Origin of the sequence: Streptomyces sp. NPDC059443 (assembly GCF_042750105.1) — a bacterium.
In the GTDB taxonomy this organism is placed as follows: domain Bacteria; phylum Actinomycetota; class Actinomycetes; order Streptomycetales; family Streptomycetaceae; genus Streptomyces.
Genome location: NZ_JBHYVM010000006.1, coordinates 52529 through 110199 on the forward strand (window position 1 = coordinate 52529; position 57671 = coordinate 110199).

Annotated in this window: 46 protein-coding genes (1 of these 46 cut by a window edge); 15 read left to right on the forward strand and 31 right to left on the reverse strand. The window is 71.4% G+C overall.

All coding sequences use genetic code 11. From position 1 onward, the window contains the following. Window positions 1-131: 131 nt before the first annotated feature. A complete protein-coding gene (gene fdxA / locus ACFXDJ_RS07730; protein WP_030868357.1) occupies window positions 132-461 on the reverse strand; it encodes a ferredoxin in 330 nt (109 codons plus the stop codon). Window positions 462-578: 117 nt separating this feature from the next. Between fdxA and ACFXDJ_RS07735 the strand changes: the two genes are divergently transcribed. Next, window positions 579-1574 carry a GNAT family N-acetyltransferase gene (locus tag ACFXDJ_RS07735; protein WP_384656771.1) on the forward strand — a complete coding sequence of 332 codons (996 nt, stop codon included), beginning with the start codon at window positions 579-581 and terminating at the stop codon, window positions 1572-1574. Next, the gene (locus ACFXDJ_RS07740; RefSeq protein ID WP_384656769.1) at window positions 1571-2365 is read left to right on the forward strand and encodes a tetratricopeptide repeat protein; all 795 of its coding nucleotides are present in this window, start codon (window positions 1571-1573) and stop codon (window positions 2363-2365) included. The genes ACFXDJ_RS07735 and ACFXDJ_RS07740 overlap by 4 nt, the downstream gene beginning before the upstream one ends. Window positions 2366-2405: 40 nt before the next feature. Here the strand turns inward: ACFXDJ_RS07740 and ACFXDJ_RS07745 are convergent, their stop codons facing one another. The 21 genes from ACFXDJ_RS07745 to ACFXDJ_RS07845 all read right to left on the reverse strand — a co-directional run bounded on the left by ACFXDJ_RS07745 (window position 2406) and on the right by ACFXDJ_RS07845 (window position 28101). Then, window positions 2406-3023, reverse strand: a complete 618-nt coding sequence (locus tag ACFXDJ_RS07745) for a response regulator transcription factor (RefSeq protein WP_330298401.1) — start codon at window positions 3021-3023, stop codon at window positions 2406-2408. Then, window positions 3020-4231 carry a sensor histidine kinase gene (locus ACFXDJ_RS07750; protein ID WP_384656766.1) on the reverse strand — a complete coding sequence of 404 codons (1212 nt, stop codon included), beginning with the start codon at window positions 4229-4231 and terminating at the stop codon, window positions 3020-3022. The genes ACFXDJ_RS07745 and ACFXDJ_RS07750 overlap by 4 nt, the downstream gene beginning before the upstream one ends. Continuing rightward, window positions 4228-4968, reverse strand: coding sequence for an ABC transporter permease (locus ACFXDJ_RS07755; protein ID WP_384656763.1), 741 nt, complete (start codon window positions 4966-4968; stop codon window positions 4228-4230). Before ACFXDJ_RS07755 ends, ACFXDJ_RS07750 begins: the two co-directional genes overlap by 4 nt. Beyond that, complete coding sequence (locus tag ACFXDJ_RS07760) at window positions 4968-5930, reverse strand: ABC transporter ATP-binding protein (RefSeq protein ID WP_384656760.1); 963 nt, start codon at window positions 5928-5930, stop codon at window positions 4968-4970. Before ACFXDJ_RS07760 ends, ACFXDJ_RS07755 begins: the two co-directional genes overlap by 1 nt. Before the next feature lie 174 nt (window positions 5931-6104). After that, entirely contained in the window at window positions 6105-8042 is a 1938-nt protein-coding gene (locus ACFXDJ_RS07765; protein ID WP_384656757.1) for a hypothetical protein, read from the reverse strand. A gap of 411 nt (window positions 8043-8453) precedes the next feature. Continuing rightward, window positions 8454-8837, reverse strand: coding sequence for a DUF6113 family protein (locus ACFXDJ_RS07770; RefSeq protein ID WP_384656754.1), 384 nt, complete (start codon window positions 8835-8837; stop codon window positions 8454-8456). Then, window positions 8834-9742, reverse strand: a complete 909-nt coding sequence (gene mshB / locus ACFXDJ_RS07775; RefSeq protein WP_384656751.1) for an N-acetyl-1-D-myo-inositol-2-amino-2-deoxy-alpha-D-glucopyranoside deacetylase — start codon at window positions 9740-9742, stop codon at window positions 8834-8836. Before mshB ends, ACFXDJ_RS07770 begins: the two co-directional genes overlap by 4 nt. A gap of 93 nt (window positions 9743-9835) precedes the next feature. Beyond that, the gene (locus tag ACFXDJ_RS07780) at window positions 9836-10030 is read right to left on the reverse strand and encodes a hypothetical protein (RefSeq protein ID WP_330298396.1); all 195 of its coding nucleotides are present in this window, start codon (window positions 10028-10030) and stop codon (window positions 9836-9838) included. 356 nt (window positions 10031-10386) lie between these two features. Beyond that, on the reverse strand, window positions 10387-11448 hold the full coding sequence (locus ACFXDJ_RS07785; protein ID WP_384656748.1) for an ABC transporter ATP-binding protein: 1062 nt from the start codon (window positions 11446-11448) through the stop codon (window positions 10387-10389). Then, a complete protein-coding gene (locus ACFXDJ_RS07790) occupies window positions 11441-12415 on the reverse strand; it encodes an ABC transporter ATP-binding protein (RefSeq protein ID WP_384656745.1) in 975 nt (324 codons plus the stop codon). Before ACFXDJ_RS07790 ends, ACFXDJ_RS07785 begins: the two co-directional genes overlap by 8 nt. 12 nt (window positions 12416-12427) lie before the next feature. Further along, a complete protein-coding gene (locus ACFXDJ_RS07795; protein ID WP_384656743.1) occupies window positions 12428-13429 on the reverse strand; it encodes an ABC transporter permease in 1002 nt (333 codons plus the stop codon). Then, window positions 13422-14345, reverse strand: a complete 924-nt coding sequence (locus ACFXDJ_RS07800; protein ID WP_384656740.1) for an ABC transporter permease — start codon at window positions 14343-14345, stop codon at window positions 13422-13424. Before ACFXDJ_RS07800 ends, ACFXDJ_RS07795 begins: the two co-directional genes overlap by 8 nt. 30 nt (window positions 14346-14375) lie before the next feature. Beyond that, window positions 14376-16010: an ABC transporter substrate-binding protein gene (locus ACFXDJ_RS07805; protein WP_384656737.1), complete on the reverse strand. Its 1635-nt coding sequence runs from the start codon at window positions 16008-16010 to the stop codon at window positions 14376-14378. A 152-nt stretch (window positions 16011-16162) separates the two neighbouring features. After that, on the reverse strand, window positions 16163-17086 hold the full coding sequence (locus tag ACFXDJ_RS07810) for a GNAT family N-acetyltransferase (protein WP_384656734.1): 924 nt from the start codon (window positions 17084-17086) through the stop codon (window positions 16163-16165). A 133-nt stretch (window positions 17087-17219) separates the two neighbouring features. Next, window positions 17220-18272, reverse strand: a complete 1053-nt coding sequence (locus ACFXDJ_RS07815; protein ID WP_384662296.1) for an ABC transporter ATP-binding protein — start codon at window positions 18270-18272, stop codon at window positions 17220-17222. After that, window positions 18265-19323, reverse strand: coding sequence for an ABC transporter ATP-binding protein (locus tag ACFXDJ_RS07820; RefSeq protein WP_384662299.1), 1059 nt, complete (start codon window positions 19321-19323; stop codon window positions 18265-18267). The genes ACFXDJ_RS07815 and ACFXDJ_RS07820 overlap by 8 nt, the downstream gene beginning before the upstream one ends. Before the next feature lie 11 nt (window positions 19324-19334). Then, window positions 19335-20267: an ABC transporter permease gene (locus ACFXDJ_RS07825; protein ID WP_384662301.1), complete on the reverse strand. Its 933-nt coding sequence runs from the start codon at window positions 20265-20267 to the stop codon at window positions 19335-19337. Continuing rightward, window positions 20260-21186 carry an ABC transporter permease gene (locus tag ACFXDJ_RS07830; protein ID WP_384662303.1) on the reverse strand — a complete coding sequence of 309 codons (927 nt, stop codon included), beginning with the start codon at window positions 21184-21186 and terminating at the stop codon, window positions 20260-20262. Before ACFXDJ_RS07830 ends, ACFXDJ_RS07825 begins: the two co-directional genes overlap by 8 nt. A 131-nt stretch (window positions 21187-21317) precedes the next feature. After that, window positions 21318-22949 carry an ABC transporter substrate-binding protein gene (locus tag ACFXDJ_RS07835; RefSeq protein WP_384662306.1) on the reverse strand — a complete coding sequence of 544 codons (1632 nt, stop codon included), beginning with the start codon at window positions 22947-22949 and terminating at the stop codon, window positions 21318-21320. 442 nt (window positions 22950-23391) lie between these two features. Continuing rightward, window positions 23392-25296: a translational GTPase TypA gene (gene typA, locus ACFXDJ_RS07840; protein WP_384662309.1), complete on the reverse strand. Its 1905-nt coding sequence runs from the start codon at window positions 25294-25296 to the stop codon at window positions 23392-23394. Window positions 25297-25614: 318 nt separating this feature from the next. Further along, window positions 25615-28101 carry an ABC transporter family substrate-binding protein gene (locus ACFXDJ_RS07845; RefSeq protein ID WP_384662097.1) on the reverse strand — a complete coding sequence of 829 codons (2487 nt, stop codon included), beginning with the start codon at window positions 28099-28101 and terminating at the stop codon, window positions 25615-25617. A gap of 363 nt (window positions 28102-28464) precedes the next feature. Here ACFXDJ_RS07845 and ACFXDJ_RS07850 point away from each other — a divergent pair, with 363 nt between their 5' ends. From ACFXDJ_RS07850 to ACFXDJ_RS07880, 7 genes are all read left to right on the forward strand, one after another. Then, window positions 28465-28704 carry a hypothetical protein gene (locus ACFXDJ_RS07850; RefSeq protein ID WP_384662094.1) on the forward strand — a complete coding sequence of 80 codons (240 nt, stop codon included), beginning with the start codon at window positions 28465-28467 and terminating at the stop codon, window positions 28702-28704. A 97-nt stretch (window positions 28705-28801) separates the two neighbouring features. After that, entirely contained in the window at window positions 28802-29626 is an 825-nt protein-coding gene (locus ACFXDJ_RS07855; RefSeq protein ID WP_384662091.1) for a hypothetical protein, read from the forward strand. A gap of 1 nt (window position 29627) precedes the next feature. After that, window positions 29628-31532 carry a fumarate reductase/succinate dehydrogenase flavoprotein subunit gene (locus ACFXDJ_RS07860; protein WP_384662089.1) on the forward strand — a complete coding sequence of 635 codons (1905 nt, stop codon included), beginning with the start codon at window positions 29628-29630 and terminating at the stop codon, window positions 31530-31532. Next, window positions 31529-32302 carry a succinate dehydrogenase/fumarate reductase iron-sulfur subunit gene (locus ACFXDJ_RS07865; RefSeq protein WP_384662086.1) on the forward strand — a complete coding sequence of 258 codons (774 nt, stop codon included), beginning with the start codon at window positions 31529-31531 and terminating at the stop codon, window positions 32300-32302. Before ACFXDJ_RS07860 ends, ACFXDJ_RS07865 begins: the two co-directional genes overlap by 4 nt. Before the next feature lie 85 nt (window positions 32303-32387). Further along, window positions 32388-35627: a protein kinase gene (locus tag ACFXDJ_RS07870; RefSeq protein WP_384848376.1), complete on the forward strand. Its 3240-nt coding sequence runs from the start codon at window positions 32388-32390 to the stop codon at window positions 35625-35627. Between the two features lie 52 nt (window positions 35628-35679). Next, complete coding sequence (locus ACFXDJ_RS07875) at window positions 35680-37821, forward strand: TPM domain-containing protein (protein WP_384848380.1); 2142 nt, start codon at window positions 35680-35682, stop codon at window positions 37819-37821. An 86-nt stretch (window positions 37822-37907) separates the two neighbouring features. Continuing rightward, window positions 37908-38627, forward strand: coding sequence for a PspA/IM30 family protein (locus ACFXDJ_RS07880; protein ID WP_384654417.1), 720 nt, complete (start codon window positions 37908-37910; stop codon window positions 38625-38627). A gap of 139 nt (window positions 38628-38766) precedes the next feature. Here ACFXDJ_RS07880 and ACFXDJ_RS07885 read toward each other — a convergent pair whose 3' ends face one another. Then, window positions 38767-41601: a stealth conserved region 3 domain-containing protein gene (locus tag ACFXDJ_RS07885; RefSeq protein WP_384654414.1), complete on the reverse strand. Its 2835-nt coding sequence runs from the start codon at window positions 41599-41601 to the stop codon at window positions 38767-38769. Continuing rightward, on the reverse strand, window positions 41601-42515 hold the full coding sequence (locus tag ACFXDJ_RS07890; protein ID WP_384654411.1) for a hypothetical protein: 915 nt from the start codon (window positions 42513-42515) through the stop codon (window positions 41601-41603). Before ACFXDJ_RS07890 ends, ACFXDJ_RS07885 begins: the two co-directional genes overlap by 1 nt. A 638-nt stretch (window positions 42516-43153) precedes the next feature. On the opposite strand from ACFXDJ_RS07890, the gene ACFXDJ_RS07895 reads away from it, so the two are divergent. From ACFXDJ_RS07895 to ACFXDJ_RS07905, 3 genes are read left to right on the forward strand one after another with little or no spacing between them, the layout of a single operon-like run. Continuing rightward, window positions 43154-44842, forward strand: a complete 1689-nt coding sequence (locus ACFXDJ_RS07895) for a stealth family protein (RefSeq protein ID WP_384654428.1) — start codon at window positions 43154-43156, stop codon at window positions 44840-44842. A 17-nt stretch (window positions 44843-44859) separates the two neighbouring features. Further along, window positions 44860-46917, forward strand: coding sequence for a PIG-L family deacetylase (locus ACFXDJ_RS07900; RefSeq protein ID WP_384654408.1), 2058 nt, complete (start codon window positions 44860-44862; stop codon window positions 46915-46917). Then, window positions 46914-48062: an acyltransferase family protein gene (locus tag ACFXDJ_RS07905; protein ID WP_384654405.1), complete on the forward strand. Its 1149-nt coding sequence runs from the start codon at window positions 46914-46916 to the stop codon at window positions 48060-48062. Before ACFXDJ_RS07900 ends, ACFXDJ_RS07905 begins: the two co-directional genes overlap by 4 nt. 72 nt (window positions 48063-48134) lie before the next feature. On the opposite strand, the gene ACFXDJ_RS07910 is transcribed toward ACFXDJ_RS07905, so the two are convergent. The 4 genes from ACFXDJ_RS07910 to ACFXDJ_RS07925 form a co-directional block, all read right to left on the reverse strand. After that, window positions 48135-50735 (reverse strand): SpoIIE family protein phosphatase, encoded by a 2601-nt coding sequence (locus ACFXDJ_RS07910; RefSeq protein WP_384848501.1) that lies wholly within the window; start codon window positions 50733-50735, stop codon window positions 48135-48137. Window positions 50736-50920: 185 nt separating this feature from the next. Further along, window positions 50921-51349, reverse strand: coding sequence for an ATP-binding protein (locus tag ACFXDJ_RS07915; RefSeq protein ID WP_384654402.1), 429 nt, complete (start codon window positions 51347-51349; stop codon window positions 50921-50923). Between the two features lie 150 nt (window positions 51350-51499). Further along, a complete protein-coding gene (locus ACFXDJ_RS07920) occupies window positions 51500-51916 on the reverse strand; it encodes a (deoxy)nucleoside triphosphate pyrophosphohydrolase (RefSeq protein ID WP_384654399.1) in 417 nt (138 codons plus the stop codon). Between the two features lie 41 nt (window positions 51917-51957). After that, window positions 51958-52161, reverse strand: a complete 204-nt coding sequence (locus ACFXDJ_RS07925) for an SPOR domain-containing protein (RefSeq protein ID WP_384654396.1) — start codon at window positions 52159-52161, stop codon at window positions 51958-51960. A gap of 131 nt (window positions 52162-52292) precedes the next feature. Here ACFXDJ_RS07925 and ACFXDJ_RS07930 point away from each other — a divergent pair, with 131 nt between their 5' ends. Beyond that, window positions 52293-52571: a hypothetical protein gene (locus ACFXDJ_RS07930; protein WP_384654394.1), complete on the forward strand. Its 279-nt coding sequence runs from the start codon at window positions 52293-52295 to the stop codon at window positions 52569-52571. 68 nt (window positions 52572-52639) lie between these two features. On the opposite strand, the gene ACFXDJ_RS07935 is transcribed toward ACFXDJ_RS07930, so the two are convergent. Together ACFXDJ_RS07935 and ACFXDJ_RS07940 are read right to left on the reverse strand one after the other, a co-directional pair. Continuing rightward, on the reverse strand, window positions 52640-53392 hold the full coding sequence (locus ACFXDJ_RS07935; RefSeq protein WP_384654392.1) for a GntR family transcriptional regulator: 753 nt from the start codon (window positions 53390-53392) through the stop codon (window positions 52640-52642). Between the two features lie 149 nt (window positions 53393-53541). Beyond that, a complete protein-coding gene (locus tag ACFXDJ_RS07940; protein WP_384654389.1) occupies window positions 53542-54681 on the reverse strand; it encodes a DUF4190 domain-containing protein in 1140 nt (379 codons plus the stop codon). A gap of 207 nt (window positions 54682-54888) precedes the next feature. Here ACFXDJ_RS07940 and ACFXDJ_RS07945 point away from each other — a divergent pair, with 207 nt between their 5' ends. Together ACFXDJ_RS07945 and ACFXDJ_RS07950 are read left to right on the forward strand one after the other, a co-directional pair. Next, on the forward strand, window positions 54889-56004 hold the full coding sequence (locus ACFXDJ_RS07945; RefSeq protein ID WP_384654386.1) for a threonine synthase: 1116 nt from the start codon (window positions 54889-54891) through the stop codon (window positions 56002-56004). Between the two features lie 96 nt (window positions 56005-56100). Further along, window positions 56101-56994 carry an EamA family transporter gene (locus tag ACFXDJ_RS07950; RefSeq protein ID WP_384654383.1) on the forward strand — a complete coding sequence of 298 codons (894 nt, stop codon included), beginning with the start codon at window positions 56101-56103 and terminating at the stop codon, window positions 56992-56994. A gap of 61 nt (window positions 56995-57055) precedes the next feature. Here ACFXDJ_RS07950 and ACFXDJ_RS07955 read toward each other — a convergent pair whose 3' ends face one another. Then, window positions 57056-57671: the 3' portion of a trypsin-like serine peptidase gene (locus ACFXDJ_RS07955; RefSeq protein WP_384654380.1), read on the reverse strand. The gene runs 212 nt beyond the window's last position; only the last 616 of its 828 coding nucleotides appear in the window; the start codon falls outside the window, past its right edge — the gene reads right to left on this strand; its stop codon occupies window positions 57056-57058.

Genomic DNA, 57671 nt, shown 5'->3' on the forward strand with positions numbered 1-57671 from the left:
GGGGTGACCGGGGGGTTCAACCCCCCCCACGGGACCATCCGTGGCCGGGGGTTCCCCCGGGGTAAACCCCCGCGGCCCGGCCGGGGCCCCCCCCCGCCGGGGACCGAGGGCGGTTCAGCGGCGGGCGACCGTCAGTGACTCGGGTTGATGTCCGCCGGAAGCGCTGCGATGAAGGGGTGGTCGCGCTCGATCAGGCCGAGCTTGGAAGCACCACCGGGCGAACCGAGCTCGTCGAAGAACTCGACGTTCGCCTTGTAGTAGTCCTTCCACTCCTCCGGAGTGTCGTCCTCGTAGAAGATGGCCTCGACCGGGCACACCGGTTCACACGCACCACAGTCGACGCACTCGTCCGGGTGGATGTACAAGGACCGCTGGCCCTCGTAGATGCAGTCGACGGGGCACTCTTCGATGCACGCCTTGTCCTTGACGTCGACACAAGGCTCCGCGATGACGTAGGTCACGCTCTCGTTCCTCCTCATAAGGGCTGTCCATATCGCGCGGGAGCGCGGCGTCGTCGATGCCCACCTCTAGTATCTCCGTTCCCGGGCACGATCCGAACAGGAGGGGCGTACAGAGCTGTGGAAATCACTGCCGGTGGACGGCTGGAGATCCGGATCACCCCCGCTGACGTGGGTAAACGAGTCTCTGTACGACGGGTGGAGGGCGGGTCCGGCGAAGCCCCCGCGTTCACGGACACCGTAGGGGTTCTCACATCCTGGAACGCGGGTGTGCTGACGATCACACGAAAGACCGGCGAGTCCGTCCGAATCGCGGAATCCACGCTGGTCGCGGGCAAGGTCGTACCGGCCGCGCCGGCCCGGCGCAGGGGTCCCGCGGCCTCCTTCGAGGAGCTCGCGCGGGCCTGCGCACGGTCCTGGCCGCCCCTGGAATCCGAGCCGCTGGGCGAGTGGACGCTGCGGGCGGCCGGCGGATTCACCCGGCGGGCCAACTCCGTGCTGCCGCTCGGCGACCCCGGGATGCCGCTGGACGATGCACTCGCGCGAGTGACCTCCTGGTACGCGGAAAGAGGACTTCCGGCCTACGTCCAGGCCGCCACGGGGGCCGCGGGCACCCAGGAGCTGCTGTGCGCGGAGCTGGAGGCCCGGGGCTGGGTCCGCGAGGTGTCGGCGGAGGTCTGGACCGGCGGGCTCGCGGCGCTGGCCGATGTGGACGACGCGGTGGCCTCCGCCGCCGCGGAGGTACGCCTGACCCGTGCCCCGGACGAGGACTGGCTCGGCCGCTACGGGCGGGTGAACGACCCGGAGAGCGCCCGCCGGGTGCTGACGGCGGGGCCGTCGGTGTGGTTCGCGGCGATCCCCGGCCGGGCGATCGGACGGCTCGTGGTGGACGGCCGGTGGGCCGGGTTCGCGGCGGTCGAGGTGGACCCGGAGTACCGGCGGCGGGGTCTGGCGACGGCCGTGATGGCGGCGCTGGCCCGGCGCGCGCTGGAGGAGGGCGCGTCGGCGGCCTGGCTCCAGGTGGAGACCGCCAACACGGGGGCACGGGCCCTGTACGCCGGGATGGGCTTCGGGGCCCACCACAGCTACCACCACTACCGCCGGGCGGCGGTGTGAGCACGGAGAGCCGGCGCGAGCAGTTCGCGGCGGAGGCGCGGGCGGAGCGGCCGGACCTGTCCGTGCTGTGCCTGCTGCTGGCGACGGAGGGTGATCCGGAGCTCGACGACCGGGTCATGGACTGGGCGCAGATCGAGCTGGACCGGCTGGCCGGGATGCTGCCGTACGGACTGCGGACCCCGCGCGCGTGGGCCTCGGCGGTGACAGAACTGCTGGGCGGGCAGCTGGGGTTCCACGGCACCCCGGCCGACTACGACCGGCTGCCGTCCTCGTTCCTGCACGAGGTGCTGAGGCGGCGGCGGGGCCTGCCGATCCTGCTGTCCGTGGTCTGGCTGGAGGTGGCCCGGCGGGCCGGGGCTCCGGTGTACGGGCTGGCCCTGCCGGGGCACTTCGTGGTCGGCTTCGGCGATCCGGAGGAGGGCGTGATCGTCGATCCCTTCGCGGGCGGCGCCTCGCTCGGCGCGGGTCCGGCGGAGCTGGCGCAGGGGCCGCGGGTCGCGGCCCGGACCCTGGACATCGTGCTGCGGATCCTGAACAACATCCGCGCGTGGGCCTCCGCCCGGCCCGAGCACTCGGGGGTGGCGCTGTGGGCGCTGGACCTGGCGCTGCTGCTGCCCTCGCATCCCGCGGCCTTGCGGTACGACCGGGCGAAGGTGCTGGTGGAGCGGGGGGAGTTCGCGCAGGGGGCTTCCGAGCTGGAGTCCTACGCGCTGGTCGTCGACGTGATCGACCCGCCGGCGGCGGGGCGGATCCGCGCCGAGGCGATGTCGGCCAGGGCCCTGCTGAACTAGGCCGTCTCTTTCGGATCTTGCCTGGCCCGGCCGCGGCCCCTTACAACCAGCCCTTCTCGCGGGCCACGCGCACCGCTTCCGCGCGGTTGCGGGCCGCCAGTTTCTGGATGGCCGTCGAGAGGTAGTTGCGGACCGTGCCCTGGGAGAGGTGGAGGCGGGCGGCCAGTTCCGCGTTGGTCGCGCCCGACTCCGCCTCGCGCAGGACCTCCCGTTCGCGGTCCGTGAGCGGATTGGCGCCCTCCGCCAGGGCCGCCGCCGCCAGGGTGGGGTCGATGACACGCTCCCCCGCCAGGACCTTGCGCACCGCCGCCGCGAGTTGCGCGGCCGGCGCGTCCTTGACCAGGAACGCGGAGGCGCCCGCCTCCATCGCCCCCCGGAGGTAGCCGGGGCGGCCGAAGGTGGTCAGGATGACGATCCGCAGGGAGGGCAGGGCCACCCGCAGGGCCGCCGCCGCCTCGATGCCCGTCATGCCCGGCATCTCGATGTCCAGCAGGGCCACGTTCACGTCGTGGGAGCGGGCCGCCGCCACCACCTCGTCCCCGCGCGCGACTTGGGCCAGCACCTCGATGTCCGGCTCCAGGCCGAGGAGGGCCGCCAGCGCCTCGCGGACCATGGACTGGTCCTCCGCCAGGAGGATGCGGATCGGGCGTGGGCTCATGAGCCCGATCCTAGGGGGATGGGGATGCGGGCCTGGAGCCGGAAGCCGGCCCGACTCCGGCCGTGGGGCCCGGCGGGGCCCGTGCTCAGGGTGCCGCCCACCGCCTCCAGGCGTTCCGTCAGGCCCGTCAGGCCGTTGCCCGCCACGGACGGGCCGCCCGCGCCGTCGTCGGTGACCGTCAGCTCCGCCATCCGCCCGGCCAGGGTCTGGGTGGTGGCCAGGGAGACCGTGCAGCGCTTCGCGCCACTGTGCCGGACCACATTGGTGATCGCCTCGCGCAGCGCCCAGGCGAGCGCCGACTCGATCTCCTCGGGGAACTCCTCCGCGCAGTCGGACGGGAGGTCCGCCAGGATCCCGGCCGCGGTCAGAGCGGTCCGCGCACCGGCCAGTTCGCCCGGCAGCGTCGCCCGCCGGTAGCCGCTCACGGCCTCCCGTACGTCGACCAGCGCCTGCCGGCTCACCTGCTCGATGTCCGCCACCTGCCGGGCGGCCGCCTCGGGCTGGTCCGGCAGCATCCGCCCGGCCAGTTCGCTCTTCAGCGTGATCAGCGACAGCGAGTGCCCCAGCAGGTCGTGCAGGTCCCGCGCCATCCGCAGCCGTTCCTCGTTGGCCGCGAGCTGCGCCACCGTGGCCCGCGCCTCGCGCAGCTCTATGGTCGTGCGGATCATCGCGCGGACACCGATCATCGCGAAGCCGCCCATCAGGGACGGGATCAGCAGACCGGCCAGGTACTCGTCGCCGTCCGGGACGGCGTTGGCCGTCACCGCGAGCAGCGCGGTGGCGCAGGGAACCGTCCAGCGGGAGATGTTCCCGGGCAGCGCGGCCCCGGAGGAGATGGCCACGTAGACGAAGAGCACGAGCCATTCGCGGCCGAGGGTCAGCGACAGCAGGGTGGCCTGGGCGGCCAGGACCGACACGGAGAGCAGGACCCGGCGGGTCGGCATCGGCCGGGCGGTGCGCAGGACCAGGATCAGGTACCAGGTGACGAAGGCCGCGAGGCCCAGGCCGCCGAGCAGCCGGGCCCCGGTGCTGTGTCCGCCGCGGACGAGGTCGACGACGGGGGCGCTGAGGTAGAAGAGCCACAGGCCGGTCCACGTCAGCTTCACGGCCTTGTGGCGGCGGGTCTCCGGCCGCATTCCGATCCGGGGGCCGCCGGGCCCCTGGATGCCCACGTCGTCGGTCGCGTACCGCGCGTCGGTCACAGTCATGCCTTCAGGGAGTCCTTGCGGTACAGCCAGGCGGCGGCACCAGTGAACAGTACGAAGTACACGGCGAGGATGGCCACGTCCTTGGCGTGCGGCGCGCCGCCCAGCTCGATGGCCTGGCCGAGGCCGGCGTAGGCGTGGGTGGGGAGCCACTCGCAGATGTTGCGCAGCCACTGCGGGAAGTTCGCGGTGGGCATCCACAGGCCGCCGAGGATGGAGAGGCCGAAGTAGAAGAGCATCGTGACGGGGCGGACGGTGTCACCGCTCGCGAGGTAGCCGATGGCCACGCCGAGCGCGGCGAAGACGAGGCTGCCGGCCCAGATCGAACCGGTCAGGGCGAGCCACTGCCAGAGCTCGAAGCGGACCCCCTTGACGCCCGCCGCGACGCCGAAGACCACGAGGATCGCGGGGAGCGAGAGCACTCCGGCGCTGGCGGTCTTGGCGAGGACGTACCCGCGGCCGGGCAGGGAGGTGAGGCGCAGCTGGCGGACCCAGCCGGACTCGCGCTCCTTGGCGATGCGCTCGCTGTTGCCCACGAGGACGGCGGTGAGGGCGCCGAAGGAGGCCATCGCCACCATGTAGAACGCGGGCATGGTCAGGTTCGTGCCCATGACCTTCGTCGTGCCGCTCAGGGTGCCGCCGAGCATCAGGAAGAGGGCGGCCGGGTAGAGCACGGTGAAGAAGATGTACTTCTTGTTGCGCAGGGCGCGGGTGATTTCGAGCTTCACGAGCTGGTTCATTACTTGGCCTCCTCGGCCTCGGTGAGGGCGATGAAGGCCTGCTCCAGGCCGAGGCCCGCGACCTCAAGATTGCGGGGGTAGGCCCCCAGGGCGTACACGGCGTGGACGGTCGCGTCGGCGTCCGTGGACTGGAGGCGGACGGTGTCTCCGTGCCGCTCGTAGCCGGTGAGGCAGGGGAGTTCGCGCAGGGCGAGCTCGTCCACCGAGCCCGGGGCGAGGTCGAAGGCGATCCGGCGGGCGCCGGCCTTGGCCTTGATCTCGGCGGCGGTGCCGTCGGCGAGGAGCCGGCCCTTCTGGAGGACCAGGACCCGGTCGGCGATCGCGTCCGCCTCTTCCAGGTAGTGCGTGGCGAAGAGGACGGTGCGGCCCTGGGCGGCCTGCTCGCGCATGGTGGCCCAGAAGGCCTGGCGGGCGGTGACGTCCATGCCGGTGGTCGGCTCGTCGAGCACGATCAGGTCGTTGTGGCCGGCGGTGGCGAGGGCGAAGCGCACCCGCTGCTCCTGGCCGCCGGAGAGCTTGTTGACCATCCGGCCGGCGATGTCGGAGACACCGGCGAGGGAGAGCACCTCCTCGACCGGGTACGGCCGGGGGTGCAGGGCGCAGGTCAGCGTGACCAGTTCGCGTACGGTCACGTCCTCCATGAGGCCGCCGGTCTGGAGCATCGCGCCGACCCGGCCGGCCGCGATGGCCTCGCGGGGGGTGGTGCCGAAGAGCCGGACGGATCCGGAGTCCGCGGGGCGCAGGCCGAGCAGCAGGTCGAGGGTGGAGGACTTGCCGGCTCCGTTGGGGCCAAGGAGGGCGACGGTCTCACCGGGGTGGAGGTCGAGGCTGAGCCCGTCGACCGCCCGGACCTGGCCGTAGCTCTTCGTCACGTTCTGGAAGCTCACCACGGCGCCGTCGGCACTTTTCGCTGCGGCGGACCCCGTGGCGGCGCTGGTCTGCGTCGCGGTCGTCGTCTTCATGGATCGATCTTCGCCCGGACGGGGGTCCCGCCAGCAGTGTCCCGCGTCGTGGGAGCCGCATGACAGATGTCATGCGGCGGGTGTGACGGGGATGCGGCAGAGCCCCTTCCCGGCGACCGGGAAGGGGCTCTGAGCTGCTGTTTCGCCGCGACTTCGTCGTGCTTTCGCCGCGGATCAGCTCGCGTTGGTGTCGATGACCGCGGTCCGCTCGGCGGTCGTCTTGCCGCGCAGGGCCTTGCCGAGGGCCCCGGCGACGTCCTGCGGGGTGACGGCCGTCTTCTCGCCGGTGCCGCGCGTGATCAGGATGCCGTCGAAGGTGTTCCCGTAGGTCGCCTTGAGGGCTTCCAGGTCGTACTTCTCGACCAGGTGGCCGTCCACCGCCTGCATGCTGAGGATCTTGGGCAGGGACTTGGCGCCGAAGGGGAGGGACTTGGTGCCCACCTTGACGATGGCGGGGGCGGACATCGCGGGTTCGGCGAAGTCCTTCATGGCCCGGTCCAGTTCGTCCTTGCCGATGACCGGGTCCTTGGTGGCGACCGGGAGTTCGACGGGGGTCGACTTGCCGGTGGCGACCATGTCGCGGAAGGCCTTGGTGACCAGGTCGGCGGAGGCGCCCACGTCGACGGCGGTGCCGGGCTTGCCGGGTACGGCGACGGCCTTGCCGGTGTCGAAGGTGATGGTGCCCTCGGTGACCGAACCCGAGGTGCCGGCCAGCTCCTGGAGGGCGACCTGGAGCTTCTCGTCGTCCACGGGCATGACGGGATCGGTCTCGCGCGCGCTGCCGAAGAGGGAGCCGATGACCGTGACGGGGTTGTAGTCGCTGCCGGCCGCGTTGCGGACGGTGGTCTGGCTGTCGAGGCTCAGGCCGGCCTTCTCGGGCTTCAGCTCGACCGGCTTGCCGCCGACGGTGAGCTGGATGGGGCCGGCGGCGCGGTTGCCGAAGGAGGTCTGGAGCTTGGCGACGGCCTCGTCGCGGGTGCCGCTGATGTCGACGCCGAGGACGGTGGTGCCCTTGGGCACGTCGGAGTGGTTGAGGAGCAGACCCGCGCCGTAGGCCACGCCGAACAGCGAGAAGGCGGCGACCACGAGGAGGAGCAGCTTGCTGCGGCCCTTCTTCGCGGGCCGGGCGGGGGCCTTGGCCTTGTCCTTCGCGGGCGCCGGGGCGGGCGCACCGAGCTCCGGGTCGAGGCCGGGAGCGGGGTAGGCGGCCGTGGCCGGCCCGGGGCCGCGGTCGACGCCCGGGGCGGGACCGGGACCGGGGGCGGGGTACGCGGCTCCGGCGCCGAGTTCGGGACCGGGCCAGCGGGGCTCCTGCGGCTCGCCCACGGGTACGGTGCCCAGCGCGGGCCCGCCGGTCGGACCGGCCGGTGCTCCCGGGCCGGGGCCGTACGGCGGGATCCCCTGGGTGGTTCCGACTCCGGGACCGCCGACGGGGCGGTTCCCCGCGGGCACGCCGAAGCCGGGTCCGGCCGGGTGGGGCGCTCCCGGGACGGGGGCTCCGGGGCCGGGGCCGGTCCCGTACGCGGCGCCGGGGGCGGCCGGCAGCGCGGGGGCTCCGGGACGCTGACCGGAGCCGGGGCCCTGACCGGGACCCTGACCGAAGCCCTGGCCCGGACCGCCCTGGCCGGGATACTGACCGGCGCTCTGGCCGGGGCCCGCGGGACCGCCCGTACGGGGACCGGCCGGAGGCTGGGCGAAGCCCTGCGCGGGCGTGTCGTAGCGCGGAGCGGAGCTCCCCCCGGCCGGTGCTCCCGGGCCGGGGCCCTGGCCCTGACCCGGGGTCTGACCCGGGCCCCGACCCGGGGGCAGTGCCCGCGTGGGAAGCGGACCCGCCACCGGACCCGCCACCGGGCCCGGACCCGCGGCGGCCTTGCGCGGCGCGAACCAGTTGCTGGTCGGCTCCTCGGCGGCCGGAGCCTCCTCGGGCGCGGACGCCGGGGCTGCGGCCGGTGCGGGCTCCGGCTCGGCGGCCGTCTCGGGCATGGGAGTGCGTACGACCACGGGCGGAATCGGCCGCGATCCGGGGATGTTGATCCGGATCCGGGTCGTCAGGGTGGTCTCCGTCTTCGGCCCGTCGGAATCGGACGCGGACGGCTTGGCAGGCGTAGTCACAGAACTCTCCTCCGGGGCGGTCGTCGCACCAGGACCGTTCGGCTCGGTCGTGGACGGATACTGGCCGGTTCCATACGGCGGCGTGCCCGAGGGGTAAGCGGCTCCACCGCGCCCGTTGGGCCCGGAGGACGAACTGTCGGTTTGACGACTCAAGGCAGGTTCTCCCGGTTGGCTCCGCCGCCCGTCATACCGTGCGCGGGCAGCTCGGCGGCCCGTCCACCATACTGGCCGCCGCCCGCGCCCACCCGACCACCGGGAACGAAGGGTTCCCCTTGACCCCCTTCACGCCCCCTCGAAAGACCCGTCGAGCCCCCCGGAGATGGCGTCCGGTTCTCCGCCGGATGCCCGCCGACCCTCCGTCAGGCGGCTGCCGCCCAGCTCGTCAAGGTGCCGGGAGACTCCGACGGCCCGTCACTTGGCGGGCCTGGCGGCCGAAACCGCTCGGTCCACCGGTCCGCCGATCGTGGCGCACATCACAGCGAGGACAACTCCGCCCAAAAGGTAGGCGTACATGCTGATTCCGGACGAACCGAGGAGGAAGTCCCCTTCCGGCCTGGGGGCGCTGAGCAGCACGTAGGCGAGGAACCAGCCGCCCGTGGCCGCGCCCACCCCGATGCCGGTCCCGAGGGCGATCCGGGCGCCGAGGAACAGTCCGAAGAGGGCGAGCAGGGCCAGCAGCAGCCCGCCCGGGAACCACAGGTCCACCACGAGCCAGCCGGCCGCGCCGGCCAGGGCTCCGGCCACCAACAGGCCCAGCAGGGCGGCGATCCGCCCGGGGGTCAGTGCACGGTTCATGCCCGCACCCCCGCGAAGAGGTCGTGCTCGCGCTCGCCCGCCGGGGCGCCCGGACGGCCCGCGGCCAGCTCGTAGTACTCGCGGGCGAACAGCGGCTGCGCGAGGTCGTTCGAAAGTGCGAAGAAGGGCCCGTCCACGGCGATCTGCGTGGCGTGGGCCCGCATCGCGGCGGCCTTCGCGGCCACCAACGCCTCGTCGGCGCCGGTCTCGGCGCCGATCTCGGCGGTGATCCGCTCGTCCGCCACCACGCCCGGTACGTCGTCCGGTTCGGCCAGCCCGGGGAAGGGCGCCTCGTCTCCGGCCGCGCGCAGCCGGGCGAAGCCCTCCTCGACGACCGAGCGCGGTACGCGGTTCCAGTAGAACTTCTCGACCTCGTGCGGCGCGCCCAGATCCCGGCGGTACGCGGGCTCCGCGGCCAGTTCGGCGGCGCGCGTGGCGACGCGGTGGGCCTGGATGTGGTCGGGGTGGCCGTAGCCGCCGTCCGGGTCGTAGGTGACGAGGACCTGGGGACGGAGCTCGCGGATCACCTCCACGAGGTACCCGGCGGCCTCGTCCAGGTCGGCGGACCAGAAGGCGCCGGGCCGGCGGTTCTGCTCGGCGCCCATCATCCCGGAGTCCCGGTAACGGCCGGGGCCGCCGAGGAAGCGGTGGTCGGTGACGCCCAGTTCCCGCATGGCGGCGGCGAGCTCGCCGATGCGGTGGGTGCCGAGGGTGTCGTCGCGGTCGGCCGCCAGATGGGCGAGACCGGGCGGGATGACCTCGCCCTCCTCGCCGAGCGTGCAGGTGACCAACGCGACGTGGGCGCCCTCGGCCGCGTACTTGGCCATGGTGACGCCGTTGTTGATCGACTCGTCGTCCGGGTGCGCGTGCACGAGGAGGAGCCGACGGGCGGGAAGACCGTTCATGGGGGTCAGCCTACGAGGACCGGGCGGCCCCGGCCCCACAAGGCGGCGCCCCGCGGGGCCTTCGGCCCGAGGAGGCCCACGGCTTGAGGAGGCCTACAGCTTGAGGCCGCTGATCATGCTCGCCACGTTCGAGGTGAGCTGGGAGAGCGTCGGCGCCACCGTCGAGCTCGCCAAGTAGAAGCCGAGCAGCACGCAGACCGCGGCGTGACCCGCCTTCAGGCCCGAGCGCCGGACCAGCAGGAAGACGATGACTGCCAGCAGCACCACGGCCGAGATCGATAGTGCCACGGCGTTTCACCTCCACGTCGAGCGGACATCGGTACGCGTTTTCGCAACTCGCTGCTCGGCAGAGTCATACCCACCGTGCGCTACGGATCATAACTATCCGTACCAGAGCATCGATCGATTCCGGCAGCACGAGGGGCGCACGCCGCGCATGCCCGGGGTCACGAAAACGCCGGACGGGGAGGCGGTACGCCTCCCCGTCCGGCTGTCGGCACCCGCACGGCCGCACCGGATCCAGGCTGCCCGGCTCATATCTCGGGGCAGAAACGGTCAAGTTGCCTGCATGTAAACGGGGTTGGAGACCGTTCGGCGCAGTGGCCGGAAATGAGCGGTACCGCAGGCCAGAGCTCCCGCGCGGATCAGCCCTTCGTCAGCGGCCCCGCCTTCGGGGGCTCCTCCCCCGGCGGCGGGACGGTCTGCTTCTCGGATGCGAAGTGACAGGCCGAGGGATGGGCCGCCGGGCCGCCCGGGAGGAAGGACGGGATCTCCAGGAGCGGGACCTCGCTCGCGCAGCGCTCCTCGGCCTTCCAGCAGCGGGTGCGGAAGCGGCAGCCCGAGGGCGGGTTGGCCGGGGAGGGGACGTCGCCGGAGAGGATGATCCGGTCGCGGTGGGCGCGGGCCAGGGGGTCCGGGACCGGCACGGCGGAGAGCAGGGCCTGGGTGTACGGGTGGGTGGGGTGGTCGTAGATCTGGGTGTCGGTGCCGATCTCGACGATCCGGCCCAGGTACATGACGCCGACCCGGTCGGAGATGTGGCGCACGATCGAGAGGTCGTGCGCGATGAAGACGTAGGAGAGGCTGAACTCGCTCTGGAGCCGTTCCAGGAGGTTGATGACCTGGGCCTGGACGGACACGTCGAGCGCGGAGACCGGCTCGTCCGCGACGATGATCTCCGGCTGGAGGGCGAGGCCGCGGGCGATGCCGATGCGCTGGCGCTGGCCGCCGGAGAACTGGTGCGGATAGCGGTTGATGTACTCCGGGTTGAGGCCGACCACGTCCAGGAGCTCCTGGACCTTGCGGCGCCGGTCGCCCTTGGGAGCCACCTCGGGGTGGATCTCGTAGGGCTCCCCGATGATGTCGCCGACCGTCATCCGGGGGTTGAGCGAGGTGTACGGGTCCTGGAACACCATCTGGATGTTGCGGCGCACGGCCTTGAGGGCCTTGCCGGACAGCCTGGCGATGTCCTCGCCCTTGTAGGTGATCGCGCCCGCCGTGGGGCGTTCCAGGTTGACCAGCATCTTGGCCACGGTCGACTTCCCGCAGCCCGACTCCCCGACGATGCCCAGGGTTTCGCCGGCCCGCAGGTCGAAGGAGACCCCGTCGACGGCCTTGACCGCGCCGACCTGCTTGCGGAAGACGATGCCCCGGGTCAGCGGGTAGTGCTTGACCAGGTCCGTCACTTCGAGGATCGACTCAGGCACCGAGGCACTCCTTCCAGAAGAAGCACGCGCTGGAGCGGTCCGGCCCGACCTCGGCCAGCGGCGGTACGTCGGTGCGGCAGACCGCCTGCGCCATGGGACAGCGCGGGTTGAAGGCGCAGCCGGGCGGGATGGCGAGCAGGTTGGGCGGCAGTCCCTTGATGGCGTAGAGCTCCTGGCCCTTCTGGTCCAGGCGCGGGATGGAGTCGAGCAGGCCGCGGGTGTACGGGTGCGCGGGCGCGGCGTAGATCTCGTGGACGGGGGCCGCCTCCACGATCCGGCCGGCGTACATGACGGCGATCTTGTCCGCGACGTCGGCGACCACGCCGAGGTCGTGGGTGATCAGGATCAGGCCCATGTTGAGCTCGCGCTGGAGCTCCGCGAGGAGGTCCATGACCTGGGCCTGGACGGTGACGTCCAGGGCGGTGGTCGGCTCGTCCGCGATGATCAGCGAGGGTTCGAGGGCCATCGCCATGGCGATCATGATGCGCTGGCGCATGCCCCCGGAGAACTGGTGCGGGTAGTCCCCCACCCGTTCCCTCGCCGCCGGGATCTTCACCCGGTCCATCAGCTCGACGGCCTTGGCCCTGGCGTCCTTGCGGGACATCCCGCGGTGGACCTCGTACATCTCGCCGAGCTGGGCGCCCACGCTCAGCACCGGGTTCAGGGAGGACAGCGCGTCCTGGAAGATCATGGCCATCTCGGCGCCGCGGACCTTCCTGCGCTCCTCCTCCTTCATCTTCAGCAGGTCTCTGCCCTTGAAGAGGATCTCGCCGCCCGCGATGCGGCCCGGCGGCGTGTCGAGGATGCCCATCACGGCCTGCGCGGTGACCGACTTGCCCGAGCCGGACTCGCCGAGCACGGCGAGCGTCTCGCCCTCGTCCACCGAGTAGTTGACGCCGTTGACGGCCTTGGCGACCCCGTCGCGGGTCTTGAACTCCACGTGCAGGTCGCGCACTTCGAGCAGCATGTACGGGGCTCCTCAGCGCAGCTTGGGGTCGAGGGCGTCGCGCACCGCGTCGCCGAGCATGATGAAGGCGAGCACGGTGATGCTGAGCGCGCCGGCCGGGTAGAGCAGCATGTGCGGGGCGTTGCGGATCTGCGAGGCGGCGTTGGAGATGTCGATGCCCCAGGAGACGGTCGGCGGGCGCAGGCCCACTCCGAGGAAGGACAGGGTGGCTTCCAGGGCGATGTACGTGCCGAGCGCGATGGTGGCGACGACGATGACGGGCGCGATCGCGTTGGGCGCGACGTGCCGCAGCAGCATCCGGCCGTTGCCGGCGCCGAGCGCCCGCGCCGCCTGGACGTAGTCGTTCTGTTTGGCGGTGATGACCGAGCCGCGCGCGATGCGGGCCAGCTGCGGCCAGCCCAGCAGCACGATGAAGCCGACGACCGGCCAGACGGTGGTGCTGGTGACCACGGACAGGAAGACCAGGCCGCCGAGGACGACGGGGATGCCGAAGAAGATGTCGGCGACCCGGGAGAGCAGCGCGTCGCCCCAGCCGCCGAAGAACCCGGCGAGCCCGCCGAGCGCCGAGCCGAGGAGGGCCGCGCCGAGGGTGGCGCAGACGCCCACGGTGATGGAGGCGCGGGCCCCGTAGACGGTACGGGTGTACACGTCGCAGCCCTGGGTGTCGTAGCCGAAGGGGTGGCCCGGGGAGGAGCCCTGCTGCGATTTGGACAGGTCGCACTGGAGCGGGTCGCCGCTCGCGATGAGCTGCGGCCAGATCGCGATGACGACGAGGAAGAGGATCAGCAGGGTGGAGACGATGAAGACGGGGTTGCGGCGCAGCTGGTGCCAGGCGTCGGACCAGAGCGACCGGGCCTTCTCCTGTGGTCCCACGGGGCCCGTGCCCAGGGCCTTCTCCAGGCTTTCGGCCTCCTCCAGTGCGAGATCCATGGCCCCTCCTTGGCCGGTGGGGGCGATGGCCTCGTGGGCGCCGGGCTGGAGCGGATCGTAGGCGGGGCGCTCGGGCTCAGGCATAACGGATCCTCGGGTCCAGGACCGCGTAGAGCAGGTCGACGAGCAGGTTCGCCAGCAGGAAGACGATGACGAGGATCGTCACGAAGCCGACCACCGTCGGGGAGTTGTTGCGCAGGATGCCCTGGTAGAGCTGGTAGCCGACGCCGTGGATGTTGAAGATCCGCTCGGTGACGATGGCCCCGCCCATCAGGGCGCCGATGTCGGTGCCGATGAAGGTGACGACGGGGATCAGCGAATTGCGCAGCAGGTGGCGGGTGATGACCCGGCGCCTGGGCAGGCCCTTGGCCACGGCGGTGCGGACGTAGTCGGCCTTGACGTTCTCCGCGATGGAGGTGCGGGTCAGCCGGGTGACGTAGGCGAGGGAGACCAGCGCGAGGACGACGCCGGGCAGGATCAGTTCGCTGAAGGGCGCGTCCGGGGAGACGGTGGGCCGTACCCAGCCCCATTTGACGCCGAAGACGAACTGGAGGAGGTAGCCGGTCACGAAGGTCGGTACGGAGATCACCACGAGGGTGAGCACCAGCAGGCTGGTGTCGATGGACTTGCCGCGGTGCAGGCCGCTGACCACGCCGAGGGTGATGCCCACGACGATCTCGATGGCGATCGCGACGATGGTCAGGCGCAGGGTCACCGGGAAGGACGTGGACATGAGCTCGGTGACCTTCTGCCCGTTGAAGGCCGTGCCGAAGTCGCCCTGGAAGATCTGGCCCATGTAGTGGAGGTACTGCTCCCACAGCGGGCGGTCGAGGTAGAGGTCCTTGCGGATGCGGGCGGCGGTGGCGGGGTCGGGGGCCTTGTCGCCGAAGAGGGCGGCGACCGGGTCACCGAGCGCGTACACCATGAAGAAGATCAGGAACGTGCTGCCGATGAACACGGGGATCATCTGGAGCAGTCGCCGGATCACGTAACGTCCCATGGACTGCTCCAGGATCGATCCGACGGAGGGTCAGCTGACCTTGATCTGGTCGTAGACGGGGACGCTGAACTGGTTGAGCGCCACTTCCGAGATCCGCTGCGAGTGGCCGGCGCTGCCGTTCTGGTACCAGAGCGGGATCGACGGCATCTGGGCGGCGAGGATCTTCTCGGCGTCCCGGAACTTCGCGACCGCCTTGGCCGCGTCGCTCTCCCTGTTGGCCTCGTCGACGAGCTTGTCGAACTCCGGGTTGCTGAACTTGCCGTAGTTCGAGGAGGCGCCGGTGTAGTACAGCGGCTCCAGGAAGTTCTGGATCAGCGGGTAGTCGGCCTGCCAGCCGGAGCGGAAGGGGCCGGTCAGCTTGTAGGAGCTCTGCTGGTTGCGGAAGTCGGCGAAGGTGCCGACCGGGTTGACCGTGCAGACGGGGCCCTCGCCCAGCGCGTTGTTGATGCTGTTGCAGACGGCGTCCATCCACTCGCGGTGCGAGCCGGTGTCCACGTTGGAGGTGAGGGTGATCTTGCCGCCGGGCAGGCCGCCGCCCTCCTGGATGAGCTTCTTGGCTTCCTTGGGATCGAAGGAGCAGGCCTCGCCGCAGGCGGTGGAGCTGAATCCGCCCCTGTCCCCGAGTGCCGGGGAGGTCCAGTCCTTGGCGGGGGTGCGCGTCTCCTTGAAGATCTGCTTGGTGATCTCGTCGCGGTTGATCGCCCGCGAGACGCCGGTGCGGACCTTCTCCATGCCCTCCTTGCTCCACTGCGGGTCGTACAGCGGGAAGGTGAGGGTCTGGATGATGAGGGCCGGCTGGTTGATGTAGCGGTCGCCGAGGTCGTTCTTGACGTTCTTCAGCTGCTGCGCCGGGATGTCGTCGACCAGGTCGAGGTTGCCGGAGATCAGGTCGGTGTAGGCGGTGTTGTTGTCGGTGTAGACCTTCAGGTCCACACCGCCGTTGACCGCCTTGTCCGCACCGGTGTACCCCTCCCACTTGCGCAGCTTCATGCCGGTGCCCTTGGTGTACGAGTCCACCGTGTACGGGCCGTTGCCGACGGGCTTCTTCAGCCAGCCCTCGTGGTCGGTGAAGAAGGCCTTGGGCAGCGGGGAGAAGGCCTGGTAGCCGAGGGTCTCGGGCCAGGTGGAGAACTTCTCCTTGAGGGCGACCGTGAAGGTCTTGGGATCCTTGACGACCAGGCCCGACATGGTCTTGGCCTTGGGTTCGCCGGTCGCCGGGTGCACGTCCGCGTAGCCGACGATGTCGGAGAAGAAGGGCGAGTTGTTCTGCTTCTTGGAGACGTCCGCGCCGTAGTTCCAGGCGTCCACGAAGGACTGGGCGGTGACGGGCTCGTCGTTGCTGAACTTCCAGCCGTCCTTCAGCGTGATCGTGAAGTTCTGGCTGTCGGTCGTCTCGATCTTCTCCGCGAGGAAGTTCTTGGCCTCGCCGGTCTTCGGGTCGTACCGCTTCAGACCCCGGAAGAGCATGTCGAGGACCTTGCCGCCCTGCACCTCGTTGGTGTTGGCGGGCTCCAGCGGGTTCTGCGGGTCACCCCACGAGGAGCTGATGATCCCCGCCGCGCCTCCGCCTCCGCCGCTGTCGCTTCCGCCGCCGCCGCAAGCCGTCGCCGCGAGGGCGACGGCCACCGCACATGCGGCCCACTTGGCGTGGGTGGCTCCGCGCATGGAGTGCCTCCTACTGGATCCCAAGACTCACTTAGGGCCCAATGTCACCCTATGTGGGGTCCCGCACACTCCTGGTTGGACCGATTGCACCCTCGCGTCCCCCGGCTGTCACCCCTGCGAGTGCAAAGCCGGTGGCCTGCTGACCTTTCCGGTCACAGCGCCAGCTCCCAGGTGTCCACGGCGTAGTGCAGCGCCATGCCGTGCGCCTCGTACAGGGCGAGTGCCCCGGTTTCGTTGCCCGTGTCCACGCCGAGGCCCACGGTGCTCCGGCCGCGCGCCGCGTAGGCGGCGAAGCCGTGGCGGAGCAGGTGGCCGCCGATGCCCCGGCCGCGCACGTGGGCCCGTACGCCGATGTGGCTGAGCCAGCCCATGCTGGTGCGGTCGTCGCGGGACAGCAGGACGCCTACGTCGCCTTCCGTGGGCAGCGCGGCGATCCACACCAGTGACCAGTCCAGGCCCCGGCCGTCGATGTGGTCCAGCCAGGGCTCGTACTCCCGCCGGACGTGCCCGAAGTGCTCGGCGAAGGTCTCCTCGATCAGGGCGTGGGCGCGGCGGCGCTCGCTCGCGTCCCCGTCGCAGGGGCGAAGGGTGAGCCCGGCGGGAGGGACCGGGGGCCCGTCGTGGGGGTCCAGTGCGCGGGTCATCACCTGGTAGCGGCGCACGGTCCGGTAGCCGCGACCGGGCAGCAGGTCCGCGTCGAGGGTGGCGTTCACGTTGAGCTGGAGCCGCAGGTGGGCGCCGGGTGCGCCGGCGGCGAGCTCGCGGGCCCGGCCCTCCATCCGTTCCAGCAGCCGGACGGCGGCCTCGCGGTGCCCGGGCAGGACGTAGTGGTCGGAGTCGACGCGGCCGGGGCCCGAGTCCGCCCACACCAGGGCGTAGGCGACGAGCCGCCCGCCCTCGAAGGCGAGCCAGGAGTCCTTGGCCAGGTCGACGTCGGGGTGGTGCAGATCGGCCTCGACGGCGGCGAGGTCGGTTTCCGGGCGGCCGATCTCGATCACGTCGACGGCGTTGAGGAGCCCGCAGATCCCCTCGGCGTCCCCTGGCCCGGCGGGCCGTACGTTCAGCATGTCGGTCATCAGACCACTGTCAGCCCGTGCGCGGCACGGTCGCAACCGCCTTTCCGCGCGTGCCGGGTGGGCGAACGCCAGGGCGCCCGGTGCCGGAATGGAATCCGGTACCGGGCGCCCTGGTGGAAACGCCCGCGCGAGGTCAGACGGCCAGAACGGCCTTCTCCTCGGCGAAGTGGCAGGCCGACTCGTGCGCGGCCAGCGACTTGGAGCCCTGGAAGCGCTCCGGGATCGCCAGGATCGGCTCCTCCGTGGAGCACTTGTCCTCGGCCTTCCAGCAGCGGGTGCGGAAGCGGCAGCCCGACGGCGGGTTGGCCGGCGAGGGAACGTCACCGGTGAGCAGGATCCGCTCGCGGCCCTCGCGGGCCTCCGGGTCCGGCACCGGCACGGCGGAGAGCAGCGCCTGGGTGTACGGGTGGGTCGGGTGGTCGTAGATCTGCGCGTCGGTGCCGATCTCGGCCATCTTGCCGAGGTACATGACGCCGACCCGGTCCGAGATGTGCCGGACGATCGACAGGTCGTGCGCGATGAAGAGGTAGGAGAGGTTGAACTCCTCCTGGAGCTTCTCCATCAGGTTGATGACCTGGGCCTGCACCGACACGTCGAGCGCGGAGACCGGCTCGTCGCAGATGATGATCTCCGGGTTGAGCGCGAGGCCGCGGGCGATGCCGATGCGCTGGCGCTGGCCGCCGGAGAACTGGTGCGGGTACCGGTTGATGTACTCCGGGTTGAGGCCGACCACGTCCAGGAGCTCCTGGACCTTGCGCCGGCGGTCGCCCTTGGGAGCCACCTCGGGGTGGATCTCGTAGGGCTCCCCGATGATGTCGCCGACCGTCATGCGCGGGTTCAGCGAGGTGTACGGGTCCTGGAACACCATCTGGATGTTGCGGCGGACGGCCTTGAGGGCCTTGCCGGACAGCTTGGTGATGTCCTGGCCCTTGTAGAAGACCTCGCCCGCGGTGGCGCGCTCCAGGGTCATCAGCAGCTTGGCGACGGTGGACTTGCCACAGCCGGACTCGCCGACGATGCCGAGGGTCTCGCCCTTGTACAGGTCGAAGGAGATCCCGTCGACCGCCCTGACCGCGCCGACCTGCTTCTTGAACAGGATGCCCTGGGTCAGCGGGAAGTGCTTGACCAGGTTGCGGACCTGGAGGATCGGCTCGCGCTCGGGGGCGTTCTTGGTGAGCTCAGCCATGGATCTGCTCCTTCCAGAAGTGGCACGCGCTGTGACGGCCGACCAGCTCGGTGCCGTCCTGCTCGCTGACGGGCTGGAGCGCGGGGATCTCGGACCGGCAGATGTCCTGCGCGACGGTGCAGCGCGGGTTGAACGAGCAGCCGGTGGGCAGGGCCAGCAGGTTCGGCGGCAGGCCCTTGATCGCGAAGAGCTCCTGGCCCTTCTGGTCCAGGCGCGGGATCGAGTCCAGCAGGCCGCGGGTGTACGGGTGTGCCGGGCGCTTGTAGATCTCGTGGACCGGGGCGGTCTCGACGATCCGGCCGGCGTACATGACCGCGATCTTGTCCGCGACGTCGGCGACGACGCCGAGGTCGTGGGTGATCAGGATCAGGCCCATGTTGAGCTCGCGCTGGAGCTCCGCGAGGAGGTCCATGACCTGGGCCTGGACGGTGACGTCCAGGGCCGTGGTCGGCTCGTCCGCGATGATCAGGTCCGGCTCCAGCGCGATCGCCATGGCGATCATGATGCGCTGGCGCATACCGCCGGAGAACTGGTGCGGGTAGTCGTCCACGCGCGCCTTGGCGGCGGGGATCTTCACCCGGTCCATCAGCTCGATGGCCTTGAGCTTGGACTCCTTGCGGGACAGGCCCTCGTGGACGCGGAACATCTCGCCCAGCTGGTAGCCCACGTTGAGCACGGGGTTCAGCGAGGAGAGCGCGTCCTGGAAGATCATCGCGATCTTCCGGCCGCGGATCCTCCGGCGCTCCTCGTTGCCCATCTTGAGCATGTCCTGGCCGCGGAACAGGATCTCGCCCTGCGGGATCTTGCCGGGGGGCATGTCGAGGATGCCCATGATGGCCTGGGCGGTGACGGACTTGCCCGAGCCGGACTCGCCGAGCACGGCCAGCGTCTCGCCGGCGTCCACGGAGTAGTTCACTCCGTTGACGGCCTTGGCCACGCCGTCACGGGTGTGGAACTCCACGTGCAGGTCGCGGACTTCGAGGAGCGGACCCTCGTGGGAGTCACCGTCGCGGGGGACGGGGACCGTCGCGGTCTTGTCGATGGTGGTCATTTACGCCCTCCTCAGCGCAGCTTGGGGTCGAGGGCGTCGCGCACCGCGTCGCCGAGCATGATGAAGGCCAGGACGGTGAGGCTCAGCATGCCCGCGGGGAAGAACAGTGCGTGCGGGGCCGTACGGATGACCCGCTGGGCCGACGAGATGTCGATGCCCCAGCTGATCGTCGGGTCCTGCAGGCCGATTCCGAGGTAGCTCAGGGTGGCCTCGGCGCCGATGTAACCGCCGAGCGCGATGGTCGCGACCACGATCACGGGAGCGATGGCGTTCGGCACGATGTGCCGGAGCATGATCCGGAAGGTGTTCGCGCCGAGGGCGCGGGCCGCGGTGACGTAGTCCGCCTCCTTGGCGATGATCACCGCACCGCGCATGACGCGGGTCATCTGGGTCCAGCCGAGGAAGGTCAGTGCGAAGACGACGGTCCAGATGGTGCGCTGGGCGAAGGCGTTGAGCACGATCAGCGCACCGAGCAGCAGCGGGATGCCGAAGAAGATGTCGGTGACGCGCGAGATCAGGGTGTCGATCTTGCCGCCGAAGTAGCCGGCCAGCAGGCCGGTGATGCCGCCGATGAGCGTGACGGCGGCCGTCACGCAGATGCCGACGGTGATCGAGGCGCGGGCGCCGTAGATCATGCGGGAGTAGATGGAGCGGCCCTGGCCGTCGAAGCCGAACCAGTCGGCCTGGAACACGTGGCTCCAGTTCGGCGGGGTCAGGAAGTGGTTGCGCAGGTCGCCGGCGCGCGGGTCGGCGGAGGTGAACAGACCGGGCACGATCGCGATCGCGATGAGCAGCACGATCATGAGCAGCGAGAGCACGAAGACCGGGCGGCGGCGCAGGTCGCCCCACGCGTCCGACCAGAGGCTGCGCGCCTTCTCGTCCTTCTTCACCGGCTCGGTGGGCTGGTCGTTCACAGCCGAGGCCTTCTCAATCGTGTCAGGCATACCGGATCCTCGGGTCCAGGACCGCGTAGAGCAGGTCGACGATCAGGCTCGAGATGAGGTAGATGATGACGAGTACGGTCACGAAACCGACCACCGTCGCACCCTCCTTGCCGTTGATGGCGCGGTACAGGGCGTTGCCGACACCCTGCACGTTGAAGATGCCCTCGGTGACGATCGCGCCGCCCATGAGAGCGCCCAGGTCCGTACCGAGGAAGGTGACGACCGGGATCAGCGAGTTGCGCAGCAGGTGGCGGCCGATGACCCGGCGGCGCGGCAGGCCCTTGGCCACCGCGGTGCGGATGTAGTCGGCGCGCAGGTTCTCGACGATCGAGGTGCGCGTCAGACGGGCGACGTAGGCCAGCGAGAGCGAACCGAGCACGGCGGCCGGCAGCATGAGCTGGTTGAGGTCCATCGAGTCCTGCACGGTCGGGGTGACCCAGCCGAGGCCGTTGGCGAAGACCGCCTGCAGGATGTACGCGATAACGAAGATCGGCATGGAGATCACCAACAGGGTGACGACCAGGACGAGCTTGTCCATGATCTTGTTGCGGCGCAGACCCGCGAGAACGCCGAGCACGATACCGAGGACGAGCTCGATGCTGAAGGCCAGCATGGCGAGCCGGACGGTGACGGGGAGAGCCTCACCCATCACGTCGGTCACCTTGCGGCCGGACATCGTCTTGCCGAAGTCGAACTGAACCAGGTTCGTGATGTAGTCCACGTACTGCTTCCACAGCGGCTGGTCCAGGCCGAGTTGGTGCTTGATGGCGGCGAGCTGGGCGGGATCGGCCGCCTTGTCGCCCCACATGGCTCTGACGGGGTCGCCCGGGAGGGCGTACACCATCAAGAAGATGAGCAAAGTGGTCCCGAGGAATACCGGGATCATCTGGAGCAGTCGCCTCGCGACATAACGCCCCATGGTGCCTCCATTGGTGGTCGGCGCGACACGGCCGGACAGCTCCCTCGATGGTGGGGGGAGCGTCCGGCCGTGTCGTCAAACTGCCTGCTCCGCGGCGCGGAGCGTGAGGGGTGGGCCGGTTGCCGACCTGATTACTTCTTCTTGACCTCGACGTTGGGGAACACCGGGTCGCCGAAGGAGTCGTACTTCACGTTCTGGACGTTGTTCGACCAGCCCGCGTTCGTCTTGTAGTACCAGAGCGGGATGGACGGCATGTCCTTGGCCAGGACGGCCTCCGCCTGCTGGTACAGCTCGGTGGTCTTGTCGACCGTGGTCGCCTGGTCGGCGTCCTTGGCGAGCTTGTCGAACTCCGGGGACGAGTACAGCGAGTCGTTCGCCGAGGCGCCCGTGCCGTAGATGTCACGCAGGAAGTTCGCGTTCAGCGGGTAGTCCTGCTGCCATGCGGAACGCATGAGGCTGGACACGGTGTGCTTGTCGATGATGTCGCGGGCCGTCTTGAAGTCGGCCTTCGGGTCACCGGTGCACTCGACGCCCGTGGACTGGCGGATGGAGTTGCAGACCGCGTCCACCCACTCCTTGTGGCCACCGTCGGCGTTGTACAGGATGGTGATCTTGTTGTTCGGAACACCACCGCCGGCCTTGATGAGGTCCTTCGCCTTGGCGGCGTTGAAGGTGCAGGCCTCGCCACAGGCGCCGGCCTTGTAGCCGGCGACACCCGGGGCGACCCAGGAGTCGGCGGGCTGACGCGAGCCCTGGAGCACGGTCTTGGTGATGGTGTCGCGGTCGATCGCCATCGACAGGCCCTTGCGGACCTGGGCCTTGTCAACGCCCTGCCAGTCGGCGTTGTACATCGCGAAGGCGATGGAGGTGATGCCACCCATGGCCTGGTCGACGGCGCGGTCACCGAGGTCGGCCTTGTACTTCGGCAGGTCGGTCGGGTCGACCTGGTCGAGAACGTCCAGGGTGTCCGAGGTGAGCTCCTTGTAGGCCGCCTCGGGCTGGGTGTAGTTCTTGAAGATGATGCCGCCGTTCTTCGGCTTGTCATCTCCCTTGTAGCCGTCGAACGCGGCCAGCGTGACGGCCTTGTTGTGCTCCCAGCTGACGAACTTGTACGGGCCGTTGCCGACCGGGTTCTCGCCGTACTTCGCCGGGTCGGTGAAGAACCCCTTCGGCAGCGGCGAGAAGGCCGTGTAGCCGAGCTTGTACTGGAAGTACGAGACCGGCTGGACCAGGTCGATGGTGAACTCGGTGTCCGAGACGACCTTCAGACCGGACATGGTCTCCGCCTTGGCGGCGTCCTTCTCCGGGTGCACGTCGGTGTAACCGGCGATGTCGGAGAACCAGTTCGAGTTGATCTGGTTGTTCTTGGTCGCGGCGGACCAGTTCCAGCTGTCCACGAAGGAGGCAGCGGTGACGGGGGTGCCGTCGTGGAAGGTCCAGCCCGGCTTCAGGGTGACCTTGTAGTGCTGGGCGTCCGTGGTCTCGATCTTGTCGGCCACCTGGTTGCGCAGCTTGCCCGTGGTCGGGTCGTAGTCCACCAGACCGCGGAACAGGTTCTTGACGATACGGCCGCCACCGACCTCCATGGCGTTCGCCGGCTGGAGCGGGTGCTGGGGCTCGCTGCTCTGGTAGCTGTAGACGCCCTTGGCGTCGACCGCACCCTTGGCGTCGCTGCCCTTGCCGTCGCCGCCACCGCAAGCCGTAGCGGCAAGGGCGACGACGATCGCGCCAGCAACCAGCTTGGCGCTCTTGGCACCGCGCATGGGTTTCCTCCTCATGAGTCCACTGTCTGATGTGAAGGGCACGTGTTGCGTTTCGCCGACACCCCTGACGGCGATAAGGAACCAGTGCCCCAAGTGTGCTCGTGAGTCGACGCTCCCCACAGCGTGTGACCCATTGACCCGAGCTCAATGGAGCAATCCTCAGGGACGCCCAGACCGTAAACCACACCTAAGTGGTCTCGTTTTCACAACATCGCACTATGGCCAAAACCCGAAATCCGGACAAACGGATAGGAGACAGACACGTGCGAAACGGACTGTTAGCTCTTCTTCCGGAGTGTCACGGTCGGTATCCGGACACCGGACGGAAATAATCCACTTGACAAAAGCGAACAGCCCCTCCCCGCACGGAGACCGTGCCGGGAGGGGCTGTTCGAAAAAGCGGTGGTCGGGCGGACCCAGGTGTGATCTGGGTCCTACGCGACTACTTGCCAGACTTGGCGCGCGAGGCGGAGCGCGAACGCTCCTTCTGGTCCAGGACGACCTTGCGGATGCGGACGGCCTCCGGGGTCACCTCGACGCACTCGTCGTCGCGGCAGAACTCCAGGGACTGCTCCAGGGAGAGCTTGCGGGGCGGCACCACGTTCTCGGTGTTGTCCGCGGAAGCCGCACGCATGTTGGTGAGCTTCTTCTCCTTGGTGATGTTCACGTCCATGTCGTCGGCGCGCGAGTTCTCGCCGACGATCATGCCCTCGTACACCTCGGTGCCGGGCTCGGTGAACAGGACACCGCGCTCCTGCAGGTTGATCATCGCGAACGGCGTGACCGAGCCGGAGCGGTCGGCGACCAGCGAACCGTTGTTACGGGTCACCAGCTGGCCGAACCACGGCTCGTGGCCCTCGTGGATCGAGTGGGCGATGCCCGTACCGCGAGTGTTCGTCAGGAACTCCGTACGGAAGCCGATGAGGCCGCGCGACGGGACGACGAACTCCATGCGGACCCAGCCGGAGCCGTGGTTCGACATGTTGTCCATGCGGCCCTTGCGGACGCCCATGAGCTGCGTGACCGCGCCCATGTGCTCCTCGGGGACGTCGACCGTCATGCGCTCGACCGGCTCGTGCACCTTGCCGTCGACGAGCTGCGTGACGACCTGCGGCTTGCCGATGGTGAGCTCGAAGCCCTCGCGGCGCATCTGCTCGACCAGGATGGCGAGCGCGAGCTCACCACGGCCCTGGACCTCCCAGGCGTCGGGACGCTCGGTGTCCAGGACGCGGAGCGAGACGTTACCGATCAGCTCGCGGTCCAGACGGTCCTTGACCTGACGGGCGGTGACCTTGCGGTCCTTGACCGCGGACTTGGCGTCCGCGCCCTTGCCGCTGCCGCCGCGGCCGACCATCGGGGAGGTGTTCGTACCGATGGTCATGGAGATCGCCGGCTCGTCGACCGAGATCAGCGGGAGCGCGATCGGGTTCTCCGGGTCGGCCAGGGTCTCGCCGATCATGATGTCGGGGAAACCGGCGACCGCGCAGATGTCACCCGGGCCCGCCACCTCGGCCGGCTTGCGGGTGAGCGCCTCGGTCATCATCAGCTCGGTGATGCGGACGTTGGACATGGTGCCGTCACGCTTGATCCAGGTGACGGTCTGGCCCTTGCGCAGCTCGCCCTGCTCGACGCGGACCAGGGCGATGCGGCCCAGGAAGTTGTCGGCGTCCAGGTTGGTGACGTGGGCCTGGAGGGGCGCCTCGTCGTCGTACACCGGGGCCGGCACGTGGGCCAGGATGGTGGAGAAGAACGGCTCCAGGCTGTCGCTGTCCGCGGGGACGGTGCCGTCCTCGGGCTTGGTCAGCGAGGCGATTCCGTCACGGCCACAGGCGTAGACGATCGGGAACTCGATCTGCTCCTCGGTGGCGTCCAGGTCCAGGAAGAGGTCGTACGTGTCGTTGACGACCTCGTCGATCCGGGAGTCCGGACGGTCCGTCTTGTTGATGCAGAGGATGACCGGCATGTTCGCCTGCAGGGCCTTACGCAGGACGAAGCGGGTCTGGGGCAGGGGACCCTCGGAGGCGTCCACCAGCAGGACGACGGCGTCCACCATCGACAGACCGCGCTCGACCTCACCACCGAAGTCGGCGTGGCCGGGGGTGTCGATGATGTTGATCGTGATCGGGGCCGACCCGTCCTTCGGGTGGTACTTCACCGCCGTGTTCTTGGCGAGGATCGTGATGCCCTTCTCACGCTCCAGGTCGTTCGAGTCCATCATGCGGTCGTCGAGGTGCTGGTGGGCGGCGAAGGCACCGGCCTGCTTGAGCATGGCATCGACGATGGTCGTCTTGCCATGGTCGACGTGGGCGACGATGGCGACGTTACGGATGTCGTGGCGCGTGGGCACTTCGGCGCTTCTCCCGGGATCGTGGATGGCGACGCGTACGGTCCGGCACGCGAGCCTCGACCGGGCGGAAAACCTGCCACGGCCTTACCCCATCGTACGTCGGATGGCGGGAACCGCCTGCCGGGGGGTCTGTCAAGAGGCCGGACGACTGAGGAGGGCCGAGGTTCGGGTGGGGGGTCTCGGCCGTTGGTACTGCCTGAATACACGCGGGTCAACGGGTACCTACGACCTTGCCCGCCGGGATTCCGGCGGGCAAGGGACTTGAGTCACATCTGAGGTAGAAACCCGGAGCTCAACCTCGGATGCACCGGTTCGTCATCACTTCTTCTTCTCGTCCTTGGCCTTGTCCGTCGCCGCCTTCTTCCAGCCGATGTCCTGGTAGCGGGGCGCCCCGAGGCCGAAGGCGCCCGCATTGACCAGATTCGGCTTGGCCGCCACCAGCTCGGGGCGCTGGTAGAGCGGGATGGAGCCGGCCGCGGCCCAGATCCGGGCGTCCGCCTTGCGCATCAGCTCCCGGGACTGCTCCTCGTCCAGCGTTCCGGCCGCCTGGTCGAACAGCTGGTCGATGTGGTCGGTGCCGACCCGCGTGTAGTTCTGTTCGACGACCAGCGAGCCGTCGGCCGCCGGCTCGGGCTTCGCGAAGATCGGCCGGGCGTCGGTGGCGGGGTAGGCGGTCGCGGGCCAGGAGTACAGGGCCAGGTCGTACTGGCCGGAGGCGATGTAGTCCTTGAAGAAGCTCTCGTCGGCCACCTTGGTCAGCTCCGTCTGCACGCCGACCTTGTGGAGCATCTGCGCGATCCGCTCGCCCACCGTGCGCAGCGCCTCCGAGCCGGGCCCGGACGGCAGGACGAAGCGGAGGGTGAGGGGCTTGCCGTCCTTGGCGAGCATGGCGCCCGAGTTGCGTACGGCCTGCTTGGCGGGGGCCGTCGGGGCGCCGCTCGCCTTGGCCGCGGCCTCGGCGGCCTCGGCGTCCAGGGCCGGGCTGCGCTTGCCGTCGTCCGCGGCTCCGGCCTGGGCGGCCTGCGCCGCCTGAGCGGCCTGCGCCGCCTGGGCCGCCTGGGTGCGCAGCATCTGCTCCTGCCGGGCCGCGAAGGGGGCCGGGGCCAGCACCGGGGAGGGCCGGACACCGGAGGCGAAGACGTCGGCGTCGACAATTTCTCCGTCGAACCCGTACGCACCTTCGGGCAGGCCCACGCCCGCCGGGTGCTCGGGGCCTTCGGGGCGGTGGCCGGGGTGGTCCGGGCGGCCGGCCCGCAGGGCGGCCCCGGCTCCGGCCGCGGGCTTGTCGTCCCCGCGGTGGCCACGGGCGCGGTGAGCGGCGGCGGAGTCGTGGTCGCCGTTGCGCTCGTCCTCCTGGCCGACGATGTACAGCCCGTCGTTGCCGGTGCCGGGGCCCGACGGGACCTTCGAGTCGTCGTGCTCCTTCGCGGCCTCCGCACCCGCCTTCGCCCCGTTCGGCTCGGTGAGCTTGCCACCCCGGCGCCAGCCGGCGTCCGCGAGCAGGGCCTGCGAGGCCGCGGTGTCCTGGCCGCCGAGGGCGTCGCTGTTGTCGGCGTACGCCTGCTGCCCGGCCAGCGCCAGGTGGCTGCCCACGGGCTTCGCGGGCAGGCCGAGCGGCTTGAGGACGATCTCGGTGAGCGCCTGGCGGTCCAGGGCGCGGGCCACGGCCCGGCGCACGCGCTCGTCGGTGAGCGGGCCGGAGGCCCCGTTGATGGCGAGCTGGGTGTAGGCGGGCTCCAGGGACTTGCGGACGGTGAAGGCGCGCAGGGCGCCCTGCTCCTCGGCGTACCGCTTCACCGCCTCGGCGTGCTTCTGCCGGCTCTCCTGCTCCGCCTTGGCCTTGGACTCGTCCGCACCGAAGGCCAGCGCCCACGACAGGGTGGCCTGCGCGGCCGTCACCGAGGCGGCGGGCCCGTGGGCCCCGTCGGCCTTGGCGGCCTCCCGCTGGGCCAGGGCGATCCGGTCGGCGCCCGTACGGTCGATCTCGGCCATGTCGAGCTTGCCCGCGGCGAGCGCCGCCGGACGCTCCGCCCGGGGCACGGCGGTGAGCACCAGGGAGTCGAGCTTGGCGGGGGCGCCCCACCAGCGCGGGTTGCGCGTCAGGGCGGCGGTGCCGGTCTTCTTGTCGATGGCGCCCAGCCCGAAGGGGCCGGCGGTGACCTTGAGGGCGCCGCGGGCGCCCTCGTTGAAGGCTTCCGGGGTGCCGGTGACCTGCTTGGGATAGAGCGGGGAGAAGAGGGAGCGCCAGTCCGCGTACGGCTTGACGAAGGTGACCTTGACCTCCAGGTCCGTCTTGCCGCGCTCGATCTTCTCGATCCGGTCGTAGCCCGCGTTGCGTGCGGTCCAGTACGCGGAGTCCTTGCCGTTCAGAGCCCGCCACTGGGCGACGAAGTCGGCGGCGCCGATCTCGCGGCCGTCGCTCCACACCGCCTTCTGGTTCAGCTTGTACAGGACGACCTGCTTGGGCTCCCGCTCGACGACCTCGGCCTTCTCCAGGTAATCGCGATTGGCCACCGGCCGTCCCTTGCCGTCCAGCACGAACAGCTGGGGCAGGACCGCCCCGGCGATCCGGCCGGTGGTGGCGTCCGCGTCGGCCTGGAAGGTGTTCAGGGTGCCGGGCAGGGCGTCCACGGCCCAGCGCAGCACCCCGCCGTCGGCCACCTTGTCGCGGGTCGTCGCCGCGATGTCCTGCCCGGCGGCGACCGGGCCGCCCTCTTCATCACCCGCGCCGCAGCCCGCGAGCAGCGGCAGTGCAAGAACTCCCGAGGTCAGGAGCGCCAAGGACCTGCGCCTTCTCTGGGACATGGGTGGTACCTCCGGGGCAGGGCGTGGGGGCTGGTCGTGAAAAGGAGGGGCCTTGATCACGTTCGGCGGTATATGGAGCTGATCACACTGGGTGCCGGAACCCACTGAAATCGACACCCCGCCGCACCCACCGCAGCGGACCCTCGCCACGCCGCGAACCCCACCCGTGCGGACCAATCCGGCTTGCGCCCCGGACGGGCGTTCCCCCGTAAGAGGGATGAAAATGGGGTGAGGGAGGGCGCACGGTTCGCGCCTGCGCGCCCGCAATCGCTGCACGTCCCTTCACAACCGGGGACGGGAGGCGCGACACTCGCAGGCGCACATGAGCGTTGCCACCGCACCACGCGGAAGTGAGGGCAAGTCATGTCCCTGCAAGACGATTTGACCACCGTACGGCGCAATCTGAACGAGCTGGTCCGCTCGGTGGAGCGGCTCGAACAGGATGTCGCGCGGCAGGCACCGGCCGCCCCCAAGCCTCCGGGCGCGGGCGGACGGGACCGCACGAGCGGCATGGTCGACGTACCGGACACCCCGTACGACAGTTCACTGTGGACGGATTCCGACGACGAGGGTCTCGGCGCCCGCGACCGCCGCGCCCCCTAGATCCGCCCTGCCCGCACGACCCACCAGACCCGGCCACCCTCAGTGACGGCGGCCGGGTCTCCTGGGCCACCCCTCATCACTCCACCCGGAGTCCCTCTTGGCCACAGGCACCCAACCTCCATCACAGCGGCCCGGCGGCGTCCACGACGCCTCGCGGGCCGCGATCGCAGCCCGGCACCTGCGGACCGACCGGTGGTGGCTCTCGCCCGCCGGCACCGCGGCCGGGCTGCTCGCCTTCATCGTCTACTCGACCTGGCGGGCCTTCGCCAACGCCGACTACTACGCGGCCCCGTACGTCTCCCCCTTCTACTCCCCCTGCCTGGCGGAGAACTGCAAGGAGATGCGCGGCGGCCCGAACCTGGACATCTTCGGCAGCTGGTGGGGCCTGTCCCCCGCCCTGCTGATCCTGGTCTTCCCGCTCGGCTTCCGGCTGACCTGCTACTACTACCGCAAGGCGTACTACCGGGGCTTCTGGGCCTCGCCGCCCGCCTGCGCCGTCGCCGAGCCGCACGCCTCGTACAGCGGTGAGACCCGTTTCCCGCTGATCTTCCAGAACATGCACCGGTACTTCTTCTACGCGGCGCTGCCGGTCGCGGGCATCCTCACCTACGACACCGTGCTGACCTTCCGCAACGACCGTTACGAATGGGGCCACATGGGCCTCGGGACGCTGCTGTTCGTGGTCAACATCGGGCTGATCTGGGCCTACACCCTGTCCTGCCACTCCTGCCGGCACATCATGGGCGGCCGCCTCAAGCACTTCTCCGAGCACCCGGTGCGCTACCGCCTGTGGGGCTGGGTCAGCCGCCTCAACTCCCGTCACATGCAGCTGGCGTGGGCCTCGCTGATCAGCGTGGCCGCATGCGACTTCTACGTGTACCTGGTGGCCAGCGGCGCCTTCACCGACCCGAGGATCTTCTGAGATGGCTCAAGTGGAACGGCAGCAGTGGGACGTGGTCGTGGTCGGCGCGGGCGGCGCCGGACTGCGGGCCGCGATCGAGGCCAGGGAGCGTGGCGCCCGGACGGCCGTGATCTGCAAGTCCCTGTTCGGCAAGGCCCACACGGTGATGGCGGAGGGCGGGATCGCCGCCTCCATGGGCAATGTCAACGAGGGCGACAACTGGCAGGTGCACTTCCGCGACACCATGCGCGGCGGCAAGTTCCTCAATCAGTGGCGGATGGCGGAGCTGCACGCGAAGGAGGCCCCCGACCGGGTCTGGGAGCTGGAGACCTGGGGCGCGCTCTTCGACCGCACCCCCGACGGGAAGATCTCGCAGCGCAACTTCGGCGGGCACGAGTACCCGCGCCTCGCGCACGTCGGCGACCGGACCGGCCTGGAGCTGATCCGCACCCTCCAGCAGAAGATCGTCCAGCTCCAGCAGGAGGACTTCAAGGAGTACGGGGACCACGAGGCCCGGCTCAAGGTCTTCCAGGAGTGCACCGTGACCAGGGTCCTCAAGGACGGGGAAAGGGTGTCCGGGACCTTCTGCTACGAGCGCGAGACCGGCCGCTTCTTCGTCCTGGAGGCCCCGGCGGTCGTCCTGTCCACGGGCGGCATCGGCAAGTCCTTCAAGACCACCTCGAACTCCTGGGAGTACACGGGCGACGGCCACGCGCTGGCCCTGCTCGCCGGGGCGCCGCTGCTGAACATGGAGTTCGTGCAGTTCCACCCGACCGGCATGGTCTGGCCCCCGTCGGTGAAGGGCATCCTCGTCACGGAGTCCGTCCGCGGCGACGGCGGGGTGCTGCGCAACAGCGAGGGCAAGCGGTTCATGTTCGACTACGTCCCGGACGTCTTCAAGGAGAAGTACGCGGAGTCCGAGGAGGAGGGCGACCGCTGGTACGAGGACCCGGACCACAACCGGCGTCCGCCCGAGCTGCTCCCCCGCGACGAGGTGGCCCGCGCCATCAACTCCGAGGTCAAGGCGGGGCGCGGCACCCCGCACGGCGGGGTGTTCCTGGACGTGTCCACCCGGATGCCCGCCGAGAAGATCAAGCGGCGGCTCCCGTCGATGTACCACCAGTTCAAGGAGCTGGCGGACGTGGACATCACCGCCGAGCCGATGGAGGTCGGCCCGACCTGCCACTACGTGATGGGCGGCATCGCGGTCGACTCCGACACCGCCGCCACGGTCGGCGTGCCCGGCCTCTTCGCGGCCGGCGAGGTCGCGGGCGGGATGCACGGCTCGAACCGGCTCGGCGGGAACTCCCTCTCCGACCTGCTGGTCTTCGGCCGCCGGGCCGGGCTGCACGCCGCCGAGTACGCGGCCGGGGCGGCGGACCGGCTCCCCGCCGTGGACCAGGCCAAGGTGGACGAGGCGGCCGCGGAGGCGCTGGCTCCGTTCCATGCCGCCGAGGGCGCGGAGAACCCGTACAGCCTCCACCAGGAGCTCCAGACCACCATGAACGACCTCGTCGGCATCATCCGCCGCGAGGGCGAGATGGCCGAGGCCCTGGAGAAGCTGGCGACCCTGCGGCTACGGGCCTCCCGGGCCGGGGTCGAGGGCCACCGGCAGTTCAACCCGGGCTGGCACCTGGCGCTGGACCTGCGCAACATGCTGCTCGTCAGCGAATGCGTGGCCCGCGCGGCCCTGGAGCGCACCGAGAGCCGGGGCGGGCACACCCGCGAGGACTGCCCGGCGATGGAGCGGGCCTGGCGTCCGGTGAACCTGCTGTGCCGGCCGGTCGACCCCGCCCCGTCCGATCCGGCGGCGGACCGGATCGAGCTGACCCGGGTGCGCACCGACCCCATCCGACCCGACCTGCTCGCGCTCTTCGAGAAGGAAGAGCTGGTCAAGTACCTCGCCGAAGAGGAGCTCTACAAGTGACCACCTACGATGCCGCGTTCCGGATCTGGCGGGGTGACGCGGAGGGCGGCGAGCTGCGCGACTTCACCGTGGAGGTGCACGACGGGGAGGTGGTGCTGGACATCGTCCACCGGCTCCAGGCCACCCAGGCCTCTGACCTCGCGGTGCGCTGGAACTGCAAGGCGGGCAAGTGCGGTTCGTGCAGTGCGGAGATCAACGGGCGGCCGCGGCTGCTGTGCATGACGCGCATGTCGACCTTCTCCCGCGAGGAGACGGTCACCGTGACCCCGCTGCGGGCCTTCCCCGTGGTCCGCGACCTGGTGACGGACGTGTCCTTCAACTACCAGAAGGCGCGCGAGATCCCCGCCTTCGTGCCCCCGGCCGGGGTCGCGCCGGGCGAGTACCGGATGCAGCAGATCGACGTGGAGCGCTCGCAGGAGTTCCGCAAGTGCATCGAGTGCTTCCTGTGCCAGGACACCTGCCACGTGGTGCGTGACCACGAGGAGAACAAGACGGCCTTCGCCGGCCCCCGATTCCTGATGCGGGTGGCGGAGCTGGACATGCACCCCCTGGACGCGGCGGCCGAGTCGGGCCTGGACCGCAAGCGCACCGCCCAGGAGGAGCACGGGCTCGGCTACTGCAACATCACCAAGTGCTGCACGGAGGTCTGCCCCGAGGGAATCAAGATCACCGACAACGCCCTGATCCCGCTGAAGGAGCGGGCCGTGGACCGCAAGTACGACCCGCTGGTGTGGCTGGGGAGCAAGATCGGACGCCGTTCCGGCCGATAGCGACCCCCAGCTGTTCACTTCGCGGTACACAATGCCCCCTGTATCAACGTCGTTGACGTGATGTCAGGGGGCTTTCGCGGTGCGGGTGGGGGATCAACTGGCGGACCGGTACCGCCTCGACCAGCGGCTCGGCCAGGGCGGCATGGGCGAGGTGTGGCGGGCGCACGACACGGCGCTCGACCGCGCGGTGGCGGTGAAGGTGCTGCTGGAGGCGGCCACGAACGAGGAGCTGGTCGCCCGCTTCCGGCGCGAGGCCACCATCGGGGCGCGGCTCCAGCACCCGGGCATCACCGTCGTGCATGACGTGGGCCAGGAGGAGGGGCGGCTCTTCATCGTGATGGAGCTGCTCGCGGGCGAGGACCTGCGGGCCGCGCTGGCCCGGGAGCCGGGCGGGTTCGCGGTGGAGGTCGCGCTGGAGCTGGCCGCGCAGACCGCGGAGGCGCTGGCCGCCGCCCATGAACGCTCCGTGATCCACCGGGACTTGAAGCCCGCCAACCTCTTCCTGCTGCCGGGGGGCCGGCTGAAGATCTGCGACTTCGGCATCGCGCACTCCTCGGACGCCACCGCGGGCTGGACGGTGACCGGCCGGATCTTCGGCAGCCCGCCGTACATGGCCCCCGAGCAGTGGCGGGGCGAGCGGGTGGACGCGCGGTGCGATCTGTACGCGCTGGGGTGCGTGCTGTACGCCCTGCTGAGCGGGGAGCCGCCGTTCGGCGAGACCGCCGACGGGCCCTACGTGCTCATGCGCCGGCACATCGAGGACCCGCCGCTGCCGCTGCGCGAGGCCGGCACGCCGGTGGCCCCGGAGGTGGACCGGCTGGTGCTGCACCTGCTGGCGAAGAACGCGGCGGACCGGCCGGAGTCGGCGGCGGCGGTGGCCAAGTCGCTGCGCGAGCTGCTGAGCGGCTCCGCGGAGCTGGGGCGGACCGACGGGACCGGGGCCGGGGCCGTCGGGCAGGACGGCGGCGGGAGTCGGACCGGGATCGGTGGTGGCGGCGGCGACCAGACCGGCGTTCCGTGCGAGCCCGGGAGCGGGGCCGGGCCCGGTGACGGAACCGGGTCCGGGGGCGTGCCCGCCGGTGTGCGGGAGCTCGTACGGGGGCTGCTGCTGGAGGCCGAGGAGGCCATGCGCGCGCTGCCGACGGGCGACGAGGCCCGGATCGAGGTGCTGGCCCTCGCCGCCGACGCCGCCGCCCGCTTCGACGCGGAGCTCGCGCGCCGCCTGCTGGCCGACGCCGAGACCGCGGCGTGGACCGGCGGCCGGGGCGACGGGGCCCAGGTGGCCCGGATGCTGACCGGCCTGGCCAAGGACACCTCCGCGCGGGCACCGGCGCGGGCGCGGCGGCTGCTGACCGACGCGCAGCAGGCGCTGTTCACCGTGTTCGGCCCGGACCGCCGGGGCCCGCTGCGCGCCGTGGCGGAGGAGCTGGCCGGGGTCGCGCCCGAGCAGGCCCTGCGGATCGCCGACTACCACTTCGGGGACAGCCCGGCCGAGAACCGGCTCCGCGCCCGCATCGACACGGCCGTCGCGGCGGCCGATCCCACCGAGGCCGAGCTCCAGTTGGCGCTGATCCCGGACGCCGGGCTGCGCGGGGCCGCCACGTACGACATGGTGCTGGCCGTCGCCCGGCACGACCTGGCGGCGGCCCTGCGGATCGGCGAGCGGATCGGCTCCGCCGGGGGCCGGCTGCTGGCGCTGTGCCAGGTGGCGCGAGACCGCGCCGGGGCCGGGGACGCGGCGGGCGGGGCCCGGGCGCTGGAGCAGGCCGAGGAGGAGCTGCCCCGGTTCCTGGAGGAGCGGGCGGCCTGGCTGCGCGAGGAGTCCGCGCACCACGCCGAGCGGGGAGAGCTCGTACAGGCGGAGCGGCTGCGCAACCAGGCCGCCGGCCTGCTGCGCGGCCGGCCGGAGGCCTCCGAGGACGAGAAGACCCGCCACGCCCTGGCCTCGCTGGCCCGGGCCCGGGCCGCCGTTGCGCAGGAGGCCCGGCCGCCGCTGGACCCCGAGGCGGCGCGGGAGCGCGCGGGCCGCGCCCGGAACCTGCCGGACCCGGCGGAGCGGGCCCGCGCGCTGGTCCGTATCGCACGGGACTGCGTGGCGACGGGCCGGGCAGGGTGGGCCGCGGAGGCCGCCGCCGACGCCGGGACCCCGCCGCCGTCCGGGATCACCGCTCTGGGCGGCCCTGCCGCGGGATCCGCGGCGGCCCCCGGGTCGCACGAAGGCCCCGGCCCCGGCCCGAAGCGGCACCCGCGCCCCGCTGCCGCGGCCCCCGGAGCGCGCGCCTGGCACACGGATGCCCGGCCGGACGCCGTGTGCGCGGCGGGCGCGTACGTGGTGTGGCAGTCGGGGACCGAGGTGGGCTGCGTAAGGGCCGACGAGGGCACCACGCTCTGGACGGCGTACTCCGACGAGGGCGCCGCCGCGTCGGAGCTGCCGGGGGTCGGTCAGCTCATGGTGTCCTGCACGGCGGACGCCGCCACGGTCTACGTCGAGGTGCGGCGCGACGGTACGCCCGGAGCACGGCTGCTGGCGCGGGAACCGCGGGACGGGCGCGTGCGGTGGTGGCGGGACCTGCCCGTGGCGGGGCCACTGCGCAGCGCCGGGCCGGTGCTGGTGCAAGGGGCACCGGGCGACCTGACCGCGCTGCGGGCCTCGACGGGCGAGATCCTGTGGCAGCGGGCCCTTCCCTCCCCCGCCACCCGGTCCCCCGCCGCGGTGGGCGACTGCCTGATCCTCGCTGACGACCGGCTGGTCCAGGCTCTGCACCTGCCGACCGGCCGCCCTGCGTGGTCCTTCCCCCGGAGCCGCCCCACGGAACGCACGATGCACGGTCAGCAGCTGTCCGGCAGCGGCGTCCCGGTCCACGTCCTCCTGGACGAGTACGCGCTGACGGCCCTGGACCGGGCCAGCGGCCGGGAGCTGTGGCGGTCGGTGCTGGGCACCCCGGCGGAGCGGCTGCTGGTCGAACGGGGCACGGTGTACGCGGCGGCGAGCCGCCCGGAGCAGGGCACGGACCTGGTCTTCGCTTTCGACGCGGAGACGGGCGCCCTGCGCTGGCAGCGGGCGATGACCCGGCGCGAGGGGTCGAGGTGCGCGCTCGAACTGCTCGGCCTGCGCGCGGGCGGACTGTACGTCAAGGTCTCCCACGGCGGCCGACGCAGCCTCCTGAACCGGTCGACCGGCCCCTTCGTGGCCGTCCTGGATCCGGCGACGGGAAGGCTGCGCCGCCAGTGGGAACAGCCGGGGCTCGCCCAGGGGGACGCCCTGCTGATCGGTGACCACCTCGTCCTCTCCCGTCCGGAACTGTCGGCGTACGCCCTCCCCTGACCGCGCCGATCTCCGGGTGCGAGGGCACGTAACGGCCCATACCCTCCCAAATGTGACTCCGCCGAGAAGCAGGACGAAGAGACGCACCACCGCCGGGATACCCGTCCGGGCCGGCCTCGCCCTCGCCGCGGCGCTGTTCGCGCTCACCGGCTGGGCGACGGCCGCCGCCCCCGCCGCCCGGGCCGACGACCCGGTCACCCTGTCGCAGCAGGGGCAGATCACCGACCGGGTGGGCGCCCTGGGCGACCGCGAGCCCGCCGTCGCCGCCGCGCTGGACAAGCTGTACGCCGACCGGAAGATCCAGCTGTTCGTCACGTACGTGCGCGACTTCTCCGGCCGCTCCGCGCAGAGCTGGGCCGATGCCACCGCCCAGAAGAACGGCCTCGGCCAGAGCGACGTCCTGCTCGCCATCGGCACCGGCGCCCGGCAGTACGCCTATTCGGCCGATGTCGACTCCGGTTTCACCAAGGAGCAGCTCGCGGCCGTCGCGCAGACCGCGATCGAACCGGCCCTGCGGCAGAACGACTGGGCGGGCGCCGCGATCGGCGCCGCGAACGGATACGACGCCGTCCTGGCGGGGAAGCCCGTACCCGTGCCCGCCATCACCCCCGGCGAGGCGGACCCGGGCGGATCCGCGGCGAGCGGCGTGAGCGGCGCCGGGGACTTCGTCCTCCCGGTGGTCGTGGTCGGCGCGGCGGGCGCCCTCGGCGCGTACGCGTACACCCGCCGCAAGCGCAGGAGCGCGAGCGGCGGCGGCGGATCGAAGACCACCGGCTGGTCCGGCCAGGACACCTCGCCCGCCCAGCTCCCCCTCCCCGAACTGGACTCCAGGGCCAAGGCCCTGCTGGTGGAGACCGACGACGCGATCCGCACCAGCACCGAGGAGCTCGGCTTCGCCACGGCCCAGTTCGGCGAGGAGGCGGTCTCCGCCTTCACGGAGGCCGTGGAGTACGGCAAGGGCGAGCTGACGGCCGCCTTCCGGCTGCGCCAGCAGCTCGACGACGCCTACCCGGAGGACGACGCCACCCGGCGCCGGATGCTGGACGAGATCGTGGCCCGCTGTACGGAGGCCAGCCGGCGCCTCGACGCCCAGTCGGCGGACTTCGACCGGCTGCGGGACCTGGAGAAGAACGCCCCCCAGGCGCTCGCCACGGTGGAGGGCCACTTCCGGGCTCTGACGGGCCGTACGACGACGGCGGAGGCCACCCTGACGGCGCTGGGCCGCCAGTACGCGGACTCGGCGGCCGCGCCCGTGGCCTCCAACCCCGAACAGGCCAAGGACCGGCTGCTGTTCGCGACGACCAGCCTCGGCGAGGCCCGCTCCGCGATCGACTCCGGCGACAACGGCAAGGCCGCCGTGCACGTCCGGGCGGCCGAGGGCGCGGTCGACCAGGCGGCGACCCTGGTCGACGCGGTGGAGCGGCGCGCGCAGGAGCTCGCGGAGGCCGCCGGGAAGCTGCCGGGCGCCCTGAACGAGACGGACACGGACCTCGCCGACGCGCGCGGGCTGCTGACCGGCACCACCGAGGGCACCTCGACCGCCGATCTGCGCGGCCGGATCAGCCGGGCGGAGGCCGTACTGGCCGACGTACGGCAGGAGCAGAGCGCCGGCCGGTACGACCCGATCGACGCCCTGCGCCGGGTGGAGGAGGCCGACGCGGCCCTCGACGAGGCGCTGGCCGGGGCCCGCGAGCGCGAGTCGGGCCGGCAGCGCGCGGCGGCCCTGCTCGACCAGGCCCTGCTCACGGCCCGCAGCGCGATCGGCGCGGCGGCGGACTACATCACCACCAGCCGGGGCGCGGTCGGCAGCCAGGCCCGGACCCGGCTGGCGGAGGCACAGCGCCACCTGGAGCGCTCGGCCTCCCTGGCGGCGACGGATCCGGCGGGCGCGCTGGCGGAGGCGCAGCAGGCGGACTCGCTCGCGCGGCAGGCGCAGCAGCTGGCCGAGCAGGACGTGGGCGCGTACCAGAACCCGTACGGCGGCGCGGGCGGCCGGCGGCAGGGCGGCGGCATGAGCGGCGCGGTGCTCGGCGGGATCATCCTCGGCGAGCTCCTGAACGGCGGCCGCGGCGGGGGTGGAGGCGGCGGCTTCGGAGGCGGAGGCGGCTTCGGCGGGGGCGGCGGCGGGCAGGGCCCCGGCTCCTTCGGCGGCGGCGGAACCCGCGGCCGCATGGGCGGCGGCGGCCGCTTCTAGCTCACCTCCCCCAGTCTCTCCCCCCTCCCCCTGCTCCCCTGCTCCCCTCCTCCCTCCTCTTCATTTCCCCCAAGGAGACAGCGCACATGAGCAAGCAGACCATCCTCGGCCGCGTCACCCAGCTCGCCAAGGCCAACATCAACTCCCTGCTGGACCAGGCCGAGGACCCGCAGAAGATGCTGGACCAGCTGATCCGGGACTACACGAACAACATCTCGGAGGCGGAGCAGGCCGTGGCCACCACCATCGGCAATCTGCGGATGCTGGAGGCGGACCACAAGGAGGACGTGGAGGCGGCCTCGGAATGGGGCGGCAAGGCCCTGGCCGCGAGCAAGAAGGCCGACGAACTGCGGGCGTCGGGATCCGCCGCGGACGCCGACAAGTTCGACAACCTCGCCAAGGTCGCCCTCGGCCGCCAGATGCAGTCGGAGAAGGAGGCGAAGACGGCCGAGCCGACGATCGCCGCCCAGACCGACGTGGTCGACAAGCTCAAGGCCGGGCTGGACTCGATGAAGAACAAGCTGACCGAGCTGACGGCCAAGCGCGACGAACTGGTGGCCCGCGCCAAGACCGCCCAGGCGCAGAACACGATGATGGACGCGGTGAAGAACATCGACGTCATGGACCCCACCAGCGACCTGACCCGCTTCGAGGACAAGGTCCGCCGCGAGGAGGCCATGGCGCTGGGCAAGCAGGAGCTGGCCGCGTCCTCCCTGGACGCCCAGTTCGAGTCCCTGGACGACCTGGGCAAGACCTCGGAGATCGAGGCCCGCCTGGCCGCCCTGAAGGCCGGCCGCGCGGCCTGATACCCAGCCGGCCGGCACACACGCCGAAGGGCTCCACGGCCATTGCCGTGGAGCCCTTCACCCGCTTCTCAGCGGCGCTTCGCCGGGCCGGGAAGCCGCCGTGGCGGCAGAGCCGGCGCGGCCTGCGCGGCCGGGAAGGTCACCGCCGTTCGAAGGGCGAGGGGACCGGGAAGTACGCGTTGAGGAACGCGCTCAGCACGCGGTCCTGCTCGCCCGTGGGCACCTCCGCGTCCGCCGACTCGCCGATGCAGAACACGCTGTGGCTCCGCGTGGCCAGCAGGCGGGTGAGGCTCGTGTGGTGGTCGTACCTGCCCGCGTTGATGAACGAGTTGGAGATCCTCGACGGCCTCGAACGCCCGGTCATGTAGCCGTAGTGGTGGTGCAGCGAGGAAGTGACGGACAGGTCCGTCGTCGCACGGAAGCGGCTCTTCGCCGTGGCTTCGATCTCCTCGGAGCATTCCTCGGCGATCTCCGCGAGGACACTGCGCCGCAGGGGGTGCGGAGTGTGCAGGAAGCCGTGGGTGGCGACGCGGCCGAACTTCTTCTTCAGCAGGGTCCGGTTGTTCTTCGCCGCGGCGAAGTACCCCTCGTCGCCCTCCTCCAGTTCGACGGGCGGTATGGCGGTGGGCGAACGGAAGAAGTGCGCCGTGCCGTTGCTGTCGAAGAACGCCGTCGGACTGACCGGGGCGCCCAGGAACACGTCGTCGTTGAAGTAGAGGAAGTGCTCCGAGAGGCCCTCGATACGGTGCAGCTGGCTCTCGATGGCGTGCGAGTTGAAGGTCGGGAGCCAACTCGGGTCGGTGAAGATCTCGCGGTGGCTGACCACCTTGATGCCGGGCTGGGTGGTGTCCAGCCAGTCGGGCGTCTGATCGTCCGTGACCAGGTAGATGTTGCGCACCCAGGGGGCGTACATCGCCAGCGACCGCAGGGAGTACCGCAGTTCGTCGCGGTTGCGGAAGCGGACGTCCCCGCTGTCCGCGCCGCCGTCGGTGGCTATGCCCGCATCACGCTTGGCGGTGTCGCGGCGCTCGCGCCACGCGAGGTCGGTGTCGTCCACCCAGGTGTAGACGACGTCGACGGGGAAGCCGACGTCCCACATGAGGTCGTCGGTGAAGGCGGCCGCCGTCGGGTACTCGCGCTCGCCGACCTGGAGGGTGGCGGTCGGCTCCAGAGAGGGCAGCCGCGGCCCGACGAGCGTGGACCCCCGGGGGGCGGTGCGCCACCCGGGCAGCTCCGTGCCCTCGGGGTTCTCGGTCCAGAACTCCACCATGCAGCCGAACGCCGGGCCGTAGCGCAGGGTCCGGCTCTCGGTGACCAGCGGCTTGAAGACGCGCAGGCCCGCGACGTCGCCGGCCTCGCGGAGCCGCTCGGCGAGCACGGCACCGGGTGCGGCGCCGCGCGGCGTGATCAGTTCCGCGTAGATGGGCTTGGCGTGTAGCTCGGTGGCGAGCGCGGCGAGAACGTCCTTGCGGCGCTCGACCTCCACCGCGATGCGGAAGGAGGTGCCGCCGTCGGCCAGGAGGACGTACGGGATTCCGTGGGCCTGCAGCGCGGAGGTGGTGATCTCCAGGTTCCACTCGGCCATCCGCGGCGCGAGGACGTCGTTGCGCACCTCGGCCAGCCGGCCGGCGGAGCGCACCAGGGCGCCGGTGCGGTCCTGGGCCTGGAGCATGACCTCGCGGGCCTTCTGCTCATCGGCCGAGCCGGCCAGCACGCTGATGGGCGCGGCCACGTTGAAGCTGCGGGTGCCCCCGCCGGCGATGCGGAGCGCGGTGCGGTCGGCGCGCTCGGCCAGCCGCGCCGGCGAGTCCCGCCGGGCGACCAGGCGCTCGAACAGGGCCTCCCACTGCGCGGTGATCTTTTCGGCGCTGAACCGTTCGTGGACACCCTGGCGGGCGGCCTTTCCGTACGCGCGCCGGGTCGAGTCGTCGTCCATGAGCTTTGCCATGGCGACCGCGAGGGAGTCCTTGTCGCCCGCGGGGACGAGCAGACCGTCCACACCGTGCCGGATGATCTCGGCCGGCCCGGTGACTATGTCGTAGGCGATGACGGGGACCCCGGCGGCGAACACCTCCAGGAGCACGAGGGGGAACGCTTCGTTGCGGGACGGCAGCACGGCCAGGCCGGCCTTGGCCCATTCCTGCTCCATGTCGGCGGAGCGGCCCATGAGCATGACGCGGTCGTGCAGGGCCAGGCCGTCGATGAGCTGCCGCAGGCGGACCTCCTGGGGCCCGTCGCCGAAGATGCGCATCGTCCACTCGGGGTGCTCGTCGGCGACGGCCGCGAACGCCTCGATGGCGTGGTCGAGCTGCTTCTCCGGGGTCATCCGCGCGGCCAGGACGATGGTCTTGCCGTCCAGGTCGGAGCGGGGCCGGAAGCTGCCCGGGACGGCGTTGGGAATGGCCACGAGCTCGGGAGCGGTGGCGCCGAGCGAGTCGGCGAACCAGTCGTTGGTGCGCTCGGTGAGCGAGGCCAGCGCGTCGATCCGGGGCGCGTACACCAGCAGGGGCTCACCGCTGACGCCCCGGAGCTGGGAGGCACGGTGCTCCTGGTGCACGGTGATGACGCGGGCGGGCACGAGTTCGGCCGCCGCGGCCATGAGCGCGGGCGTGGTGGTGATCAGCACATCGGTGTCGAGCGCGCCGAGGGCGCTCGTCATCTCGATGTCGGAAAGCCGGTCGAAGGTGGATTCCCAGGCGGGCCGGATGATCTCGCTCGGGAGCGAGGTCAGCGTGCGGCAGTCCCGCTCGCCGAGGCCGCTCTCCCGCACGGGGCGCCCGTACGGGCCGGTGCGGTCGACCAGGTACCGGCGCGGGATGGCGTGGCCGGCCGAGAAGAAGGGCTCGGGCCTGGTCTTGAAGACACTGATGACCTCGACCTCGTGGCGTGGGGCCAGGTGCGCTGCCTGGGTGTAGGTGGCCATTTCGGTGCCACCCATCTCGTCGCCCCAGGTGAGCAGAAAGGTGATCTTCATCAGGCGGTTTCCTCGGTGGCGATGACGGTACAGCTGACGGCGAGATTCCCCGCCGGCGAAAGATGTGCGTGCACGCGCAGCAGCGCGCCGCCTTCCGTGGCAATGGTCCGGAAAGGAGTACGGAAGACCTTCTTGGGGTGGCGTACGTCGGTCAGCTTGCGGCTGACCTTGATCCGGTCTCGGCCGGACCGCAGTGACACGTCCCACATGCCGCGGCCCCGACCCCGGGCCGCCATCGCGTCGAGCGGTATGTCGAAGCCGAACCGGTCACCGTCCCACTGCGGGCGTACCGCCACCGTCGCGCCTCCGCCGCGGCGCACGGCCTCGGCCCGGAACCCGGCCGGCGGAGAGCCGGCGGCTATCAGGCGGCCGCGCACCGAGACCCGGTCCCAGCGCAGATCGAAGCCGATCAGTTCGGCGTGCGTCCGGGGACCCACTACCTTGATCATCGACTGGCCGTCGACGGACCGCATGGGCCGGAACGTGGCGCCGGCGGTTTCGCTGGGCTGCGAGGAGAGCGTGGGGCCGTCCACCACGTGGGCGGGCGTGGCCGCGAGGCCGAACCGGCTCCGGCGGCCACGGAGGTCGGTCGTCTCGACCCTGAGCCGCCACACGCCGTCCGTCAGCCGGGGACCGGAGGCCTCAGGGGCGTCGTACCGGGCGTGGCGCAGCGACGCGGTCGCGGTGAGCAGCACCGTGCCGTCCGGCTGCGGTTCCACTTCCATGGGCACGGCGCGCTGCTGGTCGCCGCGCTCCAGCACGAGGACGGCTTCGCCGAGGTCGCCCCGCCCCCGGGGGGCGGGCACCGCCAGGTTCAGGGTGCGGCCGCTGAGCACGGACAGGTGGACGGGCCGCAGGGCGGGCAGGGGTCGCCCCCGGCTGCCGAGCGCCGGGACCGTATTGATCCGCTCCACACGGCGGCGGATGCGGCCAGCCGTACGCCGAAGACGCCCGACCGCCCCCACCGCATGGGACAGCAAGGTTTCATTCATAACGTTTCGACATCTCTTCTCCGGCCGCGGTCCCGTACATCTCACTCATGATGCCTGATACGCCAGGCCGCCCAACTATCCCTCAACCGGCCCGATTAGTCCGGACTCGTACCGGAAGGGGAACGCGTGTGGACCCGTGCATCCCCATCCGGGCGCCCCGGCCATCCCCCGGCCTTGCCCCCGGCGGTCCTTTGCGTTTCGCTAAAGTTTACTTGACTCTTGGTGTATTCAGGCGGGTCCCTTTTGCTTCACATACTGGGTGGCGGGGGTCGCCCCCCTCCTCTTCAGCCAAGAGGCCGGGGCTGGTTGGTGGTGGCTGGTCAGGACTTGGAGGACGGGTGGGCTTCGAAGAACGTGCTGTCGCGGAGCGTCGCGAAGAGCACGTCGACGCGGTGGTGGGCAAGACGCATCAGGGCGCTCCTGCCCTTTTGAGCGATCCACCGGCGCCTCCCGGCCCGGTGACGCCACCGGCCCGGCAGGAGACGGCCAAGCAGCCCGGCAACGGCGGCAGGACCGGCGCGGAGGGGTCCGCTCTGGTCGGCGGGGTCTACCGCAAGGTGATGCCCGCCCGGCTGCGCCGCGTGGTCGCCGCCCGCTACTCGCCCGAGACGCGACACCGAATAAAGCAGTCCATCAGCGCGGCCCCCTTCAGCCGCCTGCCCAGCCAGATACGCGGCGCGAGCATGGCCGCCCTCCACCGCTCCCTCGTCTCCGAGTCGGGCGCCGTCGTGATATCCGTCGGCGGACGTCCCCGGATCGCCTTCGTGGACGACCGGCTCTCCCCGGAGTCCGCCCGGCGCGCCGACCTCGGCGCGGTCACCGCGGCCCTGGAGGCGGCGGGCATCGACTACTTCTGCGTACGCAACCAGGAGCGGGGGGGCACGACCGTAGCCGTCCGTGCCGACGACCGTTCCCGCACCACCGCCGCCCTGCAGGAGCTGTGCCAGGCGCTGCCCGCCTACTTCGGCCCCCGCGACGAGGAGAACAAGCACATCGCCCCCGCCTACCGGCCCGCCAACTGGCGACGGTACGCGCGAGCCCGTTCCCTGCGCCTGTTCTGGTACCGGACCGAGCGGGGCCAGAACCTGGTCCTGGGGCCCGAGCACGGCTGCGACATCGAGTTCTGGGCCCACGAGGGCGACCGGCTGACCGCCCCGCGGCGCAACTCCATCACCGAGTCCGTATCGGCCGACGAGCCTTCCGTGCAGGTCCCGGCCACCACCTTCACCGCGCGTTACGGCACCCGCGAGGCGGTGTCCATGACGGTGCGCACCCGCCCGGAATTCACCACGACGCTCCCGAGGGACATAACCTTCCCGGTCGATGTCGTCTACACCTGGGTGGACGGCTCCGACCCGCAGTGGCTGCGCCGCCGGTCCCAGTTCACGGGCGTCGCCTACCACCCCGACGCCGCGAACGCGGCGCGCTACGCCGACCACGAGGAGCTGCGGTACTCCTTGCGGTCGCTGGCGATGTACGCCCCCTGGGTGCGCAACATCTACCTGGTCACGGACGATCAGACGCCCGACTGGCTGGACACCACCCAGCCCGGCATCAAGGTGGTCAGCCACCGCGAGATCTTCACCGACCAGAACTCGCTCCCGACCTTCAACTCGCACGCCATCGAGAGCCAGCTGCACCACATCGAGGGCCTCTCGGAGCACTTCCTCTACTTCAACGACGACGTGTTCCTGGGCCGCGAGATGTCCCCGGGGGACTTCTTCCTCTCCAACGGGCTGACGCGGTTCTTCCCCTCCCCCGCCCTGGTGCCGCTCGGCCCGCCGACGGCGGACGACGTGCCGGTCTCCATCGCGGGCAAGAACAACCGAGCACTCATAGAGGAGCGCTTCGGCACCACGCTGGTGCAGAAGATGCGGCACGTCCCGCACGCCTTGAGCCGCGACGTCCTGAACGAAATCGAGGACGAGTTCGCCGAGCAGCACCGGACGACGGCCGGGCAGCGCTTCCGCAGCGCGGAAGACATAGCCATCCCCTCCTCGCTGTACCCCTACTACGCCTTCCACACCGGGCGCGCGTTGGCCGGCGACCTTGAGTACACGTACATCGACATCTCCCTCCCCCACGCCGCCAACCGGCTCGACCGCCTGCTCGTCGCCCGCGACAAGGACGTGTTCTGCCTCAACGACACGCTGTCCACGGAAGCGGACTTCGGTCGCAGCACCCAGCTGCTGCGACCCTTCCTGAAGTCGTACTTCCCGGTGCCCAGCCGATACGAGCACCCCGCGTAACCGATGAGAGAGTTTCCGTGACGCCACCGAGCCCCACCCGACGCACCGTCATCGCCGGTCTCATCGCTCTCACCGCGGCGGGATGCACAACGGACTCCGGGACCCGCAAGCCCGCCCCCAAGGAGCCGGGGCGCGCGGCCGTACCCGAGGCGAAGGACGGTACGAGCGGCGCCAGTGTCGTGCACATCGTCGCCCACCCCGACGACGACCTGTACTTCATGAACCCGGAGCTCCAGCAGTCGATCAACGACAACGACCGGCTCGTCAGCATCTTCATCAACTGCGGTGAGAGCGGCGGCGTCAACAAGGTCCCCGGCGCGAAGGTGCCCCCCAAGCCCGATGTCGCGGGCTACGCGGGCGCCCGACGGCAGGGGCTGCGGCAGGCCTACGCGCTGATGGCGACCGGCAAGGAGCACGCGCCCTGGGACGTGCGGGTCGACACCCTCCCCGACGGCACGCCCATCGAAGTCGACAGCCTGCGGGGCCACCCCGGCCTCCAGGTGGTCTTCCTCGGCGTCCGACAGCACGCTCCCGGGGCGGACTCCACCAACACCCTTCCGCGGATGTGGGAGGACCCGGGCCTGGCGACCAGCACCCTGATGAGCACCGGCTCCCCCGTGACCACCACGCACGAGGTGACCCGTGAGAGCCTGATCGGCGCCCTGGCCCACCTGCTGAACGAGCACAAGCCCACGCTCGTACGGACCCTGGATCCCGACCCCGACATGCAGGTCCACGACGCGGAGAACCGGTCGCACCACGACCAGCCCGGCTACTCCGACCACCCCGACCACACGGCCGCCGCTCTGTTCGCCTACGCCGCCCTGGAGCGCTACCAGGGGCCCGGCGGCGGTCGTTCGTACACCGTCATGAGCTACCGCGGCTACTACAACGAGCGCTGGCCGCAGAATCTGCCGCCCCAGCTCGTCCGCGCCAAGGCCGACGTCCTCAACGCCTACGGCGGCGCCCCCGACAGCTGCGACTTTTCCGCCGGCTGCGGCGACTACGACGTCGGCCAGGACCGGTCCTACGGTCCCGGCTGGCTGCAGCGCACCTCCCAGCGCCAGCCCACCGCCGCGCCCCGGATCCAGCAGGCGCCGGACGGACGGCTCACCGCGTTCGGCGTACTGGGCGGGCAGGCGGCCATGTGGCAGGAGTCCGCGCCCGGCAGCGGCAACTGGTCGTCCGCCAAGCTGCTGGGCGGGGAAGGGCTGCTGCCCGGTCTGGCCGCATTGCTCACCAAGGACGGCCGCTGGCAGCTGTTCGCCCAGCGCATCGCCGGTCTCGGCCCCAAGCCGGACGAGAACCTCCGCGAGATCGTCATGACCGAACAGCAACGCCCGGGCTCCGATTTCCGTGCCTGGACCTCGCTCGGCAATCCTGAGTCCGACCCGGACCACGGCCGCCGCGTGGGCGCTCCCGTCGCGACCCAGGCCGGCGACGGCACCGTGCACCTCTTCGTCCGCAACTGGGCCAAGGGCGTCTCCACCCGCCTGCGCGGCAGCGACGGCGAATGGAGCTCCTGGACCGACCTCGGCGGCGCGGAGGTGCAGGAGGGCCTGACGGTCGCCACCGACACCAAGGGCCGGGTCCACGTCCTGGCCTCCGGACACGACACCATCCATCACTGGACCCACGACCAGCCCGGCCAGAAGCTCGCCCCGGTGCGAACGGACCTGCCCGTCTCCGCGGACCCCCCGACCGTGCTGGCCCGCCCCGACGGCTCGCTGCTCCTGGTCTTCCGCGAGGTGAAGACCGCCCGCCCGCAGGCCTACCACCGCCCGGACGGCGGCGACTGGACCAACGACCGCCTCGACCTCGCGGGCCGCGGCTACGGCCCGCTCACCCTCCACCCGCTGCGTGACGGCGTCCTCCTCGCCGCCCGCAACAACGACGGCGGAACCAGCCTGGCCACCCTCGGCACCCGCCTCGCCCCCCGCTGGACCAGCATCAAGGGCTCCGTCGTCGGTCAGGCCTCCCTGGCCACCGACTCCGCCGACCGCACCTTCCTCACCCGCCTGGCTCCCGACGCGACCCTCGCGACAAGCGCCATCCCACAGAACAGCAGCTCATGACCACATCAGCCGTCCACGGCACCGTGCCTGCCCCCGCCGCGGCCCCCCGCTCAGCCGCCCGCCCCGGCACCGCCCGGGCCGGACGGCTGTACACGCTCGACGGCCTGCGCCTAGTCGCCGCGCTCATGGTCGTCGCCTTCCACTTCATAGCCTTCGACGACTGGGCCAAGCCGATCTGGGACAAGTCCACCTCCGTGGTCTTCCCCACCGCGCAGCCGATCGCCTCCTACGGCTGGCTCGGCGTCCAGCTGTTCTTCCTCATCAGCGGATTCGTCATCTGCATGTCCTGCTGGGGACGGACGATCCGGCAGTTCGCGGTCTCCCGGGTGATCCGGCTCTACCCCGCGTACTGGTTCGCCGTCCTGCTCACCGCCGCCGTGATGCTCATGTCCCACGGTTCTGCGCAGACCGGGATCACGCCCTCCAAGATCCTGGCGAACCTGACGATGCTCCAGGAGCCGATGGGCGCGGGCGACATCGACCCCGTCTACTGGACGCTCTGGACGGAACTGCGCTTCTACCTGCTCTTCGGCATCGTCGCCGCCTTCGGTCTCACCTACCGCCGGGTCGTCGTCTTCTGCGGCATCTGGCTGCTGCTGTCCGTCCTCGCCCCGCACTCCGGCATCGCGCTGGTGCAGCTGATGACGGTGCCGGACGCCGCCCCGTTCTTCGTCGCGGGCGTGGTGATGTTCCTGATGCACCGCTTCGGCCCGACGCCCGTCCTGTGGCTGCTGCTCGGCATGTCCTGGCTGCTGGCCCAGAACCAGCTCCACAGCCTGATGAAGACTGCCGAGGGATCGGTCCACCACTCCCTCTCGTGGACCGTCTGCCTGGCCGTCATCACGGTCTTCTACGCGCTCGTGCTCGCCGTGGCCCTCGGGCGTCTCTCCTTCCTCAACCGCCGATGGCTCACCACCGCCGGCGCGCTCACGTTCCCGCTGTACCTGCTGCACGAGGAGCTGGGCTGGGAGGTCATCCGCCGCCTGCACACCTCGGTTTCGCCCTGGGTGCTGCTCGCGGGTCTCCTCGCCGGCATGCTGGTGGCTTCCTGGCTGGTGCACCGCCTCATCGAGCGCCCGAGCGCCAAGGCCATGAAGAACTGGCTCACCCCAGCCCCAGCCCCTGCCGGTTCCGGCAGAGGCTGATCCCAACAGGGCGACGAGCGGCCGCCCGGACGGACCACACCTCCTGTCCGGGCGCCCTCTCGCATCGGCCCGCTACCCGTACATGCCCAGCAGCTGCTCCGCCGAGAGCTCGGCCACCGACTCCGCCACCGCGCCCGGGAGCGGGAGTTCGAACCAGACCGTCTTGCCCCGGTGCGTGCGCCGGGTGCCCCAGCCGGCCGACAGCAGCCCGACGAGCTGGAGGCCGCGGCCGCCCTCGTCCGTATCGCGCGCCCGGCGCCGCCTCGGCTGCGCCAGGTTGGCGTCCCAGACCTCGCACACCAGGGTCCGGTCCAGCAGCAGGCGCAGCCGGATCTCGCCCTCGCCGTAGCGCAGGGCGTTGGTGACCAGCTCGCTCACCAGCAGCTCCGTGGTGTCGAGCAGCCCCTCCAGGCCCCACGCCGGCAGCTTCGCCCGCGCCAGTTCCCGTGCCCGGCCCACCGAACGGGCCTCGCGCGGCAGCTGCCAGTCGCCGACGGCGTCCACCGGCAGGCCCTGGACCCGGGCCATGAGCAACGCGATGTCGTCTTCCCCGTGCCGGGTGTCGAGGGTGTTCAGGACGTGGTCGCAGACCTCCTCCAGCGGTCGCGCCGGGTCCGCCAGCGCGGACCGCAGGCCCCGTAGCCCCTCTTCCAGCGGGTGGTCCCGCGATTCGACCAGGCCGTCCGTGTACAGGGCGAGCATCGCGCCCTCCGGGAGTTCGACCTCGACCTCCTCGAAGGGTTCCCCGCCCACGCCCAGCGGCAGTCCCGTCGGGATCTCCAGGAGCAGTCCGGGCCTCGGCTCGGCGCCCTCTTCGGCCGGTTCCACCAGGACGGGCGGCATGTGGCCGGCGTTCGCTATCGTGCAGCGCCGCGTCACCGGGTCGTACACCGCGTAGACGCACGTGGCGAGGTACACCTCCGAGCGGTCCGCGTCCCGCGAGTGCAGTGCGGCCCGCGAGGCCTGCTGGGAGCCGCCGGGGGCGCCGAGTCCCCGGGCGATCTCGTCCAGGGCGGTCAGCACCTCCGCCGGTTCCAGGTCCAGCAGCGCCAGGGTCCGTACCGCCGTGCGCAGTTCGCCCATGGCCACGGCCGCCCGCAGTCCCCGGCCCATGACGTCGCCGACGACCAGCGCCGTCCGGTGGCCCGGCAGCTCGATGACGTCGAACCAGTCGCCGCCGACCTCGGTCGCCGCGTTGCCGGGCAGGTAGCGGCATGCGATGTCGAGCCCGGCCGCCTCCGGGTCCCCGGGGGGCAGCAGGCTGCGCTGGAGTATCAGCGCGCGCTCGTGCTCGCGCCGGTACAGCCGCGCGTTGTCGATGCAGACGGCGGCCCGTGCGGCGAGTTCCACCGCGACCGCCCGGTCCCGTTCGCCGAAGGGCTCGCTGCCCTTCGTACGGGAGAACTGCGCGAGCCCGACCACCGTGTCGTGCGCGACGAGCGGGACGACGAGCGTGGACTGGACGAGGTCCCCCGATTCCGGACCGCCCCCTTCCACCAGCCGCGGCCGCGCCGTCCGCAGCGCGAACGCGCCCGGCGACCCGGCCGGATACCGGTGGACCTCTCCTACGGAGACCAGCGCGCCCGGACCCGACAGCGGCGCGTCCGACACCGCGGAGGCGAAGGCCACCCGCCGCAGCGGCAGCGAGGGCGCCCGGCCGGGGCCCTGGCCGGGCAGGCTGGGCACGCCCGGGCCCTGGGGCCGGGCGGGGCGGTCGTCATCGCCCAGGAGCAGCCCCTGGTAGAGGTCGACGGCGGCCAGGTCACAGAAGCCGGGGACGGCGACGTCGAGGAGTTCGCGGGCGGTGGTCTCCAGGTCGAGGGAGTTGCCGATGCGGTGCCCGGCCTCGTTGAGCAGGGCCAGGTTGCGCCGGACCCCGGCGGCCTCGCGGGCGGCGAGGTGGCGGCGGGTGACGTCGACGCCGATGCCCGCGACTCCGATGGGGCGGCCGGTGCCGCCGTGGACCCGGTAGAGGTTGATCGACCAGTGGCGGTTGTCCCGGCTGCCCGGGGCGGATCCGGCGATCTGGAGATCGGTGACCGAATCGCCGGTCTCCAGACACCTTCGAAGTGCGTCGGCCATCCGGTCGGCCTCGTGCGCGGGCAGGTAGTCGTGGACGGTGCGGCCGCGGTGTTCCTCGGCGGCGCCGCCGAAGACGGTGGCGAATCGGCGGTTGGCGCGCTGCACGGTGAGGTCCGTACCAAAGAGCAGGAAACCGAAAGGAGATTGACCGAATATCGCCTGCGAGGCCGCCAGATCGGATTCGATGCGCCGCAGCGCGCGTACGTCGACCACGACGCAGAGCGCGGCCCGCTCCGCGGATTCGGTGTGAGTGGGCATCACATAGATCTCGGCGACCCCGTGCGCCCCGTCCCCGCCCGGGATCCGGAAGGGGATCAGGCCCGTCCATTCCTTGCCGTCGAGGATCTCGGCCACCCTGCGGTGGCCGTCGGCGCGCAGCTCGGGCGGCATGAAGGCGTCCACCGGGTCGCGGCCCACGGCCTCGGCCGGGGTCAGCCCGAAGAGTTCCTCGGCGCGCAGACTCCACTGGTCGATGAGGCCGTCCGGCCCGATCGAGAACGAAGCGACCTTTATGTAGTCATATATCGAGCCAGGCGGGCTGCTGTGCCACAAGGAGTCGTGCCAGGTCTCCCTGGGCACCTCCCCGGGCACACGGGCCTGATGTGCCTGTACAGGTATCTCGCTCACGCGACCGTCCCCTCCAGCTCACCGCAACCGGACCGGCCATGACCGAAGTATTCAGCACCACGGCCCTCTACGGCACGGGCTTCGCGATCACAAAAGGATCCCGTTGTTTTCCAGCCATGCCGTGTGATCGTCGGCTGCCCTTCACCTTGTTACTCACCAGGAAGAGCCAACTCGAACCACACTGTTTTGCCCGACTTCCCGTGCCGGGTCCCCCAGCGCTGTGCCGAGACGGCCACCAGATGGAGCCCGCGCCCGCCCTCGTCGTCGGGCTGGGCGACGCGTTCCCGGGGCGGATCCGGAAGCGGATCGGAAACCTCCACGAGAAGCGCCGGACCCGAGGCCGCGCCGGCGACGGCCGGATTGCGCCGTACCAGACGGACCCCGATGGGACCGGAGGCGTAGCGGAGGGAATTGGTGACCAGCTCGCTGACCAGCAGTACGGTGACATCGCCGACGGAGTCGAGGCCCCAGTCGCGGAGGGTGCCGCGCACCGCGTGCCGGGCGGTGCGGACGGCACCTGGTTCCGCCGGGAAGGCCCACTCGGCGCATTCACCGTCTGTGTCGATCACGCCGATCACTTCCCGGGCCGGCTGGCGACCCCAGTCCGGTTCGACAGGGACAGAACCACGGGGACAAGTACGAGATAGGGATTAATACCGACATACCCGATATTCGCGGCGTCGTACCACTCGGTCCCCCACGGACCGGCGCACTGTGGCGCAGACGGCCTAGTGCGTGCGCGTCACGCGCCCCCGCGCGCTGAGCCTGCGCCCGGCCTCGGCGACCGCGGGCCGGTCCTGGTCCAGCCAGTCCACCGAGTCGAGCTCTTCGGGGCCGAGCCAGCGCAGCTCGTCGTGGTCCTCCAGCGCGACCGGCTCACCGGAGAGCAGCCGGGCGGTCCACACGTGCAGGACGAGCCCGGGCTTCAGCGGCCACTCCCCCGGGATCCGCTCCAGCGCTTCGGCCTCCACCCCGAGCTCCTCGCGCAGCTCCCGCACGAGCGCCTCGGGCACCGATTCGCCCGGCTCTGCCTTGCCCCCCGGAAGCTCCCAGCGCCCGGCGAGCTCCGGAGGCGCACTCCGGCGGGCCGCCAGCAGGCGCCCGTCACGACAAAGGGCTCCGCCCACGACCACTCGTACAGTCATGGGCGGAGCCTATGGCAGCGGCGGCGCGGGCGCCGCGTCGCTCAGTTCATCGTGGCGGTCTGGCTGGTGGTGCTGCCCTGGACGAGGCGTTCGATCCAGTAGAGCTGCTTGTGCCCTCTGTCTTCGAGGCTGTCGGCGACCTTCTGGGCCTCGGCACGGGTCGCGTACCGGCCCACCCGGTAGCGGTTGCCGTTGTCGTCCTCACGTATGACCAGCCACGGAAGCAGGGCACCGCTGTCGTTCATCGCGTTTCACCCTCCGCCGACGTACTTGCCCGGGAAACCGCATTGCGCATATGCCCGAGCTTACGCCCGACCCTTACGCAGCGGATACGGTTTTTCACGAAGAGGTACCCCGCAGGCGTACGCATCCGGCCATGCGTACGACTGTGCCGTGCGCGCCGGTTCAGACCCGGCGCAGGGCCGGCATCGGCGGGATCGCCACCCCGCCCCGGGGCCCGCTCGCGGCGGACGTCCGCGCAGGTCGCGTCGAGGTAACGGCGGAGCGGGCGGATCGGGCCCGACCGGACTTCCCCTCCGTCGCCCGCGCGGTCAACGGGCAGCGGGCGAGCGCGAGTCCGGCCGCGATGAAGGCGGAGAAGGCCTCGGCGTATGTCCCGAAAGGGCCGGAGAAGGCGAGGATCGGGGCCGCGTGACGGGCCGTCACCCTCGGGCGTTGCCCGGGGGTGACACCCCCGGGGCCCGCGTCAGGGCTGAAGTCGGCTCAGCGGACCGGCAGGTGGTACGACAGTCGGTACCGGTCGGCCGGGACGACCACGTCGGCGGTTTCGACGGCCCGGCCGGAGGCGAAGTACGTGCGCCCGATCACCAGCACCACATGGCCCGGCACCCCGCCGAGCAGCAGGTTCTCCTCCGCCAGGCCGGGCCGCGCCCCGACCTCCTCCACCACGTTGTCCACGACCACATCGATGGCCGCCATCCGATCGACGACCCCGGCGCCCCCGAGCGGCCCCTCCTCGGGCAGCATCACGGGCGAGCGGCCCGTCACGGTCAGCGGCTCCCAGGAGGTCGACAGCATCATCGTCTCCCCCGCGTCGCGGAAGACGTACCGCGTGCGCATCACCCGCTCGCCCGGCTCGATGCCGAGCCGCTTCGCGATGTCCGCCGGGGCCCCGGTCTGCTCGCTGTTCGATTCCCAGGTGCCGCGCGCGCCCGCCTCAGCCTGCTCCTGCCGGAACGGGGTGGAGGCTCCGCCCGTGCGGTAGCCGGAGCGGGCCACCCGCCGGGGTACGGGCTGCTCCCGTACGTACGTGCCGGAGCCGGACCGGCCCTCGACCAGGCCCTCCGCCATGAGGACCTTGCGCGCCTCCAGGGCCACCGTGTCGGAGACCCCGTACTCCTCGCGGATCCGGGCCTGTGAAGGGAGCCGGGCGTGCGGAGGCAGGGACCCATCGACGATCTTCCGTCGCAGATCCCCGGCGACGCGCAGATAGGCCGGCTGCTCGCCGAAAGTCACTGGCCACTCCCATCAGGTTGACAGACAGCTACACCCTGGCAACCGACGGTTGTGCACCGCAAGCAAGGGCCAGAGTTTCACCCGAAGTGATGAAGCCTGGTCACTCAAACCCGTTACCGCGCGTTACATCTCAATGCCCCGCAATACGATCATGCGGCTTCCACGGTCGGCCTCGGGCTCGGCTCGCTCGAATCGTCCGACCCACCGCCATCGGGTTCCTCCAGCCACTCCGGAACCGTCGTCGACAGCCCGTACGCCCCGCGCAGCTCCTTCTCCGGGCCGACCGGCAATTCGGCCAGCGCCCGCTCCCACGCGGCGCTGAACTGCTCCGGGTCCTTCGCCTCGGCGGCCTTCTGCCACTGCTGCCGCGCGGCCTCGACCCGCTCCTTCTGCACCCCGGCCGGCCCGGCCGTCCCCGGCTGCTCCTTCGCCTTGTCCAGCACCTTCGACTCCGCGGCCAGCGCCGTGTCCACGTCCCGCGCCCACGACCGGTACTGCTGGAACGCGTCGCGGACGTCCACCCCGGGCGAGCGGCCCAGCACCAGGTCCACCTCGTTCGCCGCGCGCAGGAAGACCACCTGCTCCAGGGTCAGCATCCAGGAGTCCTTGCGCAGGCTGCCCCGGTGCTCCTGCTCGGACGTGCCGATCACGCAGACCTCGTGCCGGTCACCGCTCTCCCAGCTCGCGCGCGAGGGGGCGAAGTAGAACATCCCGGCGTACGAGGGCAGCGCCCACGTGTCCATCGCGTACTCGTCCTGAGCGCGCCAGCAGTCCTCCGCCACCGACTGCTTCAGCTGCTCCGCGCCCGGGAACCGCGATCCGCTCAGGGACATCGAGGAGGTGACCTCCGCGTCGTGGACCTCCGTACAGGCGATCCGGTACGCGAAGGGGTCCTCGGCCAGCAGGTCCCCGGCGGGGACGTTGAAGCAGTCTCCGGTCTGGAGGTCCGCCATGTCGGTCAGCTTGCCCTCCACGTCCTCGTAGGGCTCCTGCCCGCGCACCGCGCGGACCCGGTCGTAGAGGGTGCCCGCGGTCCGGTCCACGACGAGGACCATGACCAGCGTCATCGCCACCGAAACGGCCAGACCGCAGATGGCGAGCGCCTTGCCGCGCTCGCCCTTCTTCGCGATCTGTACGAGGGCCACGATCCCGAAGACGATGCCCAGCGGCGGGAAGCAGAGCAGCCCGACGAGCAGCGAGGCGAGAGCCAGTCCGTTGAGCGCGGGCGGACCGTACCCGTAGGGGGGCGGAGGCGCGGCGGGCCATTGGGGCGGGGGCTGGGTGCTCACAGGGTGCGGGGCTCCATCAAGGCATGGCGGTGACGGCGACGGAAACGTTCGCTCGGGTGTAGCCGCGAACGAATGCGCGAATAGTAAGCGGACGGCTCGCCTGCGGAAAGGCCGACCCCCCGTCAGGTCCGTTGCCGCGTAGCATCCGTAGACCGGTGCCGCATCCGTCTCCCGGGGCGGCCGCGATCGAGCAAGGGGACTCCCTCCATGACGCACGCCCTGCCCGGCTACCTCTGCTCCGAGGACGGCACGCGCTCGGACGCGCGGACCGCGCCCTGGTGCTGCCCGGTCTGCGACGGCCCGTGGGACCTCGACTTCGCCCCCGATCCGGCCGCCCCGCTGGAACCGGCGGCCGGCCCCAACTCGCTCTGGCGGTACGGCTCCGCGCTGCCGCTGACCGGGGCGTTCGGCGTGACGCTGGCCGAGGGGAACACCCCGCTGGTGCCGCTGGCGGAGCGGGTGCACGCCAAGCTCGACTTCCTGATGCCGACGCTGTCCTTCAAGGACCGGGGCGCGGTGATGCTCGCGGAGCTCGCGCGCCGGCTGGGGCCGGAGCGGGTGGTGGCGGACAGCAGCGGGAACGCGGGGACCGCCTTCGCGGCGTACTGCGCGCGGGCCGGGCTCACGTGCGAGGTCTTCGTACCGGAGGGCACCTCGCCGAAGAAGACGGAACAGATGCGCGCGCACGGCGCGGCCGTACGGGTGGTCCCGGGCGGGCGCGAGGCGGCGGCGGAGGCCGCCCGCGCCGAGGCCGATCTCCCCGGGGTCTTCTACGCCAGCCACGTCTTCAACCCGTACTTCCTGCACGGTACGAAGACCTACGTGTACGAGGTGTGGGAGGCGCTCGGCGGCCACCTCCCCGAGGTGCTCGTGGTCCCCGTCGGCAACGGCACCCTGCTGCTCGGGGCCGCGCTGGCGGTGGAGGAGCTGGCCCGGCGCGGGGTGCGCCCGCCGGCGCTGATCGCCGTCCAGTCCGAGGCGGTGGCCCCGCTGGCCGCGGCCTTCCACGCGGGAGCCGAGGACGCCGCTCCCGTGCCCCAGCTGCCCACCCTGGCCGAGGGCATCGCCATCCCGGCCCCGCCGCGGGCCCGGCAGATCCTGGCGGCCGTCCGCAAGTCCGGCGGCACCTTCCTGACCGTCCCGGACGACCGCGTCCGCGCGGCCCAGCTCGACCTGGCCCGCCGCGGGCTCTTCGTGGAACCCACGGCCGCGGCCTGCTGGGCCGCGGTGGGCCCGACCGCCCCCGGCCACCCCCTCCAGGACCGCACCGCGGTGATCCCGCTGTGCGGGGCGGGCGCCAAGTCGGGGCTGGCGGCGGGCTGACCGGGCGGTCCGGTCCCGGCCCGGTCCCGGGAACACCCGATGTCCAGCCCCGGTAATGCTCGATGGCTGCACTGCCCACCGACATAGGCTCCCGCCATGCCCACCTCAACGGCCCGCGTCTGGACCGCCCTCGCCCTCGTCTACGTCGTTTGGGGCTCGACCTACCTCGGCATCCGGATCGTCGTCGAGACCATGCCGCCGTTCCTCTCCGCCGGCGCCCGCTTCATCGCCGCGGGAGCCCTCCTCGCCGCCCTCGTCGCCTGGCGGCACGGCCCCGCCGCCCTCAAGGTCACCCGCGCCCAGCTCGGCTCCGCCGTCCTCGTCGGACTGCTCCTCGTCCTCGGCGGCAACGGCCTCGTGGTCCTCGCGGAGACCTCGGTCCCCTCCGGCCTCGCCGCCCTGCTGGTGGCCGCCGTACCGATGTGGCTGGTCCTGCTGCGCGCCGGTTCGGGCGACCGCCCGGCGCCCCGCACCCTGGCCGGGGTGGTGCTGGGTTTCGCCGGCCTCGCCGTCCTGACCAGCCCGGGGATCGGCGGCGAGATCAAGCTCGGCGGGGTGCTCCTGGTGCTCGGGGGCTCGCTCCTGTGGTCGCTCGGCTCGTTCTCGGCGGCGAAGCTGACCCTGCCCGCCGATCCCTTCACCGGCAGCGCCTACCAGATGCTCGCGGGCGGGGCCGGCGGGATCCTCGTCGGGCTGCTGCGCGGCGAGCAGCACGGCCTCGACCCCGGCTCGTACTCCACCGCCTCCTGGCTGGCCCTCGGCTACCTCGTCCTCATCGGCTCGCTCGTCGGGTTCACCGCGTACGTCTGGCTCCTGCGGGCGGCTCCGCTCTCGCTCGTGGCCACGTACGCCTATGTGAATCCGGTGGTGGCCGTCGCCCTCGGCTGGCTCATCCTCGACGAGGCCCTGACCTGGCCGATCCTGCTCGGGGGCGCGATCGTGGTGGCCGCCGTGTGCGTGATCGTCAGCACGGAGCGGCGCAGCGGCTGAGCGGTCGGCCGGCCGGCCGCGGGCGACCCGGGCGCGGGCGACCCCGGCGCCCGCCCTGCCGTCAGCCCTTGGCCGCCCGCTCGTACAGCGCCTTCGCCCGGCCGTCGAACAGCGCCGCCGTCGAGTCCACGTCCGTGTCCCCGCCGCTCAGCACCCCGATCAGCTGCCCCGGCCGCCCCGCGCCGACGCGGTCGGCGATCCACGGGCTGCCGCTGGTCCCGGTCCAGAACCCGGAGCAGTTGATGTACAGCATGGCCGGGTCGTCCTCGTCGTGGCGGCTCTGCGTCGTGCACGCGACGGGCTTGTTCTGCGGGTTGTGCTGGGATTCCGGGTAGCCGACCACGGTCACCTCCCGGTCGTAGCCGGAGGTCCATTCGGGCTTCGCGGCCTCGTCGCGCCCGACGACGTCCTGGAGGCTGCGCCCGTCCGCGTCGGGTTCCACCGTGAGGAAGGCGAAGTCGGCGGTGTCGTCGCCCCACTTCGTCCAGCGGTCGTCCACCTGGACGGAGCGCACCTTCCACACCCCCAGCGGCTGCTTCCCGGCGCCCTCCCCGGAGAACGCGGGGGCGAAGGCGAGCTCGCCGATGGCCAGCCCGTCGTGCGCGACCTCGCCCGGCTGCCCGTCCTCGCCGGCGGGGGCCACGCAGTGCGCGGCGGTGGCGACCACGTTGCCCTTC

Bases quoted from the DNA above. Each gene is read 5' to 3' on its own strand.
- ACFXDJ_RS07820 (WP_384662299.1), bottom strand. From the start codon at position 19,323: ATGACCACCATCGACAAGACCGCGACGGTCCCCGTCCCCCGCGACGGT.
- ACFXDJ_RS07745 (WP_330298401.1), bottom strand. From the start codon at position 3,023: ATGAGCCCACGCCCGATCCGCATCCTCCTGGCGGAGGACCAGTCCATG.
- ACFXDJ_RS07755 (WP_384656763.1), bottom strand. From the start codon at position 4,968: ATGAACCAGCTCGTGAAGCTCGAAATCACCCGCGCCCTGCGCAACAAG.
- ACFXDJ_RS07800 (WP_384656740.1), bottom strand. From the start codon at position 14,345: ATGGGACGTTACGTGATCCGGCGACTGCTCCAGATGATCCCCGTGTTC.
- ACFXDJ_RS07750 (WP_384656766.1), bottom strand. From the start codon at position 4,231: ATGACTGTGACCGACGCGCGGTACGCGACCGACGACGTGGGCATCCAG.
- ACFXDJ_RS07850 (WP_384662094.1), top strand. From the start codon at position 28,465: ATGTCCCTGCAAGACGATTTGACCACCGTACGGCGCAATCTGAACGAG.
- ACFXDJ_RS07790 (WP_384656745.1), bottom strand. From the start codon at position 12,415: ATGCTGCTCGAAGTGCGCGACCTGCACGTGGAGTTCAAGACCCGCGAC.
- ACFXDJ_RS07930 (WP_384654394.1), top strand. From the start codon at position 52,293: ATGCGTACGACTGTGCCGTGCGCGCCGGTTCAGACCCGGCGCAGGGCC.
- mshB (WP_384656751.1), bottom strand. From the start codon at position 9,742: ATGAACGGTCTTCCCGCCCGTCGGCTCCTCCTCGTGCACGCGCACCCG.
- ACFXDJ_RS07880 (WP_384654417.1), top strand. From the start codon at position 37,908: ATGAGCAAGCAGACCATCCTCGGCCGCGTCACCCAGCTCGCCAAGGCC.
- ACFXDJ_RS07825 (WP_384662301.1), bottom strand. From the start codon at position 20,267: ATGCCTGACACGATTGAGAAGGCCTCGGCTGTGAACGACCAGCCCACC.
- ACFXDJ_RS07920 (WP_384654399.1), bottom strand. From the start codon at position 51,916: ATGACTGTACGAGTGGTCGTGGGCGGAGCCCTTTGTCGTGACGGGCGC.
- ACFXDJ_RS07885 (WP_384654414.1), bottom strand. From the start codon at position 41,601: ATGAAGATCACCTTTCTGCTCACCTGGGGCGACGAGATGGGTGGCACC.
- ACFXDJ_RS07810 (WP_384656734.1), bottom strand. From the start codon at position 17,086: ATGACCGACATGCTGAACGTACGGCCCGCCGGGCCAGGGGACGCCGAG.
- ACFXDJ_RS07805 (WP_384656737.1), bottom strand. From the start codon at position 16,010: ATGCGCGGAGCCACCCACGCCAAGTGGGCCGCATGTGCGGTGGCCGTC.
- ACFXDJ_RS07925 (WP_384654396.1), bottom strand. From the start codon at position 52,161: ATGAACGACAGCGGTGCCCTGCTTCCGTGGCTGGTCATACGTGAGGAC.
- ACFXDJ_RS07815 (WP_384662296.1), bottom strand. From the start codon at position 18,272: ATGGCTGAGCTCACCAAGAACGCCCCCGAGCGCGAGCCGATCCTCCAG.
- ACFXDJ_RS07795 (WP_384656743.1), bottom strand. From the start codon at position 13,429: ATGCCTGAGCCCGAGCGCCCCGCCTACGATCCGCTCCAGCCCGGCGCC.
- ACFXDJ_RS07770 (WP_384656754.1), bottom strand. From the start codon at position 8,837: ATGAACCGTGCACTGACCCCCGGGCGGATCGCCGCCCTGCTGGGCCTG.
- ACFXDJ_RS07830 (WP_384662303.1), bottom strand. From the start codon at position 21,186: ATGGGGCGTTATGTCGCGAGGCGACTGCTCCAGATGATCCCGGTATTC.
- ACFXDJ_RS07895 (WP_384654428.1), top strand. From the start codon at position 43,154: ATGCCCGCCCGGCTGCGCCGCGTGGTCGCCGCCCGCTACTCGCCCGAG.
- ACFXDJ_RS07860 (WP_384662089.1), top strand. From the start codon at position 29,628: ATGGCTCAAGTGGAACGGCAGCAGTGGGACGTGGTCGTGGTCGGCGCG.
- ACFXDJ_RS07835 (WP_384662306.1), bottom strand. From the start codon at position 22,949: ATGCGCGGTGCCAAGAGCGCCAAGCTGGTTGCTGGCGCGATCGTCGTC.
- ACFXDJ_RS07945 (WP_384654386.1), top strand. From the start codon at position 54,889: ATGACGCACGCCCTGCCCGGCTACCTCTGCTCCGAGGACGGCACGCGC.
- ACFXDJ_RS07905 (WP_384654405.1), top strand. From the start codon at position 46,914: ATGACCACATCAGCCGTCCACGGCACCGTGCCTGCCCCCGCCGCGGCC.
- ACFXDJ_RS07950 (WP_384654383.1), top strand. From the start codon at position 56,101: ATGCCCACCTCAACGGCCCGCGTCTGGACCGCCCTCGCCCTCGTCTAC.
- ACFXDJ_RS07845 (WP_384662097.1), bottom strand. From the start codon at position 28,101: ATGTCCCAGAGAAGGCGCAGGTCCTTGGCGCTCCTGACCTCGGGAGTT.
- ACFXDJ_RS07760 (WP_384656760.1), bottom strand. From the start codon at position 5,930: ATGAAGACGACGACCGCGACGCAGACCAGCGCCGCCACGGGGTCCGCC.